Source organism: Kitasatospora sp. NPDC097605, from assembly GCF_040302725.1.
Taxonomy (GTDB): Bacteria; Actinomycetota; Actinomycetes; order Streptomycetales; family Streptomycetaceae; genus Kitasatospora.
Map to the genome: position 1 here is coordinate 57,672 of NZ_JBEOSF010000027.1, position 50,521 is coordinate 108,192.

At 72.8% G+C, this 50,521-nt stretch carries 38 protein-coding genes (1 of these 38 running past the window's edge); 22 read left to right on the forward strand and 16 right to left on the reverse strand.

Features of this window, described 5'->3' with window-relative positions:
- The 4 genes from glgX to ABTX81_RS26710 all read left to right on the forward strand — a co-directional run.
- Positions 1–1,569: the 3' portion of a glycogen debranching protein GlgX gene (gene glgX / locus ABTX81_RS26695; RefSeq protein WP_350550246.1), read on the forward strand. It extends 642 nt beyond the left edge of the window; only the last 1,569 of its 2,211 coding nucleotides appear in the window; its start codon lies off the left edge, out of view; it ends in the stop codon at positions 1,567–1,569.
- An 84-nt stretch (positions 1,570–1,653) separates the two neighbouring features.
- Complete coding sequence (locus ABTX81_RS26700) at positions 1,654–3,510, forward strand: ABC transporter ATP-binding protein (protein WP_502892867.1); 1,857 nt, start codon at positions 1,654–1,656, stop codon at positions 3,508–3,510.
- Positions 3,507–5,375, forward strand: coding sequence for an ABC transporter ATP-binding protein (locus ABTX81_RS26705; protein WP_350550250.1), 1,869 nt, complete (start codon positions 3,507–3,509; stop codon positions 5,373–5,375). The genes ABTX81_RS26700 and ABTX81_RS26705 overlap by 4 nt, the downstream gene beginning before the upstream one ends.
- A gap of 123 nt (positions 5,376–5,498) precedes the next feature.
- Positions 5,499–6,251 (forward strand): class I SAM-dependent methyltransferase, encoded by a 753-nt coding sequence (locus ABTX81_RS26710; RefSeq protein WP_350550253.1) that lies wholly within the window; start codon positions 5,499–5,501, stop codon positions 6,249–6,251.
- Positions 6,252–6,297: 46 nt separating this feature from the next.
- On the opposite strand, the gene glgP is transcribed toward ABTX81_RS26710, so the two are convergent.
- Positions 6,298–8,964 carry an alpha-glucan family phosphorylase gene (gene glgP / locus ABTX81_RS26715; RefSeq protein ID WP_350550255.1) on the reverse strand — a complete coding sequence of 889 codons (2,667 nt, stop codon included), beginning with the start codon at positions 8,962–8,964 and terminating at the stop codon, positions 6,298–6,300.
- A gap of 1,001 nt (positions 8,965–9,965) precedes the next feature.
- Between glgP and ABTX81_RS26720 the strand changes: the two genes are divergently transcribed.
- The 8 genes from ABTX81_RS26720 to pyk all read left to right on the forward strand — a co-directional run bounded on the left by ABTX81_RS26720 (position 9,966) and on the right by pyk (position 23,548).
- Complete coding sequence (locus ABTX81_RS26720; protein WP_350550348.1) at positions 9,966–11,921, forward strand: alpha-1,4-glucan--maltose-1-phosphate maltosyltransferase; 1,956 nt, start codon at positions 9,966–9,968, stop codon at positions 11,919–11,921.
- Positions 11,918–13,642, forward strand: a complete 1,725-nt coding sequence (gene treS / locus ABTX81_RS26725; protein ID WP_350550257.1) for a maltose alpha-D-glucosyltransferase — start codon at positions 11,918–11,920, stop codon at positions 13,640–13,642. Before ABTX81_RS26720 ends, treS begins: the two co-directional genes overlap by 4 nt.
- 243 nt (positions 13,643–13,885) lie before the next feature.
- Positions 13,886–15,376, forward strand: coding sequence for a maltokinase N-terminal cap-like domain-containing protein (locus ABTX81_RS26730; RefSeq protein ID WP_350550260.1), 1,491 nt, complete (start codon positions 13,886–13,888; stop codon positions 15,374–15,376).
- Positions 15,377–15,417: 41 nt separating this feature from the next.
- Positions 15,418–17,796, forward strand: coding sequence for a 1,4-alpha-glucan branching protein GlgB (gene glgB / locus ABTX81_RS26735; RefSeq protein ID WP_502892868.1), 2,379 nt, complete (start codon positions 15,418–15,420; stop codon positions 17,794–17,796).
- Between the two features lie 49 nt (positions 17,797–17,845).
- Positions 17,846–18,520, forward strand: a complete 675-nt coding sequence (locus ABTX81_RS26740; RefSeq protein WP_350550263.1) for a hypothetical protein — start codon at positions 17,846–17,848, stop codon at positions 18,518–18,520.
- 133 nt (positions 18,521–18,653) lie between these two features.
- On the forward strand, positions 18,654–20,798 hold the full coding sequence (gene pta, locus ABTX81_RS26745; RefSeq protein ID WP_350550266.1) for a phosphate acetyltransferase: 2,145 nt from the start codon (positions 18,654–18,656) through the stop codon (positions 20,796–20,798).
- Entirely contained in the window at positions 20,795–22,027 is a 1,233-nt protein-coding gene (locus ABTX81_RS26750; protein WP_350550269.1) for an acetate kinase, read from the forward strand. The genes pta and ABTX81_RS26750 overlap by 4 nt, the downstream gene beginning before the upstream one ends.
- 93 nt (positions 22,028–22,120) lie before the next feature.
- Complete coding sequence (gene pyk, locus ABTX81_RS26755) at positions 22,121–23,548, forward strand: pyruvate kinase (RefSeq protein WP_350550272.1); 1,428 nt, start codon at positions 22,121–22,123, stop codon at positions 23,546–23,548.
- A gap of 74 nt (positions 23,549–23,622) precedes the next feature.
- Here the strand turns inward: pyk and ABTX81_RS26760 are convergent, their stop codons facing one another.
- The 4 genes from ABTX81_RS26760 to trxA form a co-directional block, all read right to left on the reverse strand.
- On the reverse strand, positions 23,623–24,978 hold the full coding sequence (locus ABTX81_RS26760; RefSeq protein WP_350550275.1) for a hypothetical protein: 1,356 nt from the start codon (positions 24,976–24,978) through the stop codon (positions 23,623–23,625).
- Positions 24,975–25,568: a DUF6114 domain-containing protein gene (locus ABTX81_RS26765; RefSeq protein ID WP_350550278.1), complete on the reverse strand. Its 594-nt coding sequence runs from the start codon at positions 25,566–25,568 to the stop codon at positions 24,975–24,977. Before ABTX81_RS26765 ends, ABTX81_RS26760 begins: the two co-directional genes overlap by 4 nt.
- Before the next feature lie 128 nt (positions 25,569–25,696).
- Positions 25,697–26,359, reverse strand: coding sequence for a DUF6230 family protein (locus ABTX81_RS26770; protein WP_350550281.1), 663 nt, complete (start codon positions 26,357–26,359; stop codon positions 25,697–25,699).
- A 602-nt stretch (positions 26,360–26,961) separates the two neighbouring features.
- Entirely contained in the window at positions 26,962–27,960 is a 999-nt protein-coding gene (gene trxA, locus ABTX81_RS26775) for a thioredoxin (RefSeq protein ID WP_350550284.1), read from the reverse strand.
- Positions 27,961–28,324: 364 nt separating this feature from the next.
- Between trxA and ABTX81_RS26780 the strand changes: the two genes are divergently transcribed.
- Positions 28,325–28,978, forward strand: coding sequence for a TetR/AcrR family transcriptional regulator (locus ABTX81_RS26780; protein WP_350550286.1), 654 nt, complete (start codon positions 28,325–28,327; stop codon positions 28,976–28,978).
- A 56-nt stretch (positions 28,979–29,034) separates the two neighbouring features.
- Here ABTX81_RS26780 and icmA read toward each other — a convergent pair whose 3' ends face one another.
- From icmA to ABTX81_RS26795, 3 genes are all read right to left on the reverse strand, one after another.
- On the reverse strand, positions 29,035–30,720 hold the full coding sequence (gene icmA, locus ABTX81_RS26785) for a coenzyme B12-dependent isobutyryl-CoA mutase large subunit (RefSeq protein ID WP_350550289.1): 1,686 nt from the start codon (positions 30,718–30,720) through the stop codon (positions 29,035–29,037).
- 204 nt (positions 30,721–30,924) lie between these two features.
- Positions 30,925–31,266 carry a DUF3817 domain-containing protein gene (locus tag ABTX81_RS26790; RefSeq protein WP_350550294.1) on the reverse strand — a complete coding sequence of 114 codons (342 nt, stop codon included), beginning with the start codon at positions 31,264–31,266 and terminating at the stop codon, positions 30,925–30,927.
- A gap of 76 nt (positions 31,267–31,342) precedes the next feature.
- Complete coding sequence (locus ABTX81_RS26795; protein ID WP_350550297.1) at positions 31,343–31,882, reverse strand: MarR family winged helix-turn-helix transcriptional regulator; 540 nt, start codon at positions 31,880–31,882, stop codon at positions 31,343–31,345.
- Positions 31,883–32,372: 490 nt separating this feature from the next.
- Here ABTX81_RS26795 and ABTX81_RS26800 point away from each other — a divergent pair, with 490 nt between their 5' ends.
- Both ABTX81_RS26800 and ABTX81_RS26805 read left to right on the forward strand, forming a co-directional pair.
- A complete protein-coding gene (locus ABTX81_RS26800; protein WP_350550300.1) occupies positions 32,373–34,010 on the forward strand; it encodes a M4 family metallopeptidase in 1,638 nt (545 codons plus the stop codon).
- 400 nt (positions 34,011–34,410) lie between these two features.
- Positions 34,411–36,018, forward strand: coding sequence for a M4 family metallopeptidase (locus ABTX81_RS26805; RefSeq protein ID WP_350550302.1), 1,608 nt, complete (start codon positions 34,411–34,413; stop codon positions 36,016–36,018).
- A gap of 94 nt (positions 36,019–36,112) precedes the next feature.
- Here ABTX81_RS26805 and ABTX81_RS26810 read toward each other — a convergent pair whose 3' ends face one another.
- The gene (locus ABTX81_RS26810) at positions 36,113–36,430 is read right to left on the reverse strand and encodes a DUF3817 domain-containing protein (protein ID WP_350550353.1); all 318 of its coding nucleotides are present in this window, start codon (positions 36,428–36,430) and stop codon (positions 36,113–36,115) included.
- Between the two features lie 197 nt (positions 36,431–36,627).
- Here ABTX81_RS26810 and ABTX81_RS26815 point away from each other — a divergent pair, with 197 nt between their 5' ends.
- From ABTX81_RS26815 to ABTX81_RS26830, 4 genes are all read left to right on the forward strand, one after another.
- Positions 36,628–37,266 (forward strand): AIM24 family protein, encoded by a 639-nt coding sequence (locus tag ABTX81_RS26815; protein ID WP_350550305.1) that lies wholly within the window; start codon positions 36,628–36,630, stop codon positions 37,264–37,266.
- Positions 37,266–37,916: an AIM24 family protein gene (locus tag ABTX81_RS26820; protein WP_350550308.1), complete on the forward strand. Its 651-nt coding sequence runs from the start codon at positions 37,266–37,268 to the stop codon at positions 37,914–37,916. The genes ABTX81_RS26815 and ABTX81_RS26820 overlap by 1 nt, the downstream gene beginning before the upstream one ends.
- Positions 37,917–38,167: 251 nt before the next feature.
- Positions 38,168–38,980: an AIM24 family protein gene (locus ABTX81_RS26825; RefSeq protein ID WP_350550356.1), complete on the forward strand. Its 813-nt coding sequence runs from the start codon at positions 38,168–38,170 to the stop codon at positions 38,978–38,980.
- A 118-nt stretch (positions 38,981–39,098) separates the two neighbouring features.
- Positions 39,099–39,635 carry a MarR family winged helix-turn-helix transcriptional regulator gene (locus ABTX81_RS26830; protein WP_350550311.1) on the forward strand — a complete coding sequence of 179 codons (537 nt, stop codon included), beginning with the start codon at positions 39,099–39,101 and terminating at the stop codon, positions 39,633–39,635.
- 8 nt (positions 39,636–39,643) lie between these two features.
- Here ABTX81_RS26830 and ABTX81_RS26835 read toward each other — a convergent pair whose 3' ends face one another.
- On the reverse strand, positions 39,644–40,111 hold the full coding sequence (locus tag ABTX81_RS26835) for an anthrone oxygenase family protein (protein WP_350550314.1): 468 nt from the start codon (positions 40,109–40,111) through the stop codon (positions 39,644–39,646).
- A gap of 74 nt (positions 40,112–40,185) precedes the next feature.
- Positions 40,186–41,679: an MFS transporter gene (locus tag ABTX81_RS26840; RefSeq protein WP_350550317.1), complete on the reverse strand. Its 1,494-nt coding sequence runs from the start codon at positions 41,677–41,679 to the stop codon at positions 40,186–40,188.
- 102 nt (positions 41,680–41,781) lie between these two features.
- Here ABTX81_RS26840 and ABTX81_RS26845 point away from each other — a divergent pair, with 102 nt between their 5' ends.
- On the forward strand, positions 41,782–42,288 hold the full coding sequence (locus tag ABTX81_RS26845) for a MarR family winged helix-turn-helix transcriptional regulator (RefSeq protein WP_350550320.1): 507 nt from the start codon (positions 41,782–41,784) through the stop codon (positions 42,286–42,288).
- 4 nt (positions 42,289–42,292) lie between these two features.
- Here ABTX81_RS26845 and ABTX81_RS26850 read toward each other — a convergent pair whose 3' ends face one another.
- On the reverse strand, positions 42,293–44,041 hold the full coding sequence (locus tag ABTX81_RS26850; protein WP_350550322.1) for an acyltransferase domain-containing protein: 1,749 nt from the start codon (positions 44,039–44,041) through the stop codon (positions 42,293–42,295).
- A 258-nt stretch (positions 44,042–44,299) separates the two neighbouring features.
- Between ABTX81_RS26850 and ABTX81_RS26855 the strand changes: the two genes are divergently transcribed.
- Entirely contained in the window at positions 44,300–45,340 is a 1,041-nt protein-coding gene (locus ABTX81_RS26855) for a ketoacyl-ACP synthase III family protein (RefSeq protein WP_350550324.1), read from the forward strand.
- Positions 45,341–45,417: 77 nt separating this feature from the next.
- Here the strand turns inward: ABTX81_RS26855 and ABTX81_RS26860 are convergent, their stop codons facing one another.
- The 4 genes from ABTX81_RS26860 to ABTX81_RS26875 are packed head-to-tail and all read right to left on the reverse strand — an operon-like array spanning position 45,418 to position 49,635.
- Positions 45,418–46,194: a cyclase family protein gene (locus ABTX81_RS26860; RefSeq protein WP_350550327.1), complete on the reverse strand. Its 777-nt coding sequence runs from the start codon at positions 46,192–46,194 to the stop codon at positions 45,418–45,420.
- 48 nt (positions 46,195–46,242) lie between these two features.
- A complete protein-coding gene (locus tag ABTX81_RS26865) occupies positions 46,243–47,820 on the reverse strand; it encodes a class I adenylate-forming enzyme family protein (protein ID WP_350550330.1) in 1,578 nt (525 codons plus the stop codon).
- Positions 47,817–48,800, reverse strand: coding sequence for an aromatase/cyclase (locus ABTX81_RS26870; protein ID WP_350550332.1), 984 nt, complete (start codon positions 48,798–48,800; stop codon positions 47,817–47,819). The genes ABTX81_RS26865 and ABTX81_RS26870 overlap by 4 nt, the downstream gene beginning before the upstream one ends.
- Before the next feature lie 46 nt (positions 48,801–48,846).
- Positions 48,847–49,635, reverse strand: coding sequence for an SDR family NAD(P)-dependent oxidoreductase (locus ABTX81_RS26875; RefSeq protein ID WP_350550334.1), 789 nt, complete (start codon positions 49,633–49,635; stop codon positions 48,847–48,849).
- A gap of 207 nt (positions 49,636–49,842) precedes the next feature.
- Between ABTX81_RS26875 and ABTX81_RS26880 the strand changes: the two genes are divergently transcribed.
- Positions 49,843–50,307, forward strand: a complete 465-nt coding sequence (locus tag ABTX81_RS26880) for a nuclear transport factor 2 family protein (protein ID WP_350550336.1) — start codon at positions 49,843–49,845, stop codon at positions 50,305–50,307.
- Positions 50,308–50,521 lie beyond the last annotated feature (214 nt).

The window sequence follows — 50,521 nt, forward strand, 5'->3', positions numbered from 1 at the left end:
GCCCTCGCCCACCTCACCGGGCTCGGCGTCACCGCGGTCGAACTGCTGCCCGTCCACCACCACGTCAGCGAGGACCACCTCCAGGCCCGCGGCCTGGTCAACTACTGGGGCTACAACACCGTCGGCTACTTCGCCCCGCACGCCGGCTACTCGGCCTCCGGCTCGCGCGGCGGCCAGGTCGGCGAGTTCAAGCGGATGGTCCGCGCGCTGCACGCCGCCGGCATCGAGGTGATCCTCGACGTCGTCTACAACCACACCGCCGAGGGCGCCGAGCTGGGCCCCTCGCTGTCCCTGCGCGGCATCGACAACGCCGGCCACTACCGCCTGCCGCCCAACCGCCCGCGCGGCTACGCCGACTACACCGGCTGCGGCAACACCCTGGACACCCGCCGCCCCCAGGTGATCCGGCTGGTCACCGACTCGCTGCGGTACTGGGTGCACGAGATGGGCGTGGACGGCTTCCGCTTCGACCTCGCCGCCGCCCTCGCCCGCGGCGGCGCGGGCAACGAGGTCGTCATGGACCACCCGCTGCTCGCCGCCATCGCCCAGGACCCGCTGCTCAGCCGGGTGAAGCTGATCGCCGAGCCGTGGGACGTCGGCCCGGGCGGCTACCGGGTGGGCGGCTTCCCGCCCCCGTGGGCCGAGTGGAACGACCGCTACCGCGACACCGTGCGCGACTTCTGGCGCGGCGCCCGCCCGGACGTCCGGGAGCTCGGCTACCGCCTCTCCGGCTCCTCCGACCTCTACCAGCACGCCGGCCGCCGCCCGTACGCCTCCGTCAACTACGTGACCGCCCACGACGGCTTCACCCTGCGCGACCTGGTCTCCTACGACCGCAAGCACAACGAGGCCAACGGCGAGGCCAACCGGGACGGCACCGACGACAACCGCTCCTGGAACCACGGCGCCGAGGGCGAGAGCACCGACCCCGCCGTCACCGCCCTGCGCCGCCGCCAGCTGCGCAACCTCACCGCCACCCTGCTGCTCTCCGCCGGCGTCCCGATGCTCACCGCCGGGGACGAGTTCGGCCGCACCCAGGGCGGCAACAACAACGCCTACTGCCAGGACAACGAGGTGAGCTGGCTGGACTGGTCGCTGCTGGACGACCCGGCCTGGCGCGGCCTGCACGCGTTCACCGCCGCCCTGGTCCGGCTCCGCCGCCGTCATCCGGTGCTGCGGCGGCGGTCGTTCTTCTCCGGCCGCGCCGCCACACCGGGCGGCCGGCCCGATCTGCTCTGGTTCACCCCGCTTGGCCGGGACATGACCGAGACCGACTGGTTTGCGCCGTCCGCGTCACTGGGCATGCTCCTGTCGGGAACCGCGATGTCCGAACGCGACGCCCAGGGTCGTCCGTTGCTCGACGACAGCTTCCTGCTGCTCCTCAACGCGGGTGCGCACCCCCTTCCGTTCATTCTGCCCGGTGCCCCCTGGACGGCCGAGAGCACCCGCTACGAGACGGTCGTCGACACCTCCGCCGAGGACGGCACCGGGCCCACCGGTCTACACCTCCCGAACGACACGGTGCTGCTCACCGGGCGCACGCTGCGCCTTTTCCGGGCAACGCCCTGATCCGGCCGAACACTTGGCCGGTAATCGACGGTTCGTTCGATACCTGGCTGAGCAATAGGGAGTATCCGGCCTATTCTCGCCGCGATGGCCAAGAACCCAGTCCTTGACACCGCCACCGATTCCGTCGCAGTGCCCGGCACCGCGCCTCCCGCGCCCCGCCGTTCGACAGTGCGATCGCTCCTTCGGCTGTGGCCCTACGTCCGTCCGGTCCGCACGCGCCTGGTCGTCTCGGTGACCGCCGCGCTGCTCGCCTCCCTCAGCACCCTGCTCGTCCCGATCGTCCTCGGCCGGATCGTCGACGGCCCGATCGCCGAGCACGACCTCGAAGCCCTCTGGCCCCTCGCGGCCCTCCTGCTCCTGCTCGGCCTCTCCGAGGCCGCCTTCTTCCACCTCCGCCGGGTCGTGGTCGCCAGGCCGCTGGCCGACGTCGAGACGACCCTGCGCGGCGAACTCTTCGGCAAGCTGCAGCGACTGCCGGTCTCCTTCCACGACCGTTGGGGCTCCGGCCAGTTGCTCTCACGCGCGATGTCCGACCTGTACGTCATGCGGACGTTCCTGTCGTTCCCGCTGATCTTCCTCGTCGTCAACACGCTGACCTTCCTGGCCGGCATCGCGCTGATGTTCACCCAGGACTGGCGGCTCGCCCTCATCACCCTCGGCCCGGCCGTCCCGCTGTTCCTGCTCACCCGCCGCTTCGAGTCCCGCTACTCCCGGGCCACCCGCCTGACGCAGGACCGGAACGGCGACCTCGCCACCCTCGTCGAGGAGTCCGTCCTCGGCATCCGGATCCTCAAGGCCTTCGGCCGCCACCGCTCGATGGCGGAGCGGTTCCACCAGCAGTCCGCCGTGCTCCGCCGGACCGAGCTGGAGAAGGCCGGCATGCTCGCCAACCTCTGGTCGATCGTCATCGGCCTGCCCGAACTCGCCCTCGGCTGCGCCCTCGCCGTCGGCGCCTACCTGGTCGCGCACGACGAGCTGAGCGCCGGCGCCCTGGTCGCCTTCCTCTCCACCGCCCTCACCGTGCGCTGGCCGATCGAGTCGCTCGGCTGGCTGATGGCCTACTCCAACGAGGCCGCCACCGCGACCGACCGCTTCTTCGAGGTGCTGGACGAGCCCGACGCCGAACCGGCCGAAGCCGTCCGCACGACCACGACCGCCGCCGTGAAGACCGCCACCACCCCCGACGGCATCCGGCTCACCGGCGTCCGCTTCCGCTACCCCGACGCCCCCGCGGGCACCCCCGACCTGCTCCGCGGCGTGGACCTGCACATCCGCAGCGGCGAGACGATGGCCCTGGTCGGCGCCACCGGCAGCGGCAAGACCACGCTGACCGCCCTGCTGCCCCGCCTCTACGAGATCACCGCCGGCACCATCACCCTGGACGGCCGGGACATCCGCGAGCTGGACCGCACACACCTGCGCGAACTGGTCGCGGTCGCCTTCGAGGACCCCATCCTGTTCTCCACCACCATCCGGGAGAACGTGCTGATGGGCGCCCCCGGCGCGGGCGACGACCAGCTGCGCGCCGCCCTCGCCACCGCCCAGGCCGGGTTCGTCGACCAGCTGTCCGAGGGCGTCGACACCGAGGTCGGCGAGCAGGGCCTGGGCCTGTCCGGCGGCCAGCGCCAGCGGCTCGCGCTGGCCCGCGCCGTGGTCGGCGACCCGGCCTTCCTGGTGCTCGACGACCCGCTCTCCGCGCTGGACGTGCACACCGAAGCGCTGGTCGAACGCGCCCTGCGCGAGGTCCTCGCCTCCACCACCGCCCTGGTGGTCGCCCACCGCCCGAGCACCGTGCTGCTCGCCGACCGGGTCGCGGTCCTCGCCGACGGCCGGATCGAGACGGTCGGCACCCACCAGGAACTGCTGCAGAGCTCGGCGCGCTACCGCGCACTCATGTCGGGCGAGGCCGCCCTCGCCCCCGAGAGGAGCACCGCCCGATGACCACCGCCTGCGAGCCCGTCGACACCCGGACGGAGGACCTCGGCGCGGGACCGGCCGGTCCGCCCGAGGACCAGCTGCCGCCCCCGCCGGCCGACGAGGAGGACATCCCCGTCCCGCCCGGAGCGCCCGGCGCCCTGCTGCGCTCGCTGCTCGGCCCGCTCCGGGGCCGGATCGCCGCCGCGATGGCGGTGATCCTGCTCCAGCAGGCCGCCCTGCAGTCCGGACCGCTGCTGGTCGCCCTCGCGATGGACCGCGGCATCCCGGCACTGCGCGACCACGACGCCGGCCCGCTGATCGCGGTGATCGCCGGCTACCTGGGCTGCGCGCTGCTCGGCACGCTGTTCCAGTGGACGTTCATCAGGATCAGCGCCCGGATCAACCAGGACGTCCTGATGGACCTGCGCGGCCGGATCTTCCGGCACGCCCAGCGGCTCAGCCTGGACTTCCACGAGCGCTACACCTCGGGCCGGATCATCTCGCGCGCCACCAGCGACGTGGAGGCGCTGCGCGAACTGCTCTCCGAAGGACTCCAGGAGCTGCTGACGGTCACCCTGTCGGTCTGCTCCATCTCGGTGATCCTGCTGGTGCTGGACTGGCAGCTCGGCCTGGCCGCGCTGCTCGCCTTCCTGCCGCTGTGGCTGATCACCCAGTCGTTCCGGCAGCGCTCGCGCGTGGTCTACCGGCGCTCGCGCACCGCGGCGGCCTCGCTGATCGTCCGCTTCACCGAGACCATGAACGGCATCCGCCCGGTGAAGGCGTTCCGCCGCGAGCGCACCAACGACGCCGCGTTCGGCGTGGTGAACCGGCAGTCGGCCGCCGCCACCGCGGACAGCCTGCTGGAGGTCGCCCGGTACGGGGGCCTCTCCCGGATGACGGCCAACATCTGGACCACCGGCGTGGTGGTGCTCGGCGCCTACCTGGTCACCGACGGCTCGACCGAGCTGGGCGTGCTGACCGCCTTCGTGCTCTACCTGCACCGGTTGTTCGAGCCGATCGACCAGCTGGCGATGTTCCTGAACAGCTACCAGTCGGCCGCCGCCGCGCTGGAGAAGATCTCCGGCCTGCTCGCCCACGAGCCCACCGTGGCCGAGCCGGCGCGGCCCAAGGAGCTGCCGGCCTCGGCGATCAAGGGCCGGGAGGTGCACTTCGAGAAGACCCGGTTCGCCTACCGGACCGGCAAGGAGGTGCTGCCGCCGTTCGACCTGCTGCTGCCGGCCGGGCAGACCGTCGCCGTGGTCGGCGCGACCGGGGCCGGGAAGTCGACGGTGGCCAAGCTGCTCGCCCGGTTCTACGACCCGACCGAGGGCCGGATCACCCTGGACGGGGTGGACCTGCGCGACCTGACCGGCCCGGAGCTGCGGCGCGGGGTGGTGATGGTGACCCAGGAGTCCTTCCTGTTCTCCGGCACGGTCGCCGAGAACATCGCCATCGGCCGTCCGGGCGCCGACCGCGCCGAGATCGAGGAGGCCGCCCGGGCGATCGGCGCGCACGACTTCATCGCCGCGCTGCCGGACGGCTACGACACCGACGTGCGCAAGCGCGGCGGGCGGATCTCGGCCGGCCAGCGGCAGCTGGTCGCCTTCGCCCGCGCGCTGCTGGCCGACCCGGCGGTGCTGATCCTGGACGAGGCCACCAGCTCGCTGGACGTGCCCGGCGAGCAGGCGGTGCAGCAGGCGATGCGCACGGTGCTGGCCGGCCGGACGGCCGTGATCATCGCCCACCGCCTCTCCACCGTGGAGATCGCGGACCGGGTGCTGGTGATGGACCAGGGCGAGATCGTCGAGGACGGCACCCCGGGCGAGCTGATCGAGCGCGCCGGCCGCTTCGCCCGGTTGCACCGGGCCTGGCAGGACAGCCTGGTCTGACCCGCGATCCCGGCACCCCGACACCCGACAGGTAAGAGACCCATGGCCCTTTCGTCCATTACCGAAAGGGCCTATGGTCGTTTTCGAGGGCTCACCGACTCAGGCTCACGAAGGGGATCGGCCATGGTCGACCGTCACCACTGGGAGCAGTGGCAGCGCAGTTGGGACCGCCAGCAGGAGTGGTACCTGCCCGACCGCGAGGAGCGGTTCCGGGTGATGCTCGACGTCGTCGAGGCGGTGACCGGGCCCGCCCCGCGCGTCCTCGATCTCGCCTGCGGCACCGGCAGCATCACCGAGCGCCTGCTCGCCCGGCTGCCCGGCGCCACCAGTGTCGGCGTGGACCAGGACCCGGCGCTGATGACCATCGCCCGCGGCGTCCTCGGCGACGACGAGCGGTTCACCCTGGTCACCGCCGACCTCAAGGACCCGCGGTGGGCCGACGCCCTCCCGCCCGGCCCGTTCGACGCGGTGGTGACCGCCACCGCGCTGCACTGGCTGCCCGGCACCGTCCTGGTCCGGCTCTTCGGCGAGCTGGCCGGCCTGGTCCGCCCCGGCGGGGTGTTCCTCAACGCCGACCACATGCCCGACCCGGAGGTCCCGCTGCTCAACACCGCCGAACGGGCCCTGCGGCACGCGCGGCAGGAGCGGGAGAAGGGCGAGGGCGTCCTCGACTGGGAGGGCTGGTGGCTCGCCGCCGCGGCCGACCCGCTGCTCGCCGAGCAGGTGGCCGTCCGCAACCGGCTGTACGGCACGCACGGCGAGGGCGGGTCGCACCCGACCGGCTGGCACGTCGGGCGGCTGCGTGAGGCCGGCTTCGCCGAGGCCGGGGTGGCCTGGCGCTCGGTCACCGACGCCCTGGTCGCCGCCGTGAGGTAGCAGGAGGGGCGCCGGCCGCCGGGCCGGCGCCCCTCCCCCGCCCCGGTCAGCGCAGCAGCCCGGCGTCCATCCCGGTCGCCTCCGCCGGCAGCGCGACCAGGCCCGGTTCGGCGGGCGAGGCCAGCCGGGGATGGGCCGGCAGCACCCGGACGGTGTAGCCGAACGGCCCGGTGCGGCCGAGCTCCAGCGAGCCCTCGTACCTGGTCCGCCCGTCGAGGTCGGGCCCGCCGACCGGCTTGAGGGCCAGCAGGCAGGCGTCGGAGATCCGGTCCGACTCGTCGACCCGGCCGGACACCACCTGCACCTCGACGTCGGCCGGCTCCAGGGACCCGAGCGCCACCTGCACCCGCAGCGCCAGCGCGCTGCCCAGCTCCTGCGCCTCGTCCGGGCAGTCCGCCTCGACGTGCTCCACCCGGACCACCGGCCAGGCCTCGCGCACCTTCGCCTTCCACTCGGCCAGCTCGTGCGCGGCCCGGAACGCGCCCGTCCCCGCCAGCTCGCGCTGGGCCAGCGCGGCCGGGGCGTAGAGCCGTTCGACGTACTCGCGGACCATCCGCCCGGCCAGCACCTTGGGCCCGAGGGTGACCAGGGTGTGCCGGACCATCGCGATCCACCGGTGCGGCAGGCCGTCCGAGCCCCGGTCGTAGAACCGGGTGGCCACCTGCTCCTCGATCAGGTCGTAGAGCGCGGCGGCCTCGATGTCGTCGCGCCGCTCGGCCTCCCGGCTGTCCGGGTCGAGCACCCCGTCACCGGTGTCGGCGGTGGGGATCGCCCAGCCGTTCTGGCCGTCGAACCACTCGTCCCACCAGCCGTCCAGCACCGAGAGGTTGAGGCAGCCGTTGAGCGCGGCCTTCATTCCGGAGGTGCCGCAGGCCTCCAGTGGCCGCAGCGGGTTGTTCAGCCAGACGTCGCAGCCCGGGTAGAGGTGCTGGGCCATCGCCATGTCGTAGTCCGGCAGGAAGACGATCCGGTGCCGGACGGCCGGGTCGTCGGCGAAGGCGACCATCTGCTGGATCAGCCGCTTGCCGCCGTCGTCGGCCGGGTGGGCCTTGCCGGCCACCACGATCTGCACCGGCCGGGTCGGGTGCAGCAGCAGGGCGCGCAGCCGCTGCTGGTCGCGGAGCATCAGGGTGAGCCGCTTGTAGGACGGCACCCGGCGGGCGAAGCCGATGGTGAGCACGTCCGGGTCGAGCACCGAGGAGACCCAGCCGAGTTCGGCCTCGCCGGCCCCGCGCTGGCGCCAGGAGGCGCGCAGCCGGTGGCGGACCTCCTCGACCAGCTGGGCCCGCAGGGTCCGGCGCAGGTCCCAGACCTCGCTGTTGCCGATCCTCTCCAGGCCCGTCCAGCGCTGGGTCTCGCCGGTGGTCATCGCCTCCTCGGCCCGGTCGGCGCCGAGTTCGGCGGCGCCGAGCCGCACCACGGCCGGGTCGATCCAGGTGGCGGCGTGCACGCCGTTGGTGACGGAGGTGATCGGGACGTCGGCGGCGTCGAAGCCCGGCCACAGGCCGTTGAACATCGAGCGGCTGACCTCGCCGTGCAGGGTGGAGACCCCGTTGGCGCGCTGGGCGAGCCGCAGGCCCATGGCGGCCATGTTGAACAGCTTGGGGTCGCCGCCGCGCCAGGTCTCGGCGCCGAGCGCGAGCACCTGGTCGGCCGGGACGCCGGGCAGCGCGGCGTCGCCGCCGAAGTGCCGGGCGACCAGCTCGCGGTCGAAGCGGTCGATGCCGGCCGGGACCGGCGTGTGGGTGGTGAACAGGGTGCCGGCCCGGACCGCCTCCAGGGCGGCGGCGAAGTCGAGGCCGGTGTCGGCGACCAGTTCGCGGATCCGCTCGACGCCGAGGAAGCCGGCGTGGCCTTCGTTGGTGTGGAAGACCTCGGGGGCGGGGTGGCCGGTGAGCCGCTGGTAGGCGCGCACCGCCCGGACGCCGCCGATGCCGAGCAGCATCTCCTGGAGCAGCCGGTGCTCGCTGCCGCCGCCGTAGAGCCGGTCGGTGACATCGCGCTCGGCGGGCGAGTTGGCCTCGATGCCGGAGTCGAGCAGCAGCAGCGGGACGCGCCCGACCTGGGCCTTCCAGATGTGCGCGGCGAGGGTGCGGCCGCCGGGGAGGGCGAGGTCGACCCGGCTGGGGGTGCCGTCGCCCTCGCGGAGCAGGGTGACGGCCAGCTCGTCCGGGTCCAGCAGGGGGTAGCGCTCCTGCTGCCAGCCGTCCCGGTCGAGGGACTGCCGGAAGTAGCCGTGCCGGTAGAAGAGGCCGACACCGATGACCGGGACGCCCAGGTCGCTGGCGGCCTTGAGGTGGTCGCCGGCCAGGATGCCGAGGCCGCCGGAGTACTGGGGCAGCGCGGCGGCGATGCCGTACTCGGGCGAGAAGTAGGCGATGGCGGCGGGCAGCGGGGCGGCGGCGGCCTGCTGCCCGGCGCCCTGGTACCAGCGCGGGCCGGCCAGGTACTCCCGCAGGTCGTCGGCGAGGTCGCCGAGCCGGCGCAGGAACCGGCGGTCGGCGGCGAGCGCGGTGAGCCGGGCGGCGGGGACCTCCCCGAGCAGCCGCACCGGGTCCTCGCCCGTCGCGGCCCAGACGTCCGGGTCCACGGACCGGAAGAGGTCCCGGGTCTCGGGGTGCCAGGACCAGCGCAGGTTGAGGGCCAGCTCGTGCAACGGCTGGAGTTGTTCGGGCAGGACGGTGCGGACGGTGAATCTGCGGATTGCCTTCACGGCGTGAAGCGTAGCCTCGACGGATGGCATGATGGTGCGTCAGTTGGGCTATTCGGCATCCGTTCGGCCTATTGATGAGATCGCATTCGGCGCATTGGTCTGCACGGGGGGCGCGCGAGGCGCACTTTCCGCGGCGCCGCGCCACCAATGCGTGAACGCCGTGGAACAGATCGATTTCCCCCGGCGGACCCGCGCCCGATCGTCGCTGGAACTCCTGGCGTACCGCTGCGGAATCGGGGTCACCGGTGCGAGGATGAAGCACGGTCGTCGATGCTGCGGGGTGTGCGGAGACGGGTGGCGTTCCCCCGCGAAGCAGCACGTCCGAATCCTTTTCGCGTTGACCGTTCCTCATCCTGATTGGTCCATTCGGCGCCCATCGCGGACCGCCGCGTGTCCTGGCCCCGGCCCCGCTCGTTCACGGGTGGGCTGGGTCGTCCGGAGGCGCGCCCGGAGAGGCGTGCGCCGGAACGCGCGCGGGCTCTCGGGCTCTCCGCCACGGGCCGAGCAGGAGCGGGGCAGGTTGCCCGGAACGGCGGCGCGGGCAGGCTTCCGTCGCACGTCCTCCCCACCCAGCAGTCCTCCCGGTACTCCCCTGGCCGCTCCGGCCCGCGGGAGCTGCCGCCGATCTCGGGCAGGAGTTTGGCATGCACGGCGACACGCGGGACCAGTCCACACCGGTGGCCGACACCCTCGACGCAGCGGTCGCGGAATCCGCCGGACGGATGGATTCTGACACTCGGACAGACGCGGCGATGCCGGGGCCCCGGGGCGCCGGGGCTATCCGTACGGAGCGACCGGACGAACCGGCCCGGCAACCCGGGGCCGACGAGAGCCGGACCGCACCGGGGACGACCCGGGCCGAGGCCCCGCGCAAGCGCACCACCACCCGCCGCAGCGCGAACGCCGCCGACCCCGCGGCACGGCCCGCGGCCGGGCGCGCCCGCGCGAAGTCCGCCGCCCCCCGCAAGACCGCCGCCCGCACGACGACAGAGAGCGACACCGTGATCGGCCGCATCCCCGTCCTGGACGTCAGCCCCCTGGTAGACGCCGGCCGCCGCCCGGCCAAGGCCGTGGTGGGCGAGACCTTCCTGGTCAGCGCGACCGTGTTCCGCGAGGGCCACGACGCCGTGAACGCCAATGTCGTGCTGCGCGACCCGCGCGGCCGCAGCGGCCCGTGGACGCCGATGCGCGAGCTGGCCGAGGGCACCGACCGCTGGGGCGCGCACGTCACCCCGACGGCCCCCGGCCGCTGGTCGTACCTGGTGGAGGCGTGGTCCGACCCGGTGGCCACCTGGCGCAAGGCCGCCTCGATCAAGCTGCCGGCCGGGATCGACACGGCGCTCGTCCTGGAGGAGGGCGCCCAGCTGCTGGAGCGCGCCGCCGCCGGGGTGCCCAAGAAGGACGGCCGGGCGGTGGTGCTGGCCGCCGCCGAGGCGCTGCGCGACCCGGGCCTGCCGCCGCTGTCCCGGCTGGCCGCCGCGCTGGCCCCCGAGGTGCAGGAGCTGCTGGTCCGCTTCCCGCTGCGCGAACTGGTGAGCGCCTCCCGGCCGCTCCCGCTCCAGGTGGACCGGCAGCGGGCGCTGTTCGGCTCCTGGTACGAGTTCTTCCCCCGTTCGGAGGGCGCGGTGGTCGACCCGGCCGGGGTGGAGCCGCCCCGCTCGGGGACCCTGCGGACCGCCGCCGAGCGGCTTCCGGCGGTCGCCGCGATGGGCTTCGACGTGGTCTACCTGCCGCCGGTCCACCCGATCGGGCGAGCCTTCCGCAAGGGCCCGGACAACACCCTGACGGCCGGTCCGCACGATGTCGGCTCACCGTGGGCGATCGGCTCGCCGGAGGGGGGCCACGACGCCGTCCACCCGGACCTCGGCACCATCGAGGACTTCGACCACTTCATGGCCGAGGCCGCCGCGCTGCACCTGGAGGTGGCGCTGGACTTCGCGCTCCAGTGCTCGCCGGACCACCCGTGGGTGAACAAGCACCCGGAATGGTTCAGCCACCGCGCGGACGGCACCATCGCCCACGCCGAGAATCCGCCGAAAAAATATCAGGATATTTATCCGATCAACTTCGACCAGGACATGGACGGAATCGTCAAGGAGACGATCCGGGTCCTCCGGTTCTGGATGGCACACGGCGTACGGATCTTCCGGGTCGACAACCCGCACACCAAACCGGTGGTCTTCTGGGAGCGGGTGCTCGCCGACATCGCCCGCACCGACCCGGACGTGCTCTTCCTCGCCGAGGCCTTCACCCGCCCCGCGATGATGCACACCCTGGGGAAGATCGGATTCCACCAGTCGTACACGTACTTCACCTGGCGCAACAGCAAGGCGGAACTCACCGAGTACCTCACCGAGCTGACCGGCGAGGCGGCCGCCCACATGCGGCCCAACCTCTTCGCCAACACCCCGGACATCCTGCACGCCTACCTCCAGCACGGCGGCCCGGCCGCCTTCGCGATCCGCGCCGTGCTGGCCGCCACCCTCTCCCCCAGCTACGGCGTGTACGCCGGCTACGAGCTCTACGAGAACGAGCCGGCCCACCCCGGATCCGAGGAGTACCTGCACTCGGAGAAGTACGAACTGCGCCCCCGGGACTGGAGCCGCACCGACACCCTCGCCCCGCTGCTCACCGTCCTGAACCGGCTGCGCCGCCGTCACCCGGCCCTCCAGCAGTTGCGTTCGCTGCGCTTCCACCCCACCGACAACGACCAGGTGCTCGCCTACTCCAAGACCGCCCTGACACCCGACGGCCTCACCGACCACCTCATCACCGTGGTCAACCTGGATCCCCACCACCCCCAGGAGGCCACCGTCACCCTGGACGGGGACGGGCCCTTCGCGGTCCACGACGAGCTCACCGGTGCCGCCTACACGTGGGGCCGGCACAACTACGTCCGGCTCGACCCCTCAGCCGAGCCGGCCCACCTCCTCACGGTTCGGAGGAACCCAGCGTGACAGTGAACGAGCCCGTCCCCGACACCTTCCCCGAGACCTCCGAGAAGAACTTGGACCCGGAGTGGTTCAAGCGTGCGGTCTTCTACGAGGTGCTGGTGCGGTCCTTCCAGGACAGCAACGGCGACGGGGTCGGGGACCTCAAGGGGCTCACGTCCAAGCTCGACTACCTGCAGTGGCTCGGCGTCGACTGCCTCTGGCTGCCGCCGTTCTTCGCCTCGCCGCTGCGCGACGGCGGGTACGACGTCTCCGACTACAAGGCGGTGCTGCCGGAGTTCGGCGACCTCGCCGACTTCATGGAGTTCGTGGACGCCGCGCACGCCCGCGGCATGCGGGTGATCATCGATTTCGTCATGAACCACACCAGCGACCAGCACCCGTGGTTCCAGGCCTCCCGGGAGGACCCGGACGGCCCGTACGGCGACTTCTACATGTGGGCCGACGACGACAAGCAGTACCCCGACGCCCGGATCATCTTCGTCGACACCGAGACCTCCAACTGGACCTACGACCCGGTGCGCAAGCAGTACTTCTGGCACCGGTTCTTCTCCCACCAGCCGGACCTCAACTACGACAACCCCCGGGTCCAGGACGAGATGATCGCGGGCCTGCGGTTCTGGCTGGACCTCGGCATCGACGGGTTCCGGCTGGACGCGGTGCCGTACCTGTTCGCCCGGGAGGGCACCAACTGCGAGAACCTGCCGGAGACCCACGAGTTCCTCCAGCGGGTCCGCAAGGAGATCGACGCCAACTACCCGGACACCGTGCTGCTCGCCGAGGCCAACCAGTGGCCGGAGGACGTCGTCGACTACTTCGGCGACTTCGCCTCCGGCGGCGACGAGTGCCACATGGCGTTCCACTTCCCGGTGATGCCGAGGATCTTCATGGCGGTCCGCCGGGAGTCCCGCTACCCCGTCTCGGAGATCCTCGCCAAGACGCCCGGCATCCCGCACGGCTGCCAGTGGGGCATCTTCCTGCGCAACCACGACGAGCTGACCCTGGAGATGGTCACCGACGAGGAGCGCGACTACATGTACGCCGAGTACGCCAAGGACCCGCGGATGCGCGCCAACGTGGGCATCCGCCGGCGGCTCGCCCCGCTGCTGGAGAACGACCGCAACCAGATCGAGCTCTTCACCGCCCTGCTGCTCTCGCTGCCGGGCTCGCCGGTGCTCTACTACGGGGACGAGATCGGCATGGGGGACAACATCTGGCTGGGCGACCGGGACGGCGTCCGGACCCCGATGCAGTGGACCCCGGACCGCAACGCGGGTTTCTCCTCCGCCGACCCGGGCAGGCTCAGTCTGCCGCCCATCATGGATCCGGTGTACGGCTATCAGGTGACCAACGTCGAGGCGCAGCAGAGCAGTTCGAGTTCGCTGCTGCACTGGACGCGTCGCATGATCGAGATCCGCAAGCTCAACCCGGCATTCGGCCTCGGCAGCTACACCGAACTGCCCTCCAGCAACCCCGCGGTGCTGGCCTTCGTGCGCGAGCACGAGGGGGACCTGGTCATGTGCGTGAACAACTTCTCCCGCTTCGCGCAGCCGACCGAACTGGACCTGAGGCAGTACGGCGGGCGGTATCCGGTCGAGCTGATCGGCGGGGTGCGCTTCCCCTCGATCGGCGAGTGGCCGTACCTGCTCACCCTCGCCGGCCACGGCTTCTACTGGTTCCAGCTCCGCCGGCCCCCCAGGCTGAGCGGAACCAGGCGATCGAAGTAACGATCCGGCAGCCCGCCGCAGGCCCCACCGAAGCCTCCGGGGGCGCGAGTTCGCATCCCGCGCCCCCGGTCGTCTCTGCACCACCGCGTACGGAGAACAGCCCAACGGCCACCCACACGAAGGCGTGACACCCGGGCCCACCGCTCGCGTGCCGCAGCCGCCGCGCCGCCGCAATCCGGAAGACTGACGGACCCGGCCAGACCCGTCGGGCGATCCGCCCAGCTTTTCCGGGGAAAGGGAGTCATGTCCGAAACCTCCCGTTCGCAAGCCCCCCTGCACCGTGACGCCCCCGCCGGCCCCGCCGCGGCGGCCGCCCCGCGGGGCACCGGGGTCCGGAGGACCGCCCTGGGGGTCAGCGAACTCGTCCAGGCGGCGCTGCCGCTGATCGCCGAGTGGCTCCCCACCCAGCGCTGGTACGCCGGGAAGGGCCGGCCGATCACCGGCCTCACCCCCGTGGTCGGCACCCCCCTGCAGGTCGGCGACCCCGCCCTGCTGCACCTGCTGCTCCGGGTCGAGCACGCCGCCACCGCCGGCGCGCCGCACGGGGACCTGTACCAACTGCTGCTCGGCATCCGCTCGCAGGGCCCGGCCGGCATCGAGCCGGCCGCCGTCCTCGGCCGGCTCACCCAGGGTCCGTACGACGGGGCGGCGCTCTACGACGCGGTGCACGACCCGGAGCTCACCGGGCGGCTGCTGGAGCACCTGGCCACCGGCGACCGGTTCGGCTCGCTGTCCTTCCGCCGCACCCCGGGCTCCGGGCTCCCCACCAACCTGCCCGGCCGCGCCTCCACCGCCGAGCAGTCCAACAGCTCGGTCATCTACGGCACCTCGTACATCCTGAAGCTGTTCCGCCGCGTCCACCCCGGCACCAACCCCGACCTCGAACTGTCGCTCGCGCTCTCCCGGGCCGGCTCGACCCGCATCCCCCGGGTCGCCGCCTGGTTCGAGAGCCGCCTGGAGCGCGCCGAGCCGGCCACCCTCGGGCTGCTCCAGCGCTACCTGCCCGAGGCCGAGGACGGCTGGGAGCTCGCCCTCGACCAGGTCGGCCGGCTGAAGGGCGACCCGTCGCCGGGCAACTTCGCGATCGAGGCGCACCGGCTCGGGCGGGCCACCGCCGAGGTGCACCGGGTGCTCGCCCGCTCGATGCCGGTCGCCCGGCTGGACCGCACCCAGACCCGGCAGCTGGCCACCGCGATGGCCGACCGGCTGGACAGCGCGGTCGCCGCCGTCCCCGGGCTGATGCGCTACCGCGGCGCGCTGCGCTCGGCCTTCCAGCAGATGGCCGACGCCCACCCGGACGGCCTGCCGGTCCAGCGGATCCACGGCGACCTGCACCTCGGCCAGGCGATGCGCACCCCGCACGGCTGGGTGCTGCTGGACTTCGAGGGCGAGCCGGCCAAGTCGGTCGCCGAACGGCGCGAGCCGCAGACCGCGCTGCGGGACGTCGCCGCGATGCTCCGCTCCTTCGACTACGCGGCCGCCCACCTGCTGGCCGGCGGGCCGCCCGACCCGGAGCTGGCGCATCTGGCGGCCGCCTGGGCGCAGCGCAACCGGACCGCCTTCTGCGCCGGCTACACCGCGGGCGGCGGCACCGATCCGGCCGCCTCGCCGGAGCTGATGCGCGCGCTGGAGATCGACAAGGCGGTGTACGAGGTGGTGTACGAGGCCCGGCACCGGCCGAGCTGGCTGCCGATCCCGCTGGCCGCGATCAACCGGCTGGCGCTCACCGTCTGACGTCCCCCGTCCCTCCGCCCCGCTCCCAGAGAGGTCCCCCCGTGACGCCGCTCGACCCGCCAGGCCGCACCACCCGCCCCGTGCCGGCCACCTTCCTGGCCGGCCCGGACTCCCCGAAGCGTGAGCCCGCGACCGCCCGGCGGGCCGAGCCGGACCGCACCGAGCCGGACCGCACCGGACCGGACGCCCCCGCGGCCGACGCCCCCGCGCCGGTGCCCGCCGGGGCGCTGCGGCTGCCCGAGGCGCCGCTGCCGCCGGGCGAGGTGGACCGGCTGGTCGGCGGCCAGCACCACGACCCGCACGCCCTGCTCGGCGCCCACCCCGTGCACGGCGGCACCGCGATCCGGGTGCTCCGGCCGTTCGCCGAACGGGTCGTGGTGGAGACCGGGCAGGGCCCGGTGGAGCTCACCCACCAGCAGGGCGGCCTGTTCACCGGCCTGCTCGCCGCCCCGGAGGCGCCCGACTACCGGCTGCTGGTCAGCTACCCCGGCGGCGAGCCGCTCCGCCAGGACGACGGCTACCGCACGCCGCCCACCCTCGGCGAACTCGACCTGCACCTCATCTCGGAGGGCCGGCACGAGCAGCTCTGGCGGGCGCTCGGCTCGCACCTTCGCACCGTGGACGGCGTGCCCGGCACCGCGTTCGCCGTCTGGGCGCCGAACGCCGTCGGCGTGCGGCTGATCGGCGACTTCAACCACTGGGACGGCACCGGCCACCCGATGCGCTCGCTCGGCTCCTCCGGCGTCTGGGAGCTGTTCGTACCGGGCCTCGGCGAGGGCACCCAGTACAAGTACGAGATCCACACCCGGCAGGGCTGGGTGCTGGACAAGGCGGACCCGCTGGCCCGCGCCGCGCAGGTCCCGCCCGGCACCGCCTCGGTCGTCACCACCTCCGCCCACCGCTGGCAGGACGGCGAGTGGATGGCCCGCCGGGCGCGCACCGCGCACCACCGCGCCCCGATGTCGGTGTACGAGCTGCACCTGCCGTCCTGGCGCCCCGACCTCACCACGTACCGCGCCATCGCCGCCGAACTCCCGGGGTACCTGAAGGAGTTGAACTTCACCCATGTGGAGTTCATGCCGGTCATGGAGCACCCGTTCGGCGGCTCCTGGGGCTACCAGGTGTCCGGCTACTACGCGCCCACCGCCCGGCTCGGCGGCCCGGACGACTTCCGCTTCCTGGTCGACACCCTGCACCAGCACGGCATCGGCGTCATCGTCGACTGGGTGCCCGCGCACTTCCCCAAGGACGACTTCGCGCTCGCCCGCTTCGACGGCGAGCCGCTGTACGAGCCGGCCGACCCGCAGCGCGCCGAGCACCCGGACTGGGGCACCCTGGAGTTCGACTACGGCCGGATCGAGGTGCGCAACTTCCTGGTCGCCAACGCGGTCTACTGGTGCGAGGAGTTCCACGTCGACGGCCTGCGGGTGGACGCCGTGGCCTCCATGCTCTACCTCGACTACTCGCGCGACAGCGGCGCCTGGACCCCCAACCGGTTCGGCGGGCGGGAGAACCTCGACGCGGCCGCCTTCCTGCAGGAGATGAACGCCACCGTCTACCGGCGCTGCCCCGGCGTGATCACCGTCGCCGAGGAGTCCACCGCCTGGGACGGCGTCACCCGGCCCACCGACCAGGGCGGCCTCGGCTTCGGCCTCAAGTGGAACATGGGCTGGATGCACGACTCGCTGGTCTACATGAGCAAGGACCCGGTGCACCGCAAGTACCACCACAACGAGATCACCTTCTCGATGGTGTACGCCTACTCGGAGAACTACATCCTGCCGATCTCGCACGACGAGGTGGTGCACGGCAAGCAGGCGCTGGTCGCCAAGATGCCCGGCGACTGGTGGCAGCAGCGCGCCAACCACCGCGCCTACCTCGGCTTCATGTGGGCCCACCCCGGCAAGCAACTGCTGTTCATGGGACAGGAGTTCGCCCAGGGTGCGGAGTGGCACCACGAGCAGGGCCCGCAGTGGTGGGTGCTCGACGAGCAGTGGCCGGCCCACCGGGAGCACCGGGGCGTGCGCCGGCTGGTCGGCGACCTCAACCGGTGCTACCTGGACACCCCGGCGCTCTGGGAGCAGGACAACAGCCCGGCCGGTTTCCAGTGGCTGGACGGCGGCGCCGCCGAGGACAACCTGCTCTCCTTCGTCCGGTACGCCGCCGACGGCACCCCGCTGGTCGCCGTCTGCAACTTCTCCCCCGTCGTCCGGCACGCCCACCGGATCGGCCTGCCCGAGCTGGACGGCCGCGACCAGCTCTGGGAGGAGGTCCTCAACACCGACGCGGTGGAGTACGGCGGCAGCGGAACGGCCAACTCCCGTCCGGTGAAGGCGGAAGCGCTCGCCTGGAACGGTCGCCCACGCAGCGCCGAGCTGGTGCTGCCCCCGCTCGCGACCCTCTGGCTCCGCCCGGCGTGACGTTCTAGGCTCCCCGCCTGAGACGTCGACAGCGGGCGGGGGGCCTTCTGTGGGTTTGGTGCTGGGCTGGGGCTACGTCCTGCTGCCACTGGCCTGTTGGGCCGCACTGGCCCGCACCCGGACGGTCGGCGCGGTGGTCGCCGCCGTCCTGGTCGCCCTGGCGGTGGTCCCGGTCGGACTGGAGCGCGAGTGGTTCCACAGCCGGGCCACCGCCGAGTCCCAGTCCGGCTACCCGCTCGCCGCCGGGCTGGTGGTCCTGCTCGGCACCCTGGCCGAACGGCGGCGGTGCGGACCCCGGCCCGCCCGGGGCTCCGGCCAGCCGGCCGCCGGGGCGACCATCGTGATCGCCGCCCACTCGCTGATCGGCCTCGTCATCGGCCTGCTCTACCAGCTCGCCGTCCACGAACCGTTCTCCCCGGAGCGCTCCGAGCTCTCGCTGCCGCCCGGCCTGGTCGTCCGGCACGACAGCGGACCCGACCACAGCTGCGGCCTGCACGCCTGCCGCCGCGACCTCGTGGTGGCGAGCACCGAGGGACTGCCCGGCGCCGAGGCGGCCCGCCGGCTGCGCGCCCGGCTGGCCGCCGACGGCTGGACCCCGGGCCCGAACGACAGCCTGGTCCACCGGCACGGCTGGCTGCTGGACAAGCGGATCACCCAGCTCACCCTCACCGAGCAGCCGGCCGCGGTGGCCGTCCGGCTCACCGGCCCCGACCGCTTCCCGTGATGACCTCCGGCCGCCCCGGGCGGCCTTCGGCCCCTTGCCCCCCGAGCGCCGCTCTGCTCGCGAACGGGCGTTCCCGGTGCGAGGGTATGGTCGATATGACCACTTCCTGAGACGACGGGACGGAGAGAGCCGCGTGGCGCGCAGCGTGTACGTGACCGGGATCGACCGCGGGGACGGCCGGCAGGCGGTGGAGCTCGGGGTCATGGAGCTGCTCACCCGCCGGGTGGACCGGGTCGGGGTGTTCCGCCCCCTGGTGCACGCCCGGACGCCGGGAGAGCCCTGCTCGGACCACGTGGTCGAGCTGCTGCGCGCCCGGTACCGGCTGGACCTGCCGGCCGCCGAGCTCTACGGCCTCAGCTACGAGGAGGCCGCCGCGCTGCAGGCCGCGCAGGGGCAGGACGAGCTGGTCTCGGTCCTGGTGGACCGGTTCCACGCGCTGGAGCGGCGCTGCGAGGCGGTCCTGGTGCTGGGCACCGACTTCGCCGACACCAACATCCCCGACGAGCTGGCCTTCAACGCCCGGCTGGCCAACGAGTTCGGCGCCGCGGTGCTGCCGGTGGTCGGCGGGCACGGCGAGGACGCCGACGCGGTGATCGCCGAGGTCCGCAACGCCCACCGCGCCTACACCGACCTCGGCTGCGAGACCCTGGCGATGATCGCCAACCGGGTCGCCCCGGCCGCCAAGCAGCCGGTCCAGCGCAAGCTCACCGAGAAGCTGCCGATCCCCGCCTACGTCATACCCGAGGAGCCGGCGCTGGCCGCGCCGACCGTCGCCCAGCTGGTGGACGCGACCGGCGCCGAGGTGCTGCTCGGCGACGCGTCCGGCCTGGCCCGGGACGTCCGCGGCTTCGTCTTCGGCGGCGCGATGCTGCCGACCTTCCTGGACGCGCTGACCGAGGGCGCGCTGGTGGTCACCCCCGGGGACCGCGCCGACCTGGTGATCGGCGCGCTGGCCGCGCACGCCGCCGGCGCCCCGCCGATCGCCGGCGTGCTGCTCACCCTCGGCCAGCACCCCGGCCCCAATGTGATGGCGCTGGCCGCCCGGCTCGCCCCCGGCACCCCGGTCGCGGTCGTCCCCGAGGGCAGCTGGCTCACCGCCGCCGCGCTGACCCACCTGGAGGGCAAGCTCTCGGCGGCCAGCCCGCGGAAGGCCGAGATCGCCCTCGGCCTGTTCGAACTGCACGTGGACACCGATGAGTTGACCAAGCTGATCGACACCGGCCGGTCCGAGCGGGTGACCCCGATGATGTTCGAGCACGAGCTGCTGGAGCAGGCCAGGGCGGTCCGCCGGCACGTCGTGCTGCCGGAGGGCACCGAGGAGCGGGTGCTGCGCGCCGCCGAGATCCTGCTGCGCCGCAACATCTGCGACCTCACCCTGCTCGGCGAGGCCGACGCGGTGCGCCGCAAGGCCGCCGCGCTGGGCATCGACCTGCCGGAGAGCCCGACCACCGACCGCGCCCGGGTGCGGATCGTCGACCCGGCCACCAGCCCGCTGCGCCGCCAGTTCGCCGAGCTGTACGCCAAGCTGCGGGCGCACAAGGGCATGACCGTCGAGCTGGCCCTGGACGTGGTCACCGACGTCTCCTACTTCGGCACCCTGATGGTCCAGGAGGGCATCGCCGACGGCATGGTCTCCGGCGCGGTGCACTCCACCGCCGCCACCATCCGGCCCGCCTTCGAGGTGATCAAGACCTCGCCGGGCGCGGCCATCGTCTCCAGCGTCTTCTTCATGTGCCTGGCGGACAAGGTGCTGGTGTACGGCGACTGCGCAGTCAACCCGGACCCGGACGCCCAGCAGCTCGCCGACATCGCCATCCAGTCGGCCGCCACCGCCGCCAAGTTCGGCGTCGAGCCGCGGGTCGCGATGCTCTCCTACTCGACCGGCACCTCCGGCTCCGGCGCGGACGTCGACAAGGTCCGCAAGGCCACCGAACTGGTGCGCGAGCTGCGCCCGGACATCCTGGTCGAGGGGCCGATCCAGTACGACGCCGCGGTGGACGCGCACGTCGCGGCGACCAAGCTGCCGGGCTCGCCGGTGGCCGGCCGGGCGACCGTGCTGATCTTCCCGGACCTCAACACCGGCAACAACACCTACAAGGCGGTCCAGCGCTCGGCCGGGGCGGTCGCCGTCGGCCCGGTGCTCCAGGGGCTGCGCAAGCCGGTCAACGACCTGTCGCGCGGCGCGCTGGTGCAGGACATCGTCAACACGGTGGCGATCACCGCCATCCAGTCGCAGGAGCGCGGGTCCCAGCCGCGCGGTGAAGGGGGCGCGTCATGAGCGCGGGCACGCGGGTCCTGGTCCTGAACGCCGGCTCCTCGTCGGTGAAGTACCAGCTGATCGACATGCTGGACGGCGACCGGCTGGCCTCCGGCCTGGTGGAGCGGATCGGCGAGGCCGGCGGCCGGCTGGTGCACACCCCGCGCGGCGCGGCGGAGCGGGAGACCGTCCAGGCCTTCCCCGACCACGGCGCGGCCCTCAAGGCGGTCGCCGAGGAGCTGGCCGCCGACGGGCTGGGCCTGGACTCGCCCGAGCTGGCCGCGATCGGCCACCGGGTGGTGCACGGCGGGCTGCGGTTCACCGAGCCGACCGTGATCACCGACGACGTGCTCAAGGAGATCCGCCGGCTGATCCCGGTGGCGCCGCTGCACAATCCGGCCAACATCACCGGCATCGAGGTGGCCCGCGCGCTGCGCCCGGACCTGCCGCAGGTGGCCGTCTTCGACACCGCCTTCCACGCCTCGATGCCCGAGTACGCCGCCCGGTACGCGATCGACAAGGCGGTGGCCGACGAGCACCGGGTGCGCCGCTACGGCTTCCACGGCACCTCGCACCAGTACGTCTCGCGGGCCACCGCGCGACTGCTCGGCAAGGACCCGGCCGAGGTCAACGTGATCGTGCTGCACCTGGGCAACGGCGCCTCCGCCTCGGCGGTGGCCGGCGGGCACTGCGTCGACACCTCGATGGGCCTGACCCCGCTGGAGGGCCTGGTGATGGGCACTCGTTCGGGTGACATCGACGCGGGCGTGGTCTTCCACCTGCACCGGGTGGGCGGGCTGTCGATCGACGGCATCGACGACCTGCTCAACCGCCGCAGCGGCCTGCTGGGCCTGTGCGGCGACAACGACATGCGCGAGATCATGCGCCGCGCCGACGAGGGCGACCCGGACGCGAAGCTGGCCTTCGACGCGTACGTCCACCGGCTGCGCAAGTACATCGGCGGGTACTACGCGGTGCTCGGCCGGGTGGACGCGATCGCCTTCACCGCGGGTGTCGGGGAGAACGCGGCACCGGTGCGGGCGGCCGCCACGGCCGGTCTCGAGGAGCTCGGCATCGCCGTCGACCCGGAGCTCAACTCGGTACGCTCGCGCGAGCCGAGGATCATCTCCCCCGCCCTGCTCCCCTCGGGGGGCAGCGCGCGGGTGGCGGTCGCCGTCGTCCCCACCGACGAGGAGTTGGAGATCGCCCGGCAGGCCTTCGCCCTGGTGCACCAGTTGTCCGAAAACTGACCCCCCGTCGTCTCGATCCGCGGACTCCTGGCCGGCGATTCCGCTCCATTCGCGCCGAATGCACCAATAACACGAACGGATAGACTGATCGATATGCGCCGAGCGAAAATTGTCTGCACCCTGGGTCCCGCGACGGACTCCTACGAACAGCTCAAGGCCATCGTCGAGGCGGGCATGAACGTCGCCCGACTGAACATGAGCCACGGCACCCACGCGGAACATGAGGAGCGGTACCGCAAGGTCCGCCAGGTCTCGGAGGACACCGGCAAGACCATCGGCGTTCTGGCCGACCTCCAGGGCCCCAAGATCCGTCTGGCGACCTTCGCCAACGGCCCGGTGACCGTCGACAACGGCGACGAGTTCACCATCACCACCGAGGACGTCCCCGGTGACCAGCACATCTGCGGAACCACCTACAAGGGCCTGCCGGGCGACGTCAAGCCCGGTGACCCGGTCCTGATCAACGACGGCGTCATCGCCCTGGAGGTCGTCAGCGTCGACGGCCCGCGGGTGAGGACCGTGGTCGTCGAGGGCGGCGTGCTCTCGAACAACAAGGGCATCAACCTCCCCGGCGCGGCCGTCAACGTGCCCGCCCTGTCCGAGAAGGACAAGGAGGACCTGCGCTTCGCCCTGCGTCTGGGCGTCGACATGGTCGCCCTGTCCTTCGTCCGCAACGCCGCGGACATCAAGGACGTGCACGAGGTCATGGACGAGGTCGGCATCCGGGTGCCGGTCATCGCCAAGATCGAGAAGCCGCAGGCCGTCGAGGCGATGGAGGAGATCGTCCTCGCCTTCGACGCGATCATGGTGGCCCGCGGCGACCTGGCCGTCGAGTACCCGCTGGAGCGGGTGCCGCTGGTCCAGAAGCAGCTGATCACCCTGGCCCGCCGGAACGCCAAGCCGGTCATCGTCGCCACCCAGATGATGGAGTCGATGATCCACGCCTCGCGCCCGACCCGCGCCGAGGTCTCCGACGTCGCCAACGCCATCCTGGACGGCACCGACGCGGTCATGCTGTCCGCCGAGTCCAGCGTCGGCAAGTACCCGGTCGAGACCGTCCGCACCATGAGCCGGATCTGCGAGAAGGCCGAGGAGGAGCTGCTCTCCCAGGGCCTCCAGCCGCTCAACCCGGGCCGCAAGCCGCGCACCCAGGGCGGCTCCATCGCCCGCGCCGCGTGCGAGCTGGGCGACTTCCTGAACGGCAAGGCGCTGGTCGCGTTCACCAAGTCCGGGGACACCGCGCGCCGGCTCTCCCGCTACCGCTCGCCGATCCCGGTGATCGCCTTCACGCCGGACCACGCCACCCGCAACCAGCTCTCGCTGAGCTGGGGCGTCGAGGCGCACGTGACCGAGCAGGTGGAGACCACCGACGAGATGGTCGCGCAGGTCGACCGCGAGCTGCTGCGCATCAGCCAGCTGGGCGAGGGCGACACCGTGATCGTCACCGCCGGCTCGCCGCCCGGCATCCCCGGCAACACCAACATGGTCCAGGTGCACCACCTGGGCACCCGCAAGGGCTGAGGCCGCGCGGAACACGCCCGTGGGGCGGTCCCTCCGGAGGGAGGGGCCGCCCCACGGGCGTGCGGGGTCCCGGCTCAGGCGTTCCCGGGGTAGGGCAGGTCGTCGTTGTAGAGCTGCATCCCGGGGATCTTCAGGGTGCCGCCGAACTGGCCCGACTGGATCGCGGTCACCCCGGTCAGCTCGATCCACAGCGGCAGCTGGAGCTGGCCGATCAGGTCGTACAGCCACTGCGGCAGCGGGCCGTCCGGGGTGAGGGTGAGCTCGCCCAGGTCGATCGGGACCGGCAGGCCGAGCACCTTGGACAGGTGGCCGGAGAGCCGCTCCACGTACATGGTGACCGGGCCCTTGCGCATGGTCGAGACCGAGCCCGGCGCGCCCTTGACGTGGAAGGTCTTGCCGTTGCCCTCCAGTGTCGACATGTGCAGGTTCTCGATGTCGACGCTCTCCACCTCGAACTTCAGCACCCGCTTGGTGCCGGTGGGCGTCTGGACGTTGACCACGCCGAGCAGCACGGCGTGGTTCAGGGCGAGCCGGGTGGTCTGCAGGGTCCAGTTCTGGTCCGGGACCAGGATCGGATTGTCGGCCGGCTTGCCGCCGGGGGCCAGCGCCTTGGTGTCGACCAGGCAGTTCGGGTCCTTCGACGGCGTGGCCGAGGGGCTGCCGGAGGCGGTCGGCTTGGCGGCGGCGGACGGCTTCGCCGAGGCGGACGGGGTGCCGGACGGCTTCGGGCTCGCCGGGGTCGTCGGGGCGGTCGGCGTGGTCGCAACGGTCGGCGCGGTCGTCCCCGGGGTGGCGGAGGGCGTGCCCGTGGGCTCGGCGGTTCCGGTCGGCGTGCCGGTGGGCTCGGCGGTCGGGGTGGGCGTCGGGGCCTGGGTCCCGGCGGCCGGGGCCACGGCGCGCGCCCCGGCGGACGGGCTCGCGGTGGCGGTGGGGCTCGCCGGGCCGCCCGGGACGATCAGGTCGGTGACGCCGCCGACGATGTCGTCGATGAGACCGGCCTGGACGACCCCGCCGCCGGCGGCCGTGGGCGTGGTCGCCGTCACCGTCGGTTCCGGCACCGTCGTCGGGGCGGTCGTCGGCCCCGTCGTCGGGGCGGCGGTCGGCGCGGGCGTCCCGGTGGCCGTGGCCTCGGGCAGCGGCACCGACGGGCCGGGGATCGGCGGCGGCAGCTCGCTCTTGGGCACCGGCGTCTCGGCCACCGCGGGCGGCTGCGGCACGGTGTCCGGGGCGGTGGCGCAGGGCTTGCCGGCGGTGGACTCGGCGATCGCCGGGTTCGGCGTGTAGGCGGCGGCCATCAGCAGCGCGGTCGGCACGGCGGCCATCGCCAGCGCCCGGCCGCGCAGCCGGACCCGGACGGGCGTGCGGGGCGCCGCGTGCCGGGGCGAGCGCTGCGCCGGGGCCTGCGGAAGCTCCTCGCGCGGCTCGCTCACCGGATCTCCTTCGGCTCGCCGGCCTGCTGCGCCGGGACGGTCCCCCCGGCGGCGGCCGGGGGCTGCTGGGCGGCGGCCTCGTCGACGGGCACCTCGGCGGCGGCCGCGGCGGCCGGCTCCTCGGCGACGCGCTCGGCGACGCGCTCGGTGACCGCGGCCTCGGCCTCGGCCGGGTCGACGGCCGGCAGCGGTGCCCAGGCGATCATCAGACCGCCGCCAATCAGGCCCGGCAGGATCGACAGACCGAAGCCGCCCAGGTTGGAGACCGGGATCGAGACCAGGGTGAGCAGGGTGGTGGCGATGCCCGCGAAGACCCGGACGACCGGCTGGAACCAACCGGTCAGCCCGAGCACGATCAGCAGCACCCCGATGATCAGCGAGCCCGCGCCGGCCGTGGTGGCCATGGCGATCGTCATGCCGTTCAACGACAGGTTGGCGTACGGGAAGTACATGATCGGGACGCCGGCGAAGATGGCCAGCAGCCCGCCCCAGAACGGCCGGGAGCGGCGGAAGTCGCGGAACACCCGGCGCCCCCACCTCAGGGGGTTCTCGCGTTCGACGGGCCGCGGCTCGGCAAGGGTGCTGGACACGGAGCAGCTCCTCGATGGTGTGACGAGGTGAAACAGAAAGGGGGAGCCCGGGGACGGCGGCCCTCCGGCCACCGCCCCCGGCCCCCGACCCGCCGTCAGGCGGTCAGCCGGTCAACCGAGGAGCCGGCTCAGAAGCACTCGTGGCTGTCGTCGGTGTAGAGGTTGAGCTTCAGGCCACGGAGGTTGAAGGTGCCCGCCGAGGTGGCCCACGCGGTCTGCTTCACACCGGACAGGTCCGCGGTCTCAGCGGCCTGCGCGAAGCCGGTCTTGCCGCTGGGCAGGCCGGAGCCGAGCGCGGACGTCCACTTCTTGGTCGCCTCGCCCTTGAGGGTGGAGGCGTCCTGGCCGATGTTGATGTTGCCGAACTCGGCGTCCGCCTCGAGGGAGTCGAGGTCGATCAGCAGGTTCTTGGCATCGACCTGACGCGTCGCGTCCTCGCTGTCACCGGCCTCCAGGCGCAGGGTGACCTTCGGGAGCTTGAAGGGCAGCGGGATCACATTGGGGTCGGTGACCAGCGACTGGCACAGGCCCTTGATCCGGGCGGTGTCGAAGGCCGAGACCGCGACCGGGTGGGTCGTCTTGTTGGTCTCGACGTCGATCGAGCCGAACTGCGCGAAGTTGGTGCCGTGCAGCTCCTTGGCGGAGACCTTGAACTGCTGGCCCGAGATGCTGAACGAGGCGGCCAGCGCGCTGTTCGCCAGGCCGACGCCGACCGCGGCGGTGGCCGCGAGGCTCGGCACCATCACCAGGGCGAAGCGCTTCCAACGGGTCTTGCCGTAGGTCTTGGACATGCGTGTCCTCCTTCTGGGACGTACATCTCCGGCTCCCCGGTGGCGGATCCCGCACCGATGGGGGCCTGGGATGGGAGAGAGCTACGTCCTCGGTAGCGGAGAGCGCCGTGACTGGACGGGCGATCCCCCCGAGCGACAACCAGCGACCGCGCGGGCAGCGCGGCCGTACGAAGGACAGGAACCGCCGTGGGAGCGGATGACCCCCCTGCCCTCTCGCCGGCGGCGGGGCCGCCGGCCGCCCGGTGGGGATCCCCTCCTCCGGGTCCGCCGACCGGCTGCCGGCGGGGGTCGAAGTGTGGGGACCGGGCGTGCCGATGCTGCTCGAATCCCGGGCGAAGCACAAGGGGTTGCATTACTGACGGGTAATCCCACACGGGCGCAAATGATCATGGAATCAGCGCCCTAGTCACGCAGCGTGACGAAATGGAGGATTGGTGAGGGCGAAATCCCTCGGAAACATCAGTGAAACACCCGTGGACGGTCACATGTCGTGACCGTCCACGGGTGTTGTCAAGATTTGGTAAACCTCAGAGAGGATGACCGGATTGTCGCCAAATCACCAGGCGGCACCGCAGGTCATCAGCCGTGTCACCGACCGGAGTTCAGAACAGCACCCGGGCCAACGCCTGGCGCGCCGCGGTGACCCGGGGGTCCTCCGGGCCGATCACCTCGAACAGCTCCAGCAGCCGCAGCCGGGCGGCGTCCCGGTCCTCGCCGAAGGTCTTGCCGACCGTCGTGACCAGCCGGCCGAAGGCGTCCTCGACGTGCCCGCCGACCAGATCCAGATCGGCCGCCCGCAGCTGGGCCCCGACATCCTTCGGGTCGGCTGCGGCAGCCGCCCGGACCGCCTGCAGGTCCAGCCCCTCGACCCGCTGGAGCAGCTGGGCCTGGGCCAGGCCGACCTTGGCCTCGGCGTTGCCCGGCTGGTCGGCCAGCACGTTCTGGTAGGCCCGGATCGCGCCGCCCAGGTCCCCCTGGTCGAGCGCGTCGTGGGCCGCGGCCAGCGCGGGGTCCTCCGGCCGGCGCGGGGCGGCGCCCTCCGCGCCCCCCTCGGCGGGCGCGCCGCCGGTGCCGACGATGCCGAAGCGCTGCTCGGCGACCAGGATCAGCTGGTCCAGCACCTTGCGGACGTTGGCCTCGTTCTCGGCGCCCTGGAACAGCGGCACCAGCTGGCCGGCCACCACGGCCATCACGGCCGGGATGCCCTGGATGCCGAACTGCTGGGCGATCAGCTGGTTGGCGTCGACGTCGATCTTGGCGAGCACGATCCGGCCGGCGTACTCCTCGGCCAGGCGCTCCAGGATCGGACTGAGCTGCTTGCAGGGCCCGCACCACTCGGCCCAGAAATCGACGACCACCGGCACCTCGGTGGACCGCTGGACCACCTCGGTCTCGAAGGTGTCCTCGGTGACATCGACGACGAGCGGGTACCCGGCCGCGACCGGGGCGTCCCCGGCCGCCTCGCCGGCGGCCGCCTGGCGGGCCCGCTCGGCCCTGGCCTGCTCGGCCTTCTGGGCAGCCTCGCCGGCTGCCTTCACCGCGGCGAGGTCGACCGCACCACGCAGGGCGGCACTGTTGAGACGAGAATTCCGTGGCTGCATGGCACCATCCTCCCCCGCCCGCACCGCTGGTGGGCACCAACCTCCCGGAAAACGCCCCGCGCGGGCTGCGCGGTCCCGATTCCCGGGGTGGCGGAGCCACTCCCCGATAGCCTGAACCGTTCGACGCGGATCCCCATCCGCGCCCGCGCCGCTCCCGTCCCACGGGGACACGGCGCCTGGTCGTCGCTTTCGCTACGAGTCGTAGCGTAACTGGACCCGGGGCACCCGCCGCAAGCCCTGTCCGCCCCTGCCGGACGTGAGGTGGGCCACTTTCCCGCACGGCCCGGCTGACCTGGACACGCAACAGTCGCTACCGTTACCAGCCCCACCCAAGTTACTTACCGGTAAATCGCAAGGAGGCCCGGTGCCGGCCCCCCAGCCACCCGCCCCGGAGAGCCCGGAAACCGCCGCCACCCGAACCAAGGGCCGCCCGCGCAGCGCCGCCGCCGACCGCGCCATCCTGGACGCCACCCGCGAGACCCTGGCCGAGCTCGGCTGGGGCGGGCTCACCATGGGCCATGTCGCGACCCGGGCCGGCGTCGCCAAGACCACCCTGTACCGCCGCTGGCCGTCCAAGAACGAGCTGGTGGTGGACGCCGTCGCCAGCCTCTTCGACGAGCTGGTGATGCCCGACCTGGGCAGTCTGCAGGCCGACATCGAGGCGGTGGTGACCCAGTTCGCCGATCTGCTGGCCCGCCCGGAGACCCAGGCGGCGCTGCTCGCGCTGTTCGCCGAGGGCACCCGCGACCGGCAGCTGCGCCGGCGGATCCGGGAGGCGATCGTCGACCCGCAGAAGCGCCTGGTCCGGCAGGGCCGCACGGCCGCCCAGACGCGCGGCGAGCTGGCCCCGGACGTCGACGAGGCGACCGCCCGCGAGGAGGTCGACATCATCTTCGACACCATCGCCGGGACGGTCGAGCACCGGGTGCTGGTCAGCGGCGAGCCGATCACCCCGGAGTGGACCCGGCGCTTCACCGGCCTGCTGCTCGGGACCTTCCCGATCCCGCCGGCCGGCTGAAGGCACGCGAAGGCCGCCCGGCACCCGCGAGGGGTGCCGGGCGGCCGGAACGGGTCTCAGAACCGGGCGGTCTCCCGGTAGATCCCCCACTCGTCGCGCAGCGCGTTGCAGATCTCGCCCAGGGTCGCCTCGGCCCGCACCGCGTCCAGCATCGGCGGGATCATCGACGCGCCGGACCGCGCGGCGTCCAGCATGGCGTCCAGCCCGGCCCGCACCGCGGCCTCGTCCCGGGCCGTCCTGCGCGCGCCCAGCACCCGGACCTGCTCGCGCTCCACCTCGTGGCTGACCCGCAGGATCTCCAGTTCGGGGGTGACGCTGCGCGGGTGGCAGTTGACGCCGACGACGCGCTTCTCGCCCTTCTCCACCCCCTGCTGGTACTGGAAGGCGGCCTCGGCGATCTCGCCGGTGAACCAGCCCTCCTCGATCCCGCGCAGGATGCCGGAGGTGATCGGGCCGATCGCGTGGTCCTCGCGGCCCTTGTCGAGGATCTTCCGGAAGATCTCCTCGGCCTGCTGCTCGATCCGGTCGGTCAGCGCCTCGACGTACCAGGAGCCGCCCAGCGGGTCGGCCACGTTGGTGACGCCGGTCTCCTCCATCAGCACCTGCTGGGTGCGCAGGGCGATCTCGGCGGCCTGCTCGGAGGGCAGCGCCAGGGTCTCGTCCAGGGCGTTGGTGTGCAGCGAGTTGGTGCCGCCGAGCACCGCCGAGAGCGCCTCGACGGCGGTGCGGACCACGTTGTTGTACGGCTGCTGGGCGGTGAGCGAGACACCGGCGGTCTGGGTGTGGAACCGCAGCCACTGGGCCTTCTCGGTCTTCGCGCCGAACCGCTCGCGCATCCAGCGGGCCCAGATCCGGCGGGCGGCGCGGAACTTGGCGATCTCCTCGAAGAAGTCGAGGTGCGCGTCGAAGAAGAAGGACAGGCCCGGCGCGAAGACATCCACGTCCAGGCCCCGGGACAGGCCCAGCTCGACGTAGGCGAAGCCGTCGGCCAGGGTGTACGCCAGCTCCTGCGCGGCCGTCGCCCCGGCCTCGCGGATGTGGTAGCCGGAGACCGAGAGCGGCTTGTACGCCGGGATCCCGTTCGCGCAGTACTCCATGAGGTCGCCGATCAGGCGCAGATGCGGCTCGGGGGCGAAGAGCCACTCCTTCTGGGCGATGTACTCCTTGAAGATGTCGGTCTGCAGGGTGCCGTTGAGCACCGCCGGGTCGACGCCCTGCCGCTCGGCGGCGACCAGGTACATGCAGAAGATCGGCACCGCCGGGCCGCTGATCGTCATCGAGGTGGTGACCTCGCCGAGCGGGATGCCGCGGAACAGCACCTCCATGTCGGCGGCCGAGTCGATCGCCACGCCGCAGTGGCCCACCTCGCCGAGCGAGCGCGGGTCGTCGGAGTCGTAGCCCATCAGGGTGGGCATGTCGAAGGCGACCGAGAGGCCGCCGCCGCCCGCCTCCAGGATCATCCGGTACCGCTCGTTGGTCTGCTCGGCGTTGCCGAAGCCGGCGAACTGGCGGATGGTCCACGTCCGCCCGCGGTAGCCGGTCGGGTGCAGACCGCGGGTGTACGGGTACTCGCCGGGCCAGCCGATCCGCTCGAAGCCCTCGTAGGCCTGCCCGGGGGCCGGACCGTAGACCGGCTCGACCTCGTCCCCGGAGAGGGTGGTGAAGTCCGCGTCCCGCTTGCGGGCACTGTCGTACCGCTGCTGCCAGCGCTGCCGCCCGCGCTCGATCTCCTCGGCGTCCATGACCCCGAACTCCGCTCCGTACGGCCGCCACACCAGCGGGCGGCACAGCTGTTAGGACGTCCTACTAATTTACTCGGACGTCCTAGTACTTGTCGACGGACGCCCGGTCGAAGCACCGGGAGCATATCCACGGCGGGCGGCTACGGAACGTGCATGCGGAAGGGCGCCCTCCCCGTGCGGGGAGGGCGCCCTTCGGGACTTCGGTCAGACGCCGGCCGGCTGGCGGGCGGCGTCACCGGCGGGCAGCTTGACGGCGGCCTCGGCGACCACCTTGCGCTCGGCGACGAAGGAGGCGAACGGGATGCAGCCGGCGGCCAGGAAGAAGACCATCCGGCCCAGCGGCCACTTGAGCTTCTGGCCGAGCATGAAGGTCACCACGAAGTACCCGATGTAGAGGTAGCCGTGCAGCATCGCGACATAGGTGGTCAGGTCCTCGGCCGCGTCGAAGCCGTACTTCGCGACCATGAAGCCGCAGAACACCAGCAGTGCCACACCGGTCGCAATGGCCAGGGCGCGGTACCAGCCCAGCAGGGGGGTCGCCTTCATCGTCTTCATCGCCTCGCTCGGCAGCATCGGGGGGTACGTCCGGATCCGCGCACCGCTCACACGAGGGTAGCCGCCCTCACGCCTCCGCCCGTGCAGGCCCCTCACCGGACGCCTCGGTGAAGTCGCCCGCCGCCACCCGCAGCGGGCGGAGCAGCTCGAAGACCTCGCGGCACCGGTCGGCCCCGTACTCCTCCAGGCCGAAGTCCATCGCCATGAGCTCCCGGGTGGCGCCCTCGACGACCTCGCGGCCCCGGTCGGTGATCGCGGCGAGCACGCCCCGGCCGTCCAGCGGGTTGGGGCGGCGGGCGACCAGGCCGGCCCGCTCCAGGCGGTCGACGGTGTTGGTGACGCTGGTCGGGTGGACCATCAGCCGCTCGCCGATCTTGGAGAGCGACAGCTCGCCGGTCCGGCTGAAGGTGAGCAGCACCAGCGCCTCGTAGCGGGCGAAGGTCAGCCCGTACGGCTTGAGGACCGCGTCCACGCGGGAGAGCAGGATCTGGTGGGCCCGCATGATCGAGGTGATCGCCGCCATGGCGGGGACGGTCCCCCAGTGGCGGGTCCACAGTTCGTCGGCGCGGGCGATCGGGTCGAAGTCGAGAGCGAGGGGCTTGGCCACCTCCTTACCGTACCGGCGGGCGCGGCGCGGGCTATCAGGCGTCCTGATGGTGGACAAGCGCGACACGTGGCGGGATCCCGCCAGTCGACTCGTCAGGTACATACCAGCACGTTGCGGGGGTGTGAACGGGCGCCAACCACCCCGCCGGCCGGGGTGGTTGACCCCCCGGACGGCGTCCGCCCCGCTATCAGGCGTCGGTTCGGACGGTAACCCGCTGAAAGACGGGGCGATTCGCCCCTTTTGTCACTCCGTTCACCTTCCGCCGCATTGGCGGGACCTGGCCAATCCCTGAACAAGACCTGTCATTTCACTTGTTGGATTGTCATGCTTTCCGCCAGCCCCGTCCGGTGGCCACCGCCCCACTCGCCGGTGACCACCGTGGACCGCACGGAGCAGCACGTCAGCGCCCGTTCCGCCCCTCAGGTGCCAACCCCGGCACCCCGGAACGCGGCGCGACCGCGCACACGCGGTTTCCCGGAAGGACCTGTACGTGAAGCGAAAGCTCGCAGCCGGCGCCGTACTCTCCGCCACCGCCCTCCTCACCGGCGTCATCCAGGTGAGCACCGCCGCCCAGGCCACCCCCACCCCGTCGGTCCAGGCACAGGCCGCACAGCACCGCGCCGACCTGATCGCGCTGGCGAACGGTCAGGGCGGCCCGCTGAGCAAGGCCCTCGGACTCGGCGGCCAGGAGGCGCTGGTCGCCAAGGACGCCGTGGTGGACGCCGACGGCACGCGCCACCTCCGCTTCGAGCGCACCTACGCCGGCCTGCCGGTCCTCGGCGGCGACCTGGTCGTGCACCAGGCCGGCGACGGCTCCGTCAAGGCGGTCGACAAGGCGGTCACCGCGCGGATCACGGTGCCGAGCCTGACGCCGGGGATCCCCGCCGACCAGGCCGCCGCACAGGCGTCCGGCGCCGTGCAGTCCACCGTCGGCATCGCCGCCGACAAGGACGAGTCCCCGGTCACCAAGGTCCACCAGGCCGGCGCCGCCCAGCTGGTGGTCTGGGCCGCCGACGGCAATCCGCGACTCGCCTACCGGACCACCGTGGAGGGCGTCCGCGCCGACGGCACGCCCAGCAGCCGGCTGCTGGTCACCGACGCCGCCACCGGCCAGGTGCTGTCCAGCCACGAGCAGGTGCAGACCGCCACCGGGACCGGCACCGGCGTCTTCGTCGGCACCGTCCCGCTGACCACCACCCAGAGCGGCTCGTCCTACTCGCTCAAGGACGCCTCGCGCGGCGGCCAGTCCACCAGCGACCTCAAGGGCAAGACCTCCGGCTCCGGCACCCTCCTCACCGACACCGACAACGTGTGGGGCGACGGCACCGCCGCCAACCGCCAGTCGGCCGCGGTGGACGCCCAGTTCGGCGCGGCGGCCACCTGGGACTACTACAAGAACACCTTCGGCCGCAACGGCATCAAGAACAACGGCGTCGGCGCCACCAGCCGGGTCCACTACGGCAGGAACTACGTCAACGCGTTCTGGAACGACTCCTGCTTCTGCATGACGTACGGCGACGGCACCAACAACAGCAACCCGCTGACCGCGCTGGACGTCGCGGGCCACGAGATGACCCACGGCGTCACCTCGGCCACCGCCGGCCTGAACTACTCGGGCGAGTCCGGCGGTCTCAACGAGGCCACCTCGGACATCTTCGGCACCATGGTCGAGTGGTCCGCCAACCTCCCCGCCGACCCGCCGGACTACCTCATCGGCGAGGAGATCGACATCAACGGCGACGGCACCCCGCTGCGCTACATGGACAAGCCCTCCAAGGACGGCGGCTCGGCCGACTCCTGGTCCTCCTCGGTGGGCGGCCTGGACGTCCACTACTCCTCGGGCGTGGGCAACCACTTCTTCTACCTGCTGGCCGAGGGCAGCGGCGCCAAGACCATCAACGGCGTCGGCTACAACAGCCCGACCTCCAACGGCTCCACGGTCACCGGCATCGGCCGGGACAAGGCCGCGGCGATCTGGTACCGCGCGCTGACCGTCTACTTCACCTCGACCACCAACTACAAGGCGGCCCGCACCGGCACCCTGAGCGCGGCGGCCGACCTCTACGGCGCCGGCAGCGCCGAGTACAACGCGGTGGCGGCCGCGTGGAGCGGCGTCAACGTCAACTGACGTCCGCGCACCGAGCGTCCGGGGCCCTCAGGGAGGGAGGCCCCGGACGTCTGGTCATTCGCCCGCGTAGCAACGCGGCCCGAGGCCGGCAAGCCCCGCCGCTGGCGGGATCCCGCCAGCGGATCAATCGGCGCATACCCGGCAACTGTCGCACCCACCACCATCCGTAGTGGTCTTGGCGAAACCTGGCCAACCCCCGGCGGCGCCCTGTCCTTTCACGACCTGCATTGTCATGCTTCTGACCAAAGCCCCGTCCGGACGTCCGTCGCCCCCACCCGCCGACGGCGCGTCAGGCCGCACGGGAGCAGCACGTCCGCGCCCTACCGCCCCCTGGCGCCGACCCGGCGCCCCGGTACGAGGCGTGACCGCGCACCCGCGGTTTCGTGGAAGGAACCCGCACGTGAAGCGAAAGCTGACAGCCGGCGCCGTACTCTCCGCCTCCGCCCTGCTCGCCGGCGCCATCCAGGTCGCCGCCGCCCCCGCCCAGGCCGCCCCCGTCCAGCAGCGCGAGTCGCTCATCGCGATGGCGGGGCAGCAGGCCGCGCCGGTGGCGAAGGCGCTCGCCCTCGGCGGGCAGGAGCAGCTGGTCGTCAAGGACGTGGTGGTCGACGCCAACGGCACGCGCCACCTGCGCTACGACCGCACCTACGCCGGCCTGCCGGTCCTCGGCGGCGACCTGGTCGTCCACCAGAAGGCCAACGGCTCGATCGCCTCGGTGGACCGGGCCTTCGAGGGCCGGATCTCGCTGGCGAGCCTCACCCCGGCGCTCTCCGCCGGCACCGCCTCCACCCAGGCCGTCGACTCGGTCCGGGCCACCGTCGGCATCGCCCCGGCCGACGCGGACGCCTCCCCCGTCACCCGGGTCGACGGCGCGAGCACCCCGGACCTGGTGGTCTGGGCGGGCGACGGCAGCCCGCGCCTGGCGTACCGGACGGTGGTCCACGGCGAGCGGGCCGACGGCACCCCGAGCAGCCAGCGGCTGGTCACCGACGCCGCCACCGGCCAGGTGCTCTCCACCCACGAGGAGGTGCAGACCGCGACCGGCACCGGCAAGGGCGTGCACGTCGGGACGGTCACCCTGACCACCACCCAGAGCGGCTCCACCTACCAGCTCAAGGACCCGTCCCGCGGCAACCAGTGGACCGGGAACGCCAAGAGCGGCAACGCGCTGTACACCGACGCGGACAACACCTGGGGCAACGGCACCGCCTCCGACACCCAGTCCGCCGCCGTGGACGCGCAGTTCGGCACCGGCGCCACCTGGGACTACTACAAGAACACCTTCGGCCGCAACGGCATCAAGAACAACGGCGTCGGCGCCAGCAACCGGGTGCACTACGGCAACGCCTACGTCAACGCCTTCTGGCAGGACTCCTGCTTCTGCATGACCTACGGCGACGGCTCCGGCAACGTCAACCCGCTGACCGCCGTCGACGTGGCCGGCCACGAGATGAGCCACGGCGTCACCTCGGCGACCGCCAACCTGACCTACTCCGGCGAGTCCGGCGGCCTCAACGAGGCCACCTCGGACATCTTCGGCACCATGGTCGAGTGGTACGCCAACCTGCCGGGCGACGTGCCGGACTACCTGATCGGCGAGAAGATCAACATCTTCGGCAACGGCCAGCCGCTGCGCTACATGGACAAGCCCTCCAAGGACGGCTCGTCCAAGGACTCCTGGTACTCCGGGATCGGCGGCATCGACGTCCACTACTCCTCGGGCGTGGCCAACCACTTCTTCTACCTGCTGGCCGAGGGCAGCGGCGCCAAGGTGATCAACGGCGTCAGCTACAACAGCCCGACCTCCAACGGCTCGACCGTCACCGGCATCGGCCGGAACAAGGCCGCCGCCATCTGGTACCGCGCGCTGACCGTGTACTTCACCTCCAGCACCAACTACAAGGCCGCCCGCACCGGGACCCTGTCCGCCGCCAAGGACCTCTACGGCCTCGGCACCCCCGAGTACAACGCGGTGGCGGCGGCCTGGAGCGCGGTGAACGTCAACTAGCCGCCGACGGACCACCCCCCGAAAAAACGGCAGGCTGCCGGGGCCCACTGGGAGAGGAGGCCCCGGCAGCCTGCCGGCACGTCGAGGGGAGGGGTCAGGCCGTGGCCGGCACCGCACTCTCGCCGCGCTCCTCCTTGGCGAGCATCCGCTCGGCCACGAAGCCGCCGCCGGGCAGCACCGAGAGGATGAACAGCAGGGCGCCGCGCTTGACGTCCCACTTCTGCGTCTGCCAGGCCATGATCCAGAAGACGACGTACAGGATGAACAGGATCCCGTGGATCATGCCCATCACCGGTACGGCGTTGAAGTCGGTGGTGCGCTTCAGCACCGAGCAGAGCAGCAGGAGCAGGAAGGAGACCCCTTCGGGGCCGGAGACCAGGCGCAGGCGGTGGACGGCGCTGCTGTTCACGATGGGTACCTCGATACGCGGGGGGCTCGGAGATCGCTTGTGAACCGGCTCACAAGCATCCGCTCCATTATCACCGAGCAGATGTGCGGACCTTCCCCCGGGGGTGGTACCGGAGCCCGGCCGCCCGCTTTGTCGCAGACGCGTACCAGAACACCGCCGCCCCCTCCCCCGTCGCGCCCGCCGACCGCTAGATTGCGCCCGTGGCACAGTTTCGACTCCAGGGGTCAAAGACGCTCGCCGTCGACATGACCGGCGATTCCGTGAAGGCCAAGAACGGCTCAATGGTCGCGTACACCGGCCAGATGAACTTCAAGAAGCTCAGCGGGGGCGGTGACGGCCTGCGCGGCATGGTGACCCGCCGGCTCACCGGTGAGCAGATGACGGTCATGGAGGTGAAGGGACAGGGCACCTGCTACTTCGCCGACCAGGCGACCGAGATCAACCTGGTGCGGCTGAACGGCGAGACGCTCTACGTCGAGTCCGACAACCTGCTCTGCACCGAGGGCACGCTGAAGACCGGTACCACCTTCACCGGCCTGAACGGCGTCTCCTCCGGCAACGGCCTGTTCACCACCAAGGTCGAGGGCCACGGCTGGGCCGCCGTCACCTCCCAGGGGCCGGCGATCATCCTGCGGGTCTCCCAGGGCATGCCGCTGCGGGTCGACCCCGGCGCGTACGTCGCCCACACCGGCAACCTCAACCGCTCCATCAAGTCCGGCGCCGGCTGGAGCACCTTCATCGGCGAGGGCGGCGGCGAGGCCGTCCAGGTGGAGTTCACCGGCGAGGGACTGGTCTACGTGCAGCCCTCCGAGAAGCTGACCGTCGGGGGCGACGTCTGATGGCGTTCACGAAGATCAACAACAAGATGATCGAGGCCCGGGTCGTCCCGGGCCAGCGGATGTTCAGCCAGCGCGGCGCGATGCTCGCGTACACCGGCGAGGTGCGGTTCACACCGAACATCACCGGCGGGCAGGGCGGCGTGATGTCGATGATCGGCCGCCGGGTGGCCAACGAGGACACCCCGCTGATGACCGTCGAGGGCCAGGGCACCGTGCTGTTCGGCCACGGCGGCCACCACGTGCACGTGATCGACCTGACCGGCGACACCCTGTACGTCGAGGCGGACCGGCTGCTGGCCTTCGAGGGCACGCTGCAGCAGTCCACCATGTTCATGGGCTCGCAGGGCGGCGTGATGGGCATGGTCCGCGGCCAGGTGACCGGCCAGGGCCTGTTCACCACCAAGCTGGACGGCCACGGCTCGATCGCGGTGATGGCGCACGGCGGCGTCTTCGAGCTGCCGATCACCCCGCACCAGCCGGTGCACGTCGACCCGCAGGCCTATGTCGCGCACCGCGGCCAGGTCCAGAACAAGCTGTCCACCGCGCTCGGGTGGCGCGACATGATCGGCCGCGGTTCCGGCGAGGCGTTCCAGCTGGAGCTGTCCGGCAACGGCACGGTGTTCGTGCAGGCGAGCGAGGAGAAGCTCTGATGTCCTACCCTCCGCAGCCCCCGTACGGGCAGCCGCACGACCCGTACGGCCAGCCGACCCAGCCCGGCTACCCCGCCGCCCCGCCGCCCGGCTACCCGCCGCAGGGCCAGCCGTACCCCCCGCAGGGGCAGCCCTACCCGCCGCAGGGCTACCCCCAGCAGGGCGGCTACCCGCCGCCCCCGCCGCAGGGCTACCCGCCCCAGCCGCCGCAGCAGTACGCCCAGGAGCAGTTCGGCGGCGCGCAGGCCCCGCTGCCCAAGGCGCAGGACGGCTCCGGCCCGGTGGTGCACGACGCGCACAGCCTGCCGTCCAACGACAACGTCAACCCGTACGCCTTCTCGGTGGACCTCAACGGCTCCTACTTCCTGCAGAAGGGCAAGATGATCGCCTACTACGGCGACATCTCCTTCAAGGGCGTCGGCGCCGGCGCGGTGGACCGGATGCTCGGGCAGCACTTCAACTCGCCGATGCACGCGGCGGACTGGGTGGTCGCCGAGGGACGCGGCAAGCTGCTGCTGGCCGACCGGGCCTTCGACCTCAACTCCTACGACCTGGAGGAGGGGAACCTGACGGTCCGCTCGGGGAACCTGCTGGCCTTCGAGACCACCCTGCGGCTCAAGCAGTCGATCATCCCGGGCTTCCTGACCCTGATCGGCACCGGCAAGTTCGTCGCCGCCTCGAACGGGCCGGTGCACTTCGTCGAGCCGCCGATCCGGGTGGACCCGCAGGCGCTGGTCGGCTGGGCGGACTGCCCGGCGCCGTGCCACCACTACGACCACGACTACATGCACGGGCTGATCGGCGGTCTGCGCCGGCTCACCGGGCTGGGCGGGGCGTCCGGCGAGGAGCACCAGTTCGAGTTCATCGGCGCCGGCCAGGTGCTGCTGCAGTCGACCGAGGTGCTGATGGCGGAGCGGGCGGTCGGCCAGGTGCACGCCGAGGCCGGGGTGCCGATGGGCGGGGTGCCGACCCAGCACCCCTCGGGACACGGCACCCAACTGCCGAACGTGAACGTGCCCGGTCTCGGTAACCTGGGCAACCTCGGACGGCGCTTCGGGCTCTGACCGCACGGCCGCGGCGCGGCGGGACGCCCCGTCGCGCCGTGGCCGGATCGCGGCGGCCGACGGACGCGGGCACCGAGAAAGTCGTACAACATTGAACTAAATGCGGTATCCTGGGTCCATGGAGACGCACACGATCGACCCGGCCGACATCTCAGCCCCGCCGTCCGCGGCCCCCGATGAGGCGCGCGCGGAGGAGACCCCCTGGCTGACCGCCCGGGAGCAGCGGTTGTGGCGCGCCCACCTGGAGGTCGCCAAGCTGCTCGACTACCAGCTCAGCCGGGAGCTCCAGCCGCACAGCCTCGCGATCAACGACTACGAGATCCTGGTCGTGCTCTCCGAGGCCCCCGAGCGGCGGATGCGGATGACCGACCTGGCCACCGCGACCCTCCAGTCCAAGAGCCGGCTCTCGCACCAGATCACCCGGATGGAGAACGCCGGCCTGGTGCTGCGCCAGGAGTGTCCGGGCGACCGCCGCGGCCTCTACGCCCACCTCACCGAGCAGGGCTGGGCGACCATGCAGCGAGTCGCCCCGGACCACGTCCGCAGCGTCCGGGCGCACTTCATCGACCGGTTCACCCCGGAGCAGCTGGACGCGATGTACGAGGCGCTGGCCCCGGTCGCCGAGCACCTGCGCGGACTGCGCGGACGCTCCTAGTCCGAGGGCTACTTCAGGCCACCTGCCGCGAGCAGGCCGAAGGCGGCCGCCGCGAGCGCGGTGCGCGCGGCGTGCAGGGCGTTCCAGCGCGCCTCGAACCCCTGCCGCAGCGCGTGCCAGTCCGCCTCGGTGACCGGGCTGCCGGCGGCCAGCCGGGCGTTCAGCGGGACGTTGCCGAGCAGGGTGACGGCGATCGCGGCGGCCGCGCAGAGCGCCGCCGCGCCCAGCAGCCAGGAGCGCGAACCGCCGTCGCCGAAACCGCCCGCGAGGACGGCCCACGGCAGCAGCGCCGTCCCGGCCAGCACCACCAGGAACGGCGGACTGGGCACCGCCTCGTTCAGGTGCCGCATCGCGACGACGTAGGCCCGGTCGTCGAGCCGTGCCAGGCCGCGGACCACGGCGAAGGCGTAACAGAAGCAGAACCCGGCGAACAGGCCGGTGCAGACCAGGGCGAGCAGCATGACCGGACGTGCCACGGCGGCCGAACCTCTCGGTCGTGGGTGCGACCCCCCGGGCGGTGGCCCGGGGGGTCGTACCGGAAGCGGACGGGTCAGATCTCGATCTCGGTGAGGACGGCGCCGCCGGGGCGGCCCGCCGTCTCCTTGACCGGCTCGACGGCCGGACCGGCCGGCGCCCCGGCGGCCTCCGCCGCCGGGCGGCTCTTGATGAACAGGGCGGAGACACCGCCGAGCAGCACCACGGCGGTGCCGATCCAGAGCGCCGGGGCCAGGCCGTCGGTGAAGCTCTGGGCGCTGCCGTAGCCGCCCTCGGCGGTGAAGATCGAGGCCAGCACGGCGATGCCGAAGACGCCGCCGAGCTCGCGGATCGCGTTGTTGGCGCCGGAGGCGATGCCCTCCTCGGCGCGGCCGACCGAGCCGAGCACCAGGTTGGCGACCGGGCCGTAGTAGAGGCCCATGCCGAGGCCGTTGGCGATGAAGCCGGGGATCAGCACGGCGTAGGACGCGGTCGGGGTGACCACCATGGCCAGGTAGAGGATGCCGGCGGCCTGGAGGAAGAGGCCGGCCGCGACGATCGGCTTGCCGCCGATCCTGTCGGACAGGATGCCGCTGGCCGGGGCGGCGAGCAGGGTCATGCCGGTCCAGGTGAGCATCTTGACGCCGGCGCCGAGCGGGGAGGCGCCCTGCACGGTCTGCAGGTACTGGGTGATCAGGAAGATCACGCCGAACATGCCGAAGTACATGAAGAGCGACGCCAGGTTGGCCGCCGTGAAGGTGGCGCTGCGGAAGAAGCGCGGCGGCAGCATCGGGGTGGGCGTGCGCGCCTCCCACCAGACGAAGGCGGCGAAGAACAGCACGCCGGCGACCAGGCTGGCGACGATCTGGCCGTCGGTCCAGCCGCGCTCGCCGGCCCGGACCATGCCGAGCACCAGGCCGAGCATGCCGAGCCCGGCGAGCAGGGTGCCGACCAGGTCGAGCTTGGTGCTCGGGCCGTGGCTCTCGGTGAGCCAGCCCGGGATGAGCGCCAGCAGGACGATGCCGATCGGCACGTTGATCCAGAAGATCCAGGACCAGGAGAGGTTGTTCAGCACCAGGCCGCCCGCCAGCGGGCCGAGTGCGACGGCCAGGCCGCCGATGCCGCCCCAGGCGCCGAGCGCGGCACCGCGCTTCTCGGGCGGGAAGGCGGCGGAGAGCAGGGTCAGGGTGAGCGGCAGCACGATGGCCGCGCCGAGGCCCTGGATGACCCGGGCGGTGATCAGCGTCTCGATGCTGTCGGAGAGCGCGGCGAGCGCGGAGGAACCGGTGAAGATCGCCAGTCCGACCGCGAAGAGGCGCTTACGGCCGAACCGGTCCGCGACCGCCGAAGCGATCATCAGAAAGACCGCGAAGGTCAGGGTGTAGCCGTTGACCGTCCATTCCAGGCCTTCGACGTCCGTGTGCAGTTCCTCGCGGATGCTCGGCAGCGCCGTGGTGACGATCAGGTTGTCCAACGAGGCCATGAACAAGGCGATCCCGACCACGATCGCGGTCCGGACGGGATGCCCGCGGGTCGCCGAATCAGCCGAGAGAGTTACACGTTCGGACATGACGTCCCCTCAGGAGGTACGCGCCTCGCACAAGGGGGGCGCGCTGAGATTAATTAACTTGGAAACCGTTCGGTTCGGCAATCTAGCCGTATGATGGTTTCCATGTCAATCAAACAATCGGCGTCACTCCCCCTGGGCTCCGCCCCGCCGGAGGCCGACGAGGCCGGCTTCCAGGCCTGGATGACCGTGGTCCACGCGTTCTCGCTGGTCTCCAAGACCCTCGACCGCGAGCTGATCGACGCCCACGGGGTCTCGCTGGCCTGGTTCGAGGTCCTGGCCCGGCTGCACCGGCGGCCGGAGGGGCGACTGCGGATGCAGGAGCTCTCCCAGTCCCTGGTGGTCTCCAAGGCCAGCGTCACCAAGCTGATCGACCGGATGGAACTGGCCGGCCTGGTCCGCCGGCAGACCGCCACCGACGACCGCCGGGTGACCTACGCGGTGATCACCGACACCGGCCGGATCACCCTCGCCGCGGCCCTGCCCACCCAGATCGGCAACATCCGCCGGCATTTCGCGCAGTTCCTCTCCGAGGAGGAGCTGAACACGCTGCGCGCGCTGCTGGAGAAGGTGGTGTCCGGCCAGGCGACCCTGGGCGGGCAGTCCGGCTGACGGCTCACTTGGGTGGCTGCAGGGCGTCCCGGTCCAGGTCGTGACCCTCCACCCAGAGCCGGCCGGCCCCGGACAGCAGCGCCCGCCGGTCGTCCTCCGGCGTCCCCGGCCGGGTCGGCAGCAGCGCCGTGACGGCGCTCCGCCCGGCACGGACCGCCGGATGCCGGCGGGCCAGGGCGGCGAGCCCCTGTCCGGGGCCGGCCTCGACCAGCAGGTGGTCCCCGTCGGCCAGCAGCCTGTTCAGCGCCGGACCGAACAGCACCGGGCCCGCCAACTGCCCCGCCCAGAAGGAGGGATCGGCGACCTGCTCGGCGGTCAGCGGACCGCCGCCGGCCGCCGAGTGGACCGGGATCGAGGGCAGGTTGCGGCGCACCGCGGCGAACGAGGGCGTGGAGGCCGCCGCGTACGGGGCGAGCGCCGGGCTGTGGAAGGCCTTGTGGGACTTGGCCGGACGGCAGGTGACACCGTCCGCCTCCAGCGCCCCGGCCACCTTCGCCAGCTCCGCGTCCGGCCCGGCCAGCAGGCACTGGCGCGAGCCGTTGACCGCGCCCACCACCACGTCGCCGAACAGGTACGGCGCCAGCCGGTCCGGCGCCGCCGCGACCGCCAGCATCCCGCCGGGCGGCGCGTCCGCCACCAGCTCCACCCGCTCGCGCACCAGCCGCACCGCGTCCGGCAGGGTGAACACCCCGGCCAGGGTCGCCGCCACCATCTCGCCGATGCTGTGCCCGAGCAGCGCGTGCGGCCGTACGCCCCAGCTCATGACGAGCCTGCCCATCGCGTAGCCGACCGCGAACAGCAGCGGCTGGGAGTACTCGGTCGCGTCGACCGGGTCGCCGGAGAGCCAGACGTCGCGCACCCGCTCGCCGTCGGCCAGCAGGAGCAGCACCGCGTCGACGGCGGCGGTGAACACCGGCTCGTGGCCGTACAGCCCGGCGCCCATCCGCGGATACTGCGAGCCCTGGCCGGGGAAGAGCAGCGCGACGCCCCGGCGCTCGGTCACGGTGCCGCGCAGCACCGGGCCCCCGGTCCGCAGCGCCGCCACCGCCTCCTCCCTGGAGGAGGCCACCAGGCAGCCGCGGACCGGCTCGACCGGCTGCCGGAAGAGCTGCGGCATCGGCACGCACCCGCGTTCCTCGGCCGACTCCAGCGCCCTCAGCGCCTCGTCGCGCATCCGCTCCTCGGTCTCCGCGTCCTGCGCCGACCAGGCGTGCAGGTACGGCCCGACGCCGGGGCTGCGGCTGAGCCGCTCGCCCGGGGGCATCAGCAGCACCGCCCGGCCGTCGGTGGGCTCGGGACCGGGCCGCAGCACCGCGTCGGCCGGCCACACGCCCCAGCCGAACAGCGGACGCAGGTCGCTGATGGCGGAGACCGGCTCGCCCTCGGGGACGGCCGGCGGCCAGGAGCAGGCGCGCAGCAGGCCGAGCACCCGCTCGCCCTCGGCCAGCGCCTCCACGGAGCGGCGCAGCACCACGGCGGAGACGGCCCCGGACCGCGGCTCGTGCAGGCCGACCGCGACCACGGTGTCCGCCTCGCCGCGCTCCAGCGCCCGGCAGGCGGCGAACAGCGCGGCCCGGGAGTCGGCGACCGCCTCCACCGGGTACGGCCCGGCCGGGTCCGCCGCGAACGGGCCGGCCACCACGAAGCGGGTGCGGACCGGCAGCCGCTCGGGCCCGACGCCGAGCCAGGCCAGCAGCAGCCCGGCCCACCCGGGCGCGGCGAGCGCGTCGGCGGCCGCCTCCAACCTGACCATGCCCCTGACAATCGCGCAGTCCTGCTCGACCATGACACCGCCCCACCCTCGAAGTCCACCGGGCCTGACGACGGCCCCGGGCGGTCGACCCTGTCATCCGCCTCTCCAGGTCCGCTGGAACTCCACTGGAGACACCCCGCCACCAGCGGTCCTCCAGTCCGGTTCGAGGGCAGATCGAGCCGCCCGGCGCAGGGTGGGAGGCGGCTGCTGCCCGTCAACCGGCCGGGCGGCCCGGCCAGTTCGAGCAGCGGAGGACGCATGAGGTACGAGGACGTGTACGTAGCGGCGACCGGCAGCGCGCTGCCGCCGGAGGTGCCGGTGGAGGAGGCGCTGGCCGCCGGGCTGGTCGACCGGCGCACCGCCGTCTCGACCGGTGTCCGGGCGGTCACCGTCGCCGGACCGGGCGACTCCCCGCCGGAGCTCGCCGCGCGCGCCGCCGCCGACGCGCTGGCGCGCAGCGGCCACACGCCCGCGGAGGTGCAGCTGCTGCTGCACGCCACCGTCTGGTACCAGGGCCACGACCTCTGGCCGCCGGCCTCGTACGTGCAGCGGGTGGCGATCGGCAACCAGTGCCCGGCCGTCGAGGTCCGGCAGATGTCCAACGGGGGCATGGCCGCGCTGGAGCTCGCCGCCGCCTTCCTCGGCTCCCCCGCCGGGCAGCACGGCGCCGCCGCGGTGCTCACCGCCGCCGACCGGTTCGCCGGGCAGCACTTCGACCGCTGGCGCAGCGACCCCGGCACGGTCTACGGGGACGGCGGCTCGGCGCTGGTGCTCAGCCGCCGGGGCGGCTTCGCCCGGCTGCGCAGCCTGGTGACCGTCTCCGACCCGGAGCTGGAGGGCATGCACCGGGGCGACGACCCGTTCGGAACCGGCCTCGGGGGGCTGCGCTCCCCGATCGACCTGGACCCGCTGAAGCGGCAGTTCCTGGCCACCGCCGGCAAGTCCTTCGTGCTGGCCCGGACCATGGCCGGCCAGGACACCGCGCTCAAGCAGGCGCTGGCCGAGGCCGACGCCGGCCTCGACGACATCACCACCCTGGTCCTGCCGCACTTCGGCCGGCGCCGGCTGCAGGCGGTCTTCCTGGAACGCCTGGGCATCGACATCGCCCGCACCACCTGGGAGTTCGGCAGCGGCGTGGGCCACCTCGGCGCGGCCGACCAGTTCGCCGGGCTGGACCACCTGGCCGCCACCGGGCGGCTCCGGCCGGGCGACCGGTGCCTGGTGATGGGCGTGGGGGCGGGGTTCACCTGGTCCTGCGCGGTGCTGGAGATCGAGCACCGGCCGGCCTGGCTCGACTGACCGGGACCGGACCGGACCGACGCGGACGAGGGAGGGACCGCCCCACCGGGGGCGGTCCCTCCCTCGTCCGGTCCCGCTCAGTCCTCGACCGTGGCCACCGCGCGGGTCCAGCCGGCGCCGGCCCGGGCGATCTTCACCGGGAAGCAGGTCAGCGTGAACCCCGACGGCCGGGGCAGCGCGTCCAGCCCGCCCAACCGCTCGATCTGGCAGTACTCGCGCTCCCGCCCGGCGAAGTGCGCGGGCCAGAGCACCGAGCGGTCGCCGGTCTCCCGGTAGCGGCGGATGATGTCCGAGAACGGCGCGTCCAGGCTGAACGCGTCCGTCCCGATCACCTTGACGCCGAAGTCCAGCAGGAAGTCCACCGCCGAGCCGTCCAGCCCGGTGAACTCGGTGAAGTACCGCTGGGTGCCGACCCAGGCGGAGGCGCCGGTGTGGATCAGCGCGATGTCCAGCGGCTGCGGCCGGTAGCCGATCCGGGCCAGCTCCTCGGCCAGCACGTCGGCGCCCACCGCGCCGGTCCCGGCGCCGCGCACGTCCAGGACGAAGGCCGGACGCTGGAACCAGTCGAGCGGCATCTCGTCGATCGTCCGCGGCGGGCCGCCGTGCCCGGTCCGGGTGCCGTAGTGCGAGGGGGCGTCGACGTGGGTGCCGATGTGGGTGCTGACGGTCAGGATGTCCTGGTTGAGGAACTCCCCGTCCGGCAGGACCGCCGGGTCGAGGTCGACCCCGAACTGCTCGCGCATCCCGTCGGTCATGTAGACGGCCGCCTCGGCCGGCGTCATGACCTTGTGCTCCATCGGTTCCGCCTCCCAGAAGTCGGCGTCGATGGGCGAGGACAGGTCGATCAGTCGCATGCTCTCGTCTCCCGCAGGGTTGTCGGTCGGTTCACGCGGTCGCGGTGGTCAGCGGACGCGCTTGCGCAGCTCGGTCCGGTCCACCTTGGTGTTGGCCAGCCGGGGCAGCTCGTCCAGCGCCTCCACCCGGTGCAGCCGCTGGTGCGGCTCCACCAGGGCGTTGACCCGCTCGCGCAGCCCGTCCAGCAGCTCCGCCAGGGCCCGCGGGCCGGCCGGGCGGTGCGCCGGGCGCAGCACCACGAAGGCCACCGGCACCAGCCCGCCGTCCTGCGGGGCGTCCACCACCGCGCACTCGGCGACCTCGGGCTCCTCGGCCAGGAAGCACTCGATCTGGCCGGGGGCGACCAGGACGCCGCCGGTGGTGAAGACGTCCCGGACCCGGTCGAGGAAGAACAGGCTGCCCTCCTCGTCCAGGTAGCCGACGTCGCCGGTGGAGAGCCAGCCCTCGGCGTCCACGGCCTCCTCGGGCTGCGGCACCAGGTAGCCCGTCATCACGTTCGGGCCCTGCACCTGGATCTCGCCGATCGCGCGCGGGGCCACCGGGAGCCGGGACTCCAGGCCGACGATCCGCAGCCGGCTGCCGGGCAGCGGGCGGCCCACCGAGCCGGGCCGGGGTGCCGAGAGCAGGTCCGAGGCGGCCAGCGAGGAGGTCTCGCACATGCCGTAGCCCTGGAGCATCGGGACGCCGAACTGCCGGTCCAGCGCGCGCAGGACGGTCGGGCGCAGCGGGAAGCCGCCGGACGCCACCATCCGTACGGTGCGCAGCTCCAGTTCGCCGAGCCGGGGGTGGCCGGAGAGCTGGATCAGCCGGAACGGCAGGGTGTAGAAGTGCGTGGCCCGGTACTCGTCGGCGTGCCCCACCGAGTCCACCACGTCCCCGCCGGAGAGCACATGGGTGGCGCCCACGTGGGTCGAGGCGTTCATGTGCATCGGGTGGTAGAGCGGCAGCCCGTTGAGCACCACCGAGCCGGCGTCCTGCTCGTGCGCGGTGGAGAGCTGCACGGCGCCGGTCAGCAGGTTGCGGTGGCTGAGCCGCACCGGCTTGGGCTTGCGGGTCGAGCCGCTGGTGAACAGGACGCAGGCGGTGGCCTCGCCCTCGCTCGGCACCGGTACCGGGCCGGACGCGTCGGCGGCCAGGAGGTCCAGGACCGACGGGACGCCGTCCTGGGCGGGGCCGATCAACAGCACGTGCTCAAGGTCGGGCAGCCGGTCGCGCAGCGGCGCCAGCCGCTGGTACACCTCCGGCGTGACCACGGCGGCCCGGGCCCGGGACAGGCTGAGCGCGTGCTCCAGCATCTCGGCGCTGTACATGTGGTTGGCCGGGTTGACCACGTTGCCGCTGCGGATGATGCCGTAGTACAGCGCCGGGAACTCGGGGACCAATGCCATCGAGAGCAGGACGAGCGCCCCGTCCGACCCGAGCAGCCCGGCCAGGCCGCGGGCGTAGGCGTCGGCCTGGCGGTCGAGTTCGGCGAAGGTGACCCGCCCGGCACCGGGGACGATCACGGCCGGGTGGTCGCCGAACCGCTCGGCGGCCCGGGTGAGCAGCCCGTCCACGCTGCCGCCGGGGACCGGCGGGAGCTCGGCGCCGTGGCTGAGGAACGGCTCGGTGGTCGGGTCGGTCACAGGTTCTCCCCGGGGGTGGCGTGGGCGCGGGCGTGGCGGAGCGTGGTGAGGCTGTTGGTGCCGAGCGCGTTGCGGACGGCGGCCCGGGCCTCGGCGTACGTGGTGTCCGGCCCGAAGGCGGCGGCCAGCGCGGCCGGGTCGAGCACCACCGAGTGGCGCGAGGAGACGCGGACGCCGCCCTCCACCGGGGTGAACAGCCACTGCCCGGTGTGCGCCGTCATCACCGGCGGCAGGCCGGTCTGCTTGTAGACGATGCGGTCCGGGAAGCAGAGCCGGACGGACTTGGTGGTGTGCGTGGAGCCGTCGGCCGCGAGGGTGTCCATCTCCATGGTCTGGACGCCGTCCTCGTCCTCGCCGAGGTCCAGCCGGGTCACGTGCGGCAGCCGCTGCGGCCACAGGTCCGCGCGGTGCAGGAACGCGTAGACCTCGGCCGGGTCGGCGCCCGGCATCTCCTCGGTGTCCTCGAAGGTGAAGGACAGCTCACCGGCGGTGTCGCCGAGTTCGGCGGCGGCCCGGAGGGCGGCCAGCTCGGCGGTGGAGTTCCGGTCGCAGGCCTCCTCGATCCAGCGGACGGCCTGCTGGTCGTTCTCGTCGACGGCCCGCCAGAAGTGGTCGAGCTCGACCAGGGTGGATCCGTCGGCCTGCTCGGTGAGCCGCCAGGCGCCGCCCATCGCGGCCACCGGGCTGCTGGAGCGCTCCTGCCGGAAGACCACGCCGAGCCCGGCCGGGTCGAGCCGGCGGTGCGAGGTCCAGTTCCGCACCTCGCCGTTGGCGAAGGCCCAGAGCCGGATCCGCTCCTGGCCGTCGACCAGTTCGAGCTGCTCGGCGTGCACGGTCGGCCCGAAGACCTGGGGCCAGGCGGTGACGTCGGCGACCAGGTCGTAGACGGCCTTGGCGGGTGCCGCCACGGTGATCGAGTGCGTGACCTCGTGGGTGGCGCCGGTCGCGGGCAGGCCGGCGTCGGCGGTGTTCTCTGCCATGGGTACTTCCCCCTCGTGGATCGTGCCGGTCGATGGTGCGGGCCGGTCAGTAGTTGCCGAGGCCGCCGCAGACGTTGATCGCCTGCGCCGTGACGGAGGCGGCCAGGTCGGTGGTCAGGTAGCCGACCAGGCCGGCCACCTCCTCCGGCGTGGTGTAGCGGCCCAGCGGGATGCGCGCCTCGAAGCGCCGCAGGACGTCCTCGGGGGTGGTGTCCCAGACGGCGGCGTAGCCCTTGCGGACCTCCTCGGCCATCGGCGTCTCGACGAAGCCCGGGCAGACGGCGTTGACGGTGATCCCGGTCTTGGCCAGCTCCAGGCCGAGCGCCTTGGAGAGGCCGACCACGCCGTGCTTGGACGCGGAGTACGGCGCGGCCAGCACCACGCCCTGCTTGCCGCCGGTGGAGGCGATGTTGATGATCCGGCCGCGGTCCAGCTCGCGCATCCGGCCGGTGGTGAGCACCTCGCGGGTCATCCGGAAGGTGCCGTTGAGGTTGGTGTCGATCACGGCCTCCCAGAGCTCGTCGGCGAGCTCCGCCGTGGTGCCGCCGCCGCCCCGGCCGGCGCTGTTGACCAGCACCTCGACCGGACCGAACCGCTCCACCGCGGCGGCGGTGAACTCGCCGGCGCTCCGTACGTCGCGGACGTCCAGCCGGGCGCCGCCGGCCTGGACGCCCTCGCCCACGAGCTCCTTGACGGTGGCCTCGACCACCGCCTCGTCGCGCGCGCCGATGAACACCCGGTACCCCGCCGCGCCGAGGTGCCGGGCCACCGCCAGGCCGATCCCGCTGGTGCCGCCGGTGACCACCGCGCTGCCGCGGTTCCGCTCCCCGCCCATTGCCACTCCGTCCGTCCGTTTCCGTGTCCGGCCCCGCGAACGGGCCGGCGCGGTCTCGATGCTCACGGGCGCCCCTCAAGGCCCGCTGGAGCCGGGCTGGACCCCCGCACCGCGTCCAGCCCGGCTCCAGCGGACCTCCAGCGGCGCCGGACAGGCTCGACGGGCGCCGGAGCTCCCGTTCCGGGGACAGACCCGAGGAGACGTCAGATGACCGCACTGTTCGACACCGCGACGACCACCGGGGCCGTCGACACCGCGCTCCACCTGGAGATCCAGCACTTCTACGCCCGCCACATGCAGGCCGTGGACCTGGGCGACGTCGCCGCCTGGGCGGCCGGCTTCACCGAGGACGGCGTCTTCTCCACCAACGCCTTCCCGGAGCCGGTGGTCGGCCGAGCGGCGATCGAGGCCGCCACCGCGGCGGGCGAGGAGGCCCGCAGGCCGACCGGGGTGATCCGCCGGCACGTGCTGACCACGCTGGCCGTGGAGCCGGCCGAGGACGGCTCGGTGCGCACCCGCTCCTATGTGATGGTGCTGGAGACCCTGCCGAAGTCGCGCACCGGGATCTACTGCAGCACCCTCTGCGAGGACGTCCTGGTCCGCGGTGAGCACGGCGGCTGGCTGGTCCGCAGCCGGCACATCCTGCGCGACGACCTGATCGCGCGCGACTGAACCCGCCCGCCGTCCGCCCCCGTCGGCCTCGCCGGCGGGGGCGGCGGGCTGTCGGCACGCCGTCGGTGCGGCTTCGGCTTCGGCTTCGGCTTCGGCTTCGGCTTCGGCGGATCTTCGGCGGACGGTCCGCCCGCTCCGCGCCCGGCAACGGGAGAAGCGCCCGGACCTGGGGTCCCCCCCCCACCCCCCGCAACCCCCACCACCCGTTGATCGC

Excerpts from the sequence above, each read along its gene's own strand:
- ABTX81_RS26700 (WP_502892867.1), top strand. The coding sequence starts at position 1,654 with ATGGCCAAGAACCCAGTCCTTGACACCGCCACCGATTCCGTCGCAGTG.
- ABTX81_RS26705 (WP_350550250.1), top strand. The coding sequence starts at position 3,507 with ATGACCACCGCCTGCGAGCCCGTCGACACCCGGACGGAGGACCTCGGC.
- ABTX81_RS26710 (WP_350550253.1), top strand. The coding sequence starts at position 5,499 with ATGGTCGACCGTCACCACTGGGAGCAGTGGCAGCGCAGTTGGGACCGC.
- ABTX81_RS26730 (WP_350550260.1), top strand. The coding sequence starts at position 13,886 with ATGTCCGAAACCTCCCGTTCGCAAGCCCCCCTGCACCGTGACGCCCCC.
- ABTX81_RS26750 (WP_350550269.1), top strand. The coding sequence starts at position 20,795 with ATGAGCGCGGGCACGCGGGTCCTGGTCCTGAACGCCGGCTCCTCGTCG.
- pyk (WP_350550272.1), top strand. The coding sequence starts at position 22,121 with ATGCGCCGAGCGAAAATTGTCTGCACCCTGGGTCCCGCGACGGACTCC.
- ABTX81_RS26770 (WP_350550281.1), bottom strand. The coding sequence starts at position 26,359 with ATGTCCAAGACCTACGGCAAGACCCGTTGGAAGCGCTTCGCCCTGGTG.
- trxA (WP_350550284.1), bottom strand. The coding sequence starts at position 27,960 with ATGCAGCCACGGAATTCTCGTCTCAACAGTGCCGCCCTGCGTGGTGCG.
- icmA (WP_350550289.1), bottom strand. The coding sequence starts at position 30,720 with ATGGACGCCGAGGAGATCGAGCGCGGGCGGCAGCGCTGGCAGCAGCGG.
- ABTX81_RS26790 (WP_350550294.1), bottom strand. The coding sequence starts at position 31,266 with ATGAAGGCGACCCCCCTGCTGGGCTGGTACCGCGCCCTGGCCATTGCG.
- ABTX81_RS26820 (WP_350550308.1), top strand. The coding sequence starts at position 37,266 with ATGGCGTTCACGAAGATCAACAACAAGATGATCGAGGCCCGGGTCGTC.
- ABTX81_RS26830 (WP_350550311.1), top strand. The coding sequence starts at position 39,099 with ATGGAGACGCACACGATCGACCCGGCCGACATCTCAGCCCCGCCGTCC.
- ABTX81_RS26840 (WP_350550317.1), bottom strand. The coding sequence starts at position 41,679 with ATGTCCGAACGTGTAACTCTCTCGGCTGATTCGGCGACCCGCGGGCAT.
- ABTX81_RS26845 (WP_350550320.1), top strand. The coding sequence starts at position 41,782 with ATGTCAATCAAACAATCGGCGTCACTCCCCCTGGGCTCCGCCCCGCCG.
- ABTX81_RS26850 (WP_350550322.1), bottom strand. The coding sequence starts at position 44,041 with ATGGTCAGGTTGGAGGCGGCCGCCGACGCGCTCGCCGCGCCCGGGTGG.
- ABTX81_RS26855 (WP_350550324.1), top strand. The coding sequence starts at position 44,300 with ATGAGGTACGAGGACGTGTACGTAGCGGCGACCGGCAGCGCGCTGCCG.
- ABTX81_RS26860 (WP_350550327.1), bottom strand. The coding sequence starts at position 46,194 with ATGCGACTGATCGACCTGTCCTCGCCCATCGACGCCGACTTCTGGGAG.
- ABTX81_RS26870 (WP_350550332.1), bottom strand. The coding sequence starts at position 48,800 with ATGGCAGAGAACACCGCCGACGCCGGCCTGCCCGCGACCGGCGCCACC.
- ABTX81_RS26875 (WP_350550334.1), bottom strand. The coding sequence starts at position 49,635 with ATGGGCGGGGAGCGGAACCGCGGCAGCGCGGTGGTCACCGGCGGCACC.
- ABTX81_RS26880 (WP_350550336.1), top strand. The coding sequence starts at position 49,843 with ATGACCGCACTGTTCGACACCGCGACGACCACCGGGGCCGTCGACACC.